Below are 51,704 nucleotides of genomic sequence, written 5' to 3' on the forward strand. Positions count from 1 at the left end.
GCATCGAACGACATCATGTTCGAGAGTTTCGACTGCGCCGCCAGATCCTGCTGTTGCTGCGCATTGAGCGACGCGTTTGTGAGGTTCACGGAGCCGATCAGCTCATTGATCGTCAGCCCCGTCTGCGTTTGTATCTGCGAGTTTTGATCGACCGAGGCCTTGATGTCGGCGGACGATCCGATTTGGCCTTGCGCGCCCTGGAAGGCCGAGGAACGCGCGGTGGAGGCCGCCTGTCCGCCCGCCACCGCCGCCGTAACCGCCGCGGATGTGTTGACCGCGCCCGAATAGGCTTGGTCGGTCGGCGCCTCGGCGGACGCGCCGCCAGTGAGCGCTTTCACAAGATTGAGCCCGTTGATGATATCCGACGCCAACGCCCCATAGGAGCCGAGGCCGTTCATCGACAGGCCGCCGCCGCCAAGAAGCGAACCCAGCTCCGGCACGCTCGACATTTGAAAGCCGCCGCCAAGGCCCATCGAGGACAGCGACCCGGTTGAGCGGTTTCCGGTGACGGCGGCGAGCGTCTGATTCACCGTGTTCAATATTTTCTCATTCGAGTTCATGATCTGCGCCGTATGCGACGCTGTTTGCTGCGCTTGCAGAAATGTTGGATTGTCATGCACCGCCATTTGCGCATGGGCGGCGCCGGCGCCGGCTATTAATGCGAGGCAAATGAAAAGCAGAGTCTTCATGATCGCACTCCCCTATTGAGGCGACACACGCGGGTCGACGAATGTCGCCCGTGCGGGGTCGAAGCTAAAAATATTGGCGGCGTAACTGCTGCCGCCTGTGACATTGACATTGCGCTGATTCACGAGTTGCGTGGTCAGAAGCCCGGCCATAATCAGCTGGTTCCAAAGCGCGCCATTATTCGATCTCGCTTGGCTGTTTTGGTCCCATGCGCCTTGCGCGAGCGGCAGCGCGCCGATCGCCAGCGACGCGTAGCGTTGTTCCGACGTATTCGAGGCGAGCGCTGGCGCCATATTTTGCAGCGATGAAACCGTTTGCGCCGACGTCTTCAAATTCAGGGACTGCGGTGTATAGGCGGCCGGCCCACTTGTCGGCTGCGCCGGCGTTAGATTGCTCAGATCCATATTGGAGAGCGAACCACCGGACGCGTCTGCCCGCGAACCCGACACATCAGCGCCGCCCGCAGGCGGCACGGAGCCGGCCGCTGAACCGGGCGTATTGTGACTCTTTGTGATCCCCTTAGACGGCTCGAGCGTCTGGTCCTTATAGACCCGCGCCTTCTTCATGCAGTCCGCGATGCTCTTTTCCGTCCCCTCGCGTGGCGGATCGATCACAGGCACGACCGCGCCCGCCGTGGCGACCCACAAGAAGCCGGCCACGGCGACGCCAAGGCTAAGCCGCATCGGCGACCTCCTTTCGGGCTTCGGTCCAATCGCAGAAGATGGGCACCCAGATGCGCGGATCATTCCCGACCCGCGCGCGCAATTCCTCGCATTCGGCGACCGTTTCGACATTGCCCGAGAGCACTTTCACAAAATCGGGCATGTCCGAAAGATTGAGACGCGCGATGACCGAGTCCTGGTCATGCTTGATCAAAAACTGACGGGAGTCGGGGTGGGTGTTGAGAACCCATTCGAATTCGCGTTCCGACAGCTTGAAGCCTTCGACATAGCTCGCGTGATCCGCCTTCGCATTCGGGAAGAAGATATTCGTCGGCGTTTGTTCGAGCAGCGTGTGCCCCATGGGCGACTGGATAATGTCTTTCGCCGACTGCGTTCCGAATCCGACAATGCCGTTGAGCTTACGGATGGTTTTCAGCTTGTCGTTGAGAAAGGACGCAAACTTGTCGTCGGTCAGGATTTTCCATCCCTCATCGATGAACAGCATCATGGGCGCGCCATCCATCATCGCTTCAATGCGGTGGAAAATGTAGCCGAGCGCTGCGGTGCGAATATCGTCGTCTTCGAGCACTTTCGTCATGTCGAAGCCGAAGACGCCGTTTGTGGCCGACCAGCGATCGACGTCATTATTGAACAGCCAGCCGCGCGCCTTGGTCCAGACGTCGAAGCGCGACGCGAGATCGTCCTGCCCCATTCGTTCCGCGCCGCGCAGCAATTGCGCAACGTCGGAAAACCGGCGCTCGCGCGCGGGAATCGAGAAAATCTGGTCGACCGCGCGTTCGATGATTTTGATTTGCAGTGCTGACAGGTCCGAGCCATCGCGTGGCCGGACCATGAAGCTCAGCAAGTCGTGGAGAAAGGCGCGGTCTTCGGCAGACCCCGCCAGTTGCAGCGGGTTGAAGCCGGTTGGCACGCCCGGCGCCAGCACGTCATAGGAGCCGCCCATCGCCCGGATTAGCGGATCGGCGCCGCGATCCTTGTCGAAGAAGGCGACGCGCGGGCGCGGCGTGACACGCATCGCTTGCGCGAGCAGAAAGCCGAGCCCGACGGTCTTGCCGGAGCCGGTCGGGCCGACGACGGTAAAATTGCCAACCTGCCGTCGATGGAAGTTGAACCAATAGGGCGTCTGGCTCGTCGTCTCCAGGACCGAGATCGCCGGGCCCCAACGATTCCGGTCCTTCTGACCGACCGCGAAATTGTGAAGCGACGCAAAGCCGACGAAATTACGCGAAGAAATCAGCGAGCGGCGCGCGATATAACCGAAATTGCCCGGTAACTGCGCCCAAAAGCACGGCTCAGCATTCATATCTTCGCGAACGATGATCGTCCCGAAATTCTGCAGCTCCTGCGTCGCGGCCTGCACGCAGGATTCCATCTCGCGGATCGTGCGGCCGAGCGACAAGACCGTCAGATGATGGTAGCCAAGCACCGTCGCCCCTGTGACGAGCTCGTTGCGGGCGATCGTGATCGCGGCCTCGACTTCCGTTCCGGCTTCGTCGGAAGCCTTGATCTGGCGCTCGACCTTCGAAATATGCGTCATGACGGGCGCGCGATCCTCGAGCGCGAAGGATTGCGACACGATCAGCTCATGGGGAATGCGGAGCAGTCCGTCGAGCATCCCCGCCCCTGTATATGCGGGATATTCACGTACCGAGAGCAGGGCCCCGAAACGCGTATCGGCCGATGACGCGCCACGCAGCTCCATCGCCTTTTTGCCGAAGGTGACGCGTTTTGTCGGGAGATAGGCGTCGAGCGGCATGCGCGGCAGCGCAAGGCTCAGCGGCGCGCCGCCATTGATAAGCATCGCCAGGAACTCGGCGATTTCAGAGCAGACGACGCCTTTTCGCATCACACAGCCGAGGGTGCGCGGCGCATAGCTCGCCATCTCCCGGCAATAGTTCGCCGTCGTGTCCTTCAGCTCGCGGATCGCCTCGCGCTCGATTTCCTTTGTGTCGACGCCAAAGCCCTTGCGGAAGAGAGTCGCGGCCCTCTCCGCCATACCGACCTTGCCGACGAAGCCGCGCCGGATGATCGTCACATAGAGATCATTGACAAACATGCGTTTTGTTGCCTGTCCCGCCATGTAGCGGCGATCCAGTTCCCGGCAGAACCAGTTGTCGAAAGCGCCGCCGATTTCGGGGACGACCTCCCGGCGTATCGTGTGGCAATAGACGGCGAAGCGGCTATCGTTCATCGCGCGCAGGAGCGTGTTGCGCGCAGAGAGCCGCATGTCGATGTCGGCTTGATCGGCCGTCTGGAAGCAAAAGCCGCCGATTTGCACGACCATGAGGAAATGACCGTCTTTGGTTTTGACGATCTGTTCCTCTATGTGGCGCAGATAGGGAATATGTTTCGCAATCGCGGCCTCTTTCGCCTCGATCGCGCCAAACGTTAGAGACCGCAGAATGTGCTTTGCGAGTTTCGCCACGTCGCCACCTTATGGCTGATAGGAGTCGCCGCCCCAAAATCGGTGATTGCGGGTAATCGGGCACTTGCCGAAGCGCGTCAGGATCACATCGACAAAGCGATTGTCCCGAACCGTGAGCACATAGGCCACGGCATGAATCGGCGGAAACAGCAGGAACATCAGCAGATTCTTCGTGTTGATGAAGATCAGCACGACAACGCAGCATTCAAGAACAAACAGCACATAGGGAACGCCGAGCATCATAGGCGGCCGCGTTAGGCCGCCAACGAGAGGGTCTAGTTTGGGCCTTCTAAAGGCCATCAGCGTCCCCCCATCCCGCCGGTGAGTGACGTGACGACCTGCGCTGCCCCGAAGATCAGCGCGACGCCGATGACGACAGAAAACGCCCATCCCCACGGAATGCGCGATGTGAGCGCGAGATAGCCGACAGCCGCGACGGCGACCGTTGCGGCTGTGGTAGCGAAGGTCCCCGTCATAAAATCGAGAACGCTCGACAGCGCGGTGTTGAGTGGCTGAAAGGTTGCGGATGAGGCCAGCGCCGCGTCGCTTGCCGCAAAAATCAAAATGCAGATAATCAAACTCAACAATCGACAATCGCGCCCATTCCCAAATTTCATTTCTGCTCTCCCTAATCATCGCTGCTGACGTAGAGCACCGAGCCGCCAATCCATTGCTGTCCTTTGACGTCAGTCTTGGGTTTCTCCGAAGTTTCTTGAACGGTCGGCTCGTGGAATCTGGATTGTTTGGTCACGACCCCGAATTGCCGCGTCGAAACTCCTTCAAGGCCGTAATACTTGTTGGTTGCGTTCGCGACGTAGCGCACCGTCTCCGCAATCGCGGGCACGCCGCGCGATTGGTAGACCCGCTCGGGCCCGGCGTTATAAGCGGCGGCGATGAGCATCAAATTCCCGCCAAATTGTGCGCTGAGATCTCTCAGGAAGAGCATCGCTCCATGCACATTCTCGGCCGGATTGCATATGTCGTGAACGCCATATTGGGCCGCTGTGTCCGGCATCAGCTGCAGGGGGCCGCGCGCGCCCTTGCGTGAATTTAAGTCCGCTCCGTCATTGGATTCGAGCGAAAGAATCGTGAGGGCTAGTTTTCCATCGACGCCGACGCTTGTCGCCTCGCGCGCGACGAGATCGCGCAGGCTCGCGTCGTCCATCGCACTTTCACAGCGCTCAGGGAGAGCACCCTCGCCGGTCAGCGCCGCGTCGATCGACGGCTGACGCATCTTGGCGGGAGGCTGAGCGACGGGGATGTCCGATTGTGCCGCCGCGTCAACGGCGACGAGCCGCCCGAACCTCTCTGGCACGACTTTGGTCGGCGCATCCTGATGAACACCTTCAGCCCTCGCGATCACCGCGGTCGGCGCGCTTATGCGCGCGCCGTGCTCTTGTGCGTGGGCGTTTAGCGCTGGGAACACGCAACAGAGGGCAGGCAGCAAAAGTTTCCGCATGGCGAAACTCCCGGGAGTCGCCCCTCCTGTAACGCGCATCTAATAAAATGGCAATCTCCAAAAAAGTGCGCTATTAAGCTTTCGAGCGCGTCGTTGCGGCGGGCGCTTGCGCGACCGCGCGCGACAACCAGTCAGGCGGGGCGTTTCATGAGAAATGAAGGCGAAAATAATCACTACTACGACGCGGAAATGTCTGGCGTCAGCTTGTTCGGAATTGCCGTCACGCTCGCCATCGCCGCCGCAATTGCGGCTGTGGCATGGCTCGATGCACAGCCCTTAAAAGTCATTGGCTGGGTTCTCTTTCCGATCGAATATCTGTCGAACGCCGTCTTCTTTCCGGAAGTTCAGACGCCCTTGCGCAGCAATGCCGTTGCGTTGTTTATAGCCCTGCCGACGTTTGCGCTTCTTTGCGCTGTCTATCGCCTTTCAAAAGCTTTGTTTTCTCTTGTCAAGCGCTCCCGATCGGTGCACCCCTAATGACTTCGACGTCGGTTCGCTACTTTGCAACAACGGCAATGTTCCTTGGCGCGTGTTGCTTATCGGTCACGCACGCGCAGACCTATACGTCCGACCCCGGCGCGTGGCGTCCTGTAGCTTACTCGGACCTTCTCTTTCCTCTGGGCGAAGCAGAATCATACGCCTCGCTTTGGCAGGACCGGCTCGACGAGAGCAACAAGAAGTCGGCGCCCATCAATTCTGGTGGGCTGCTCAATATGAGCATCGCTGTTGGCAATCGCGGCGCCAGCGAGTGGCATTTTTCGATCAATTTCCAGACGAAACTTGTCGCCCTTAGCGTGCTCAGTACGCCCTACTTGTGCACGGATGAATATCCGTCGCCGACGCAAGGTATCCGGATCAAGGTTTGCCCATCGCGTCTTGTGACGTTTCAAAGCAACAGCTACAGCGTCATCGACGGTGCCGCATGCTTTGTCGAGAAGACGCCAGGCGCGCCGGCGGAGGACTCGACCGCGACTGTCACCTACGCGGCTTATGATGTTCCGTCACGCTCGATTCGCCTGCGCTACACTGTGTCGCATCAAGAGATCGACCGCTGCGCTCAATCCGTGCCGCTTCACCCGGAGAATTAGACGCGGTAACGCGCCGTCAGCTGCTGATGAAAAGGAGCAACGCCATGAAGCACATCGCCATTCTCTCGCGATCGACCATGCGGATGATGGCGCGAGCGGGCGGCTATGATCGTCAATCACAAAATCCGGCTCCACAAGCGGACGCTCGGATTTTCTGTCGGCGCTTCGCGCCTTTGACGCCGCCGCGCCGTCACGCCGTATCCATCGCATTGGCTCGCTATGCGAAGGAGGTCGTCATGATTGCCGCAAGCGTGATCGCGTTTTTGATCCCCTTCACCGCTGGCGCTCAGCAACCCGAATCACATCGCCTTGTCGCGGAATCTTTCAGCCTAACGACGAGCAATTTGCAAACACGAATCTGGTCCGATCAACTGCCCGCGCTGCTTTCGGGCCGCAAGCATCTCCAAGCAGCTGCGCCGGACGCGAACATCGGGCTTACGGGGCTCGTATACGAAACTCAGTTTAAGGTCGACAGGCGCTTTTATGTGGTTTCAGTCCTCAATCATCAATGCGTAAATACAGGTCTGGAACATTCGTTGTCGTGCCCGGCTCGGATCGCTGAAATAAGCGGGAGCACGCCGCGACTGATACAAGAAGTCCCCAATTTTGTGGTGTCATTCCAACCTGACGCGACGGGCACCAAGACGAATGCGCAATCACGGTACATGACGATCGCATCATTCGATCCCGCGACGCGGGCGCTCACCTTCACCGATGTTTCCGACGGCCGGCAAACCACCCTGCCCATTCGCATCAATCTAGAATAGGCCGTTTCGCGAGGACCGACATGCGCTGCTTGCCTTATATTACGTTCGCCTTGCTCGCCGCGGCGGGGAACTCGCCGGTCAACGCCATTCTGGCATCGGGATGCTCGAACTCCCATTACTCAGCCTCCGATATCGCCTCCGCTCTCAAAAAGTGCGACAGCGCGAACGACGTGTTGAAGGACAACGCCTGTAACTTTGGCGGCGCGGCGATGGCGGAGTCCGGAGGCAACACGTGCGAGTCGAACGGCAACAATTTCGGCGTTCTGCAGCTTACTCGGAGTAATCTCAACGGCACCGGGATCTCCTCGGATCAATATCTGAACCTCCCCATGCAGCAACAGGTTTGCATATGGGCGCAACAGGTCGGCAATTCGAACACGCAAGGCGGTTATCAGACGCTCGCCAACAACGGCAATATCGGCGGAACTCGCGTCACATCAGGAATGTTGATGGCTTGCTTTCAGTTCGGTCCGCTTATCTGCAAAAGCGACATTGCGTCGATGCAGTCACACGGCGGCGCGTGTCCGACTGCAGGCAATGGCGGTGTGCGGGCAACAAATGCGACCCTCGCGAACGGTTCCGCAAACCTCGACGGAAATAACCAGTCGATTTGCTCTTGGGGCGGCGCGATCCAGAGCAAGATCAACCAGGCGGCCGCCACCTGCAAACCGGGTAATGGCGGAAACAATGGCGGCACTGAGTGCCCCGGCAACGGCACGACGCCGAACGGCGTCATTCCGCCGATGCCGGGCAATGCGCCCGTGCAACTTCCCCCAAATCTGGCTTGATTAAAGTCATGCGCACCGTAGTACGACTCGCCCTCGTCATCGCATCGATGGCGCTCCCCGCGGTCGGCCGCGCACAGACGCAGACACCGCCTGCGCTCCCCGTGTTTGACTTTCCGCAGTCCGGCGTCACCTTTCAGACGGGAGACAGCTGGTCCACGAACGGCCAGGCTTTCCGCCTCTATGGCGTTCAGAGCTGTATTCGCGGGACGTTTTTCACAAATGCTGCGCAGAAACTAACCGATTGCGGGGAGGCGTCGGTCGCCTATCTCGCTGCGCTTGTTCGCGACGCGAAGCCCCGATGTACCGCGATTGCACAGGCCGCCGAGCCGCCCATGATTTTCGCGGTTTGCGCCGCCCATATTGGGAACAACACACTCGACCTCGGCACCGTGCTAATCACACAGGGCTTTGCCTTCGCGGCGACCGACGCCGCTGGTAAGCCGACGAAATTTGAATACGCCGTCGCCGAGCGTGAGGCCTCCAGAGCGAAGCGCGGCTTATGGTCAGCGTCCGATCTGCCGCACCCGTCCACGATTCTGATGAACGCGGCGCGCGCGGCCCGACCGCAATAGCCATGCTTGGGAGTGCTCACGCCGTCGCTCAAATCCTTGGAGGACGACGCGAGGGGCGCGGCTATCTCTGCCATTGCCCGGTAAAGACCCATGGCAAGCAGCGCGGCGACAAGCGTCCCTCGCTCAGCGTCAATGACGGCGACAAGGGCGTGATCCTGCATTGCTTCGCCGGTTGCGATCCGCGCGATGTATTTGCCGCCATTAACGGGCTCTGTCCCAATACGCGCAGAGGAATCGTCGATCGGCCCGCGCTCAGTGAGCGGAGCACGCCGAAAACGACCAGCGGGTATGCGCGTCGTCTCTGGCGATCGGCGCTCAGTGTTCCGGGCACGATCGGAGAACGCTTCCTGCGCGAGCGCGGGTTGCCGACCAGGCCGCCGGCGTCAATTCGCTTCCTGCCGTCGTATCGCTACGATCGGTGCCGGGCGCGAAGCGCCCTGCCCTGCCTGATCGCTGCCGCCCAGGAGCCGACACGCGAGATCGTCGGCGTTCAACTCACATTTTTGCATCCGGGCGGCCGTCGTAAAGCCGATGTCGAATTTCCCCGGCGCACAATCGGCCCGCTTGGCGCGTCTATGCTCCGCCTCGCACAGGCCACTCCCTCGCTTGGGATCGCCGAGGGTTTCGAGAAGGCATGGGCCGCGCAGTTGCTATTCGGCGAGCCTGTATGGGCGACGCTTGGCGCCGACCGTTTCGGCGTCGTCAATTGGCCCAACGACGTGACGAGGCTCACGATTTATGCCGACAACGATGCGCCCGGCCTCAAGGCCGCACGTGAACTGCGCGCCGCGCATCCTGAAATTACGGTTCGAATCCTCCATTGCGTTGCGGAGGGTCAGGACTTCGACAAGCTTTACAAGACCGTCGCAGCGGATCGGGGCAAAGCCTTGCAACGCATCATTGAGGAATGAGCGGCTGCTTGGCGCCAAGAGCAGAAATTAGCTCGTCGCCCGCTAGCGGGCGTTCGGCTCCGAACCCCACACCGGTCGTCAAACGCTTCGAGTGGACCGTTCAAAATCAGACCTTACAATAATTGGAATCAAGAGTGGGCGAGTCGATCCCCTAGCCGCTTTCGGACAGCCTCTCGCACTTGAACGCTGCCAAGATCGCCCAGAATGGACGCTGGAAGGGGTCCGGCCGCAGTGAACAATTGACGCCCCGGATGACCGGGTTCCAGTAGATCGAGAATTCGCTCGGCAGTCGTGCTGTCGCGCCTGGCCATGGCGTTAGCCCCGACGAGCAGCAGAGCGCGTCGCTTGTTCGAGCTGGCGACTCGCTCAAACAGTTTAAGCGCATCTTCCGCGGGAGCATGGGCGCCGACGAGATGAGCGGCTGGCGCCGCAAGGATTGCCGGCGACCTCAGTAGAAACGCGGGTGTCAGACGCGCGACAATGCTCGGGTCCACGGAACCTGCATCGGCCAAGGCATCAAGGGCGTCGAGCCGGATCCAGCGCGCTTCCGGGATGTTGACGAGGTTCGAGATCTTCTGCTGGATTCCGGCGCTGCAGCAATTTGCTGCGACGATCAGGGCGTATTGGCTGAGCGTTCGGTCTACCGTCGTATCGGCAAGATCGACAAGCGTATCGCCGATCGCATCGGATAAGGTACCGTTGGCGGCAAGGGCAACGACGGCTTCTTGGGCGATATCAAAGCTTTCGGGCTCGTCGTGGTACGGTTCAGCGCTCGACCAAGTGTCATGGATCAGAGCCAACAGCGTTTTGAGGTGATCCGGATGCGGCCGTTCTGCGAGCAGAGCGACCAGAGCGCGGCGAACGCGGCTACCGGGATCGGATGCCATTTCGAGGATTGCCGGCGGCAAAGGATCCGGGAATGTCGGCACCAGATGAAGTAGCGCCGTACGGCGCGCATCGGCGCGCTGATGCCGCAGCGCCGCTTGAACGAGGGTGGTATCGCCAATTGCAATCGCCGCCTCGGTCGCACTGACGGCATGCTCCTTGCGGCTGGCAATCGTCAGCCATTGAGCAATCGCTGGCGAGGCGTCGCCTCTGCTTTCGATGATGACCGGCACCACGAGATCAAGTACCTCCGCATCGAGTTGCGATGCACAGCCCGTCAGGAGCGCGAGCGCCGGACCGTTGACCCGGCGAGCTTTCCGCTTCGTGGTGGGAAGGGCTTTGAAAATTTCCTCGAATTCCTTTGGAAGTGCACCAGTGATGCGCCTCAGCTTGGCGTGACTGTTTTTCCCAAGCCGCCGGCGAGCTCCCTGCATGGCAGTGAGCAGCGTGACTTGCCGGTCGGGCTGCTCGCCATTCTCCTGGAATGCGGCGACCAGCGCATTTGGTGCGACTTTCAACGCTGTGAGCGCAAGCTCGTCACGCAGATGCACCGCAGAGGGGACAGGGCCGATGCGCGCGGTAAGCGCAGGCTCCAGCGCTGCACGCCAGTGCTCTCGCACCGCCGCCCAGACATTTGGCTCGTCATCCATCTCCTTGCCCGCCGCGAGAATAGCCAGAAGCTCGTCTTCATCCACCGGCCCGGGGGACGTCACGAGCGCCTGCGACCAGGCGCGGACTAACTCCGCGACCCGCGGATGGTTGGCGAGGACCAACCAGCGACCCTCTGCGCGAAGCTGGCGGATATAGGCGTCGATGAAGACACCGGAAGTGTAACCGTCGCCTTCATGGCTCGACTGCGCGGCCTCTTCGACGGCATGATCCCGTTCGCCATCCTCAATCGCGCGCCACTCCTCCCGGCCGCTCTGAACGTGCTGACGGTGGATGCTCGCGAGGTCATCCAGCGCAGCCTGCACGACGCTCTCAAATCCATTTAGGTCGCGCACGGCGCCGGCTGCCACGGCATCGGCATTAAGCTCGAAGCCGTTGCCGACCATCTGGCGCGCGGCGTCGAGATAGGCAGCGGTCAGGTTGGGTGCGAAGCGATCGAGCCGCTTGGCGAATCCCGATCCGTAATTCCCTCGGTCGAAGCCAAGCTCCTCACGAATAAATCGTTCGGCGACTTTGGCTGCGAGCGGGCTCGCGGACACGCTGTCGTACCAGGCATTGTCGAAGACCGGCGGTTGCCAGTTACGGACGAAGAAGGAAGCCCCCCGCTGCGTTCCTTTCAACAGCCACCGCGCGACGCGGCTCGGTATGGACGCATCGCTGCCCACCTCCGACGCCAGCTCCAGCAAAGGCGCGAACTTGGAAGCCGAATCCATGAGGCTTTCGTCCAGCCAGGCATCGATCGCTTTCTGGCTGCCGGAGTCAATGTCGAAGGCTTGATCAACGTCCTCTCGGCGAGCGAACGAGCGCGTCACTTCAAAAATCCGGGCTGCGGTTTCCATGCCCCAACTGCGATGCGCTGACGGCAGCTGAACGAGCGCGGCGATCAGAGTCTCGATCGCAAACTCGCTCTGGCCCCAGTTGTCTCTAGCGAAGGCTTCAAAACCTTGTCGGACGCTGGGATGAGCAAAGGCGATGGTGCGGGCCGGCTGACGCAAATGGCGGGCCGCGACCATGCGGTCGATCAGACGGTCTAGGCCGTCGCCGAGCGCGCGATCAAGCCCGCGTAGCGCGCGCTGAAGAGGGTGGAGTCGGCTGCGGTCGAACTGACCGCGTGCCGCCAGCAGCGCCCAAACGATGGCTGAGGTGCCGCAAGTGTCGATCGACGATAGGGCTCTGAGGACAACACCTTCCACCGCATCGCGCTGCGCCAGCTCAAGCAGCCGGCGAAAGAAGGCATTTTCTTCTTCGCCGACATCGGGGCCGGTTTGCATATGCGCGAAGTACAGCTCGATCTCGAGCGGCGTGCCAAGCCTGTCGAGCACCTTATTGCGAAACGCGTACGCCTTGGTCTGCAAAGCGGCCGGTAGCTGGTCCATGCGCCTGTCATGAATGTCGCGGAGTTGACCGTCCCGGTAATGGCCTGCATCCAGCTCGATGGACCACGCGTTGAGACTATCGCCGACCTTGGCGCTCTGCATCATGTCGCTGCGGGACGTGATGACGAACTGATGATCCGGCGTAGCTTTGGAGAGGAGGCGTGGCAGCTGCTCGGTCCATGCCTCGCTGCCCCCGCGTAAGCTAAACTGGCCCCATGGATCATCGACATAGAAGAGTGTCGGTCCATTGTTGACGACCTTGCGTACGCTAGTCGGCGCATCGTCCGCCCCAACAGTGACAACCTCCAACGCACCATCGCGCCGTCGCGCTATATCGCACAGCTTGAGCGCCGCCTGCGTCTTGCCCGTGCCCGAGGGCCCCCGAATGACAACTGCGTTCTTGTCGTTCAGGATCTTGAGCATCTCGTCGAAGTTCGCAGGGGGCACGAAATGCTCGAGGCTGGCGGAGCTGGCCAGTAACCCGCCGTGCGCCCGCACCGTTGCGAGAAGGTCATCGCTCGTCCATAGACCGGGCGTGCTGCCTCGGGTCCGCCGCCCGGCTTCGAGACGCAGCTTTTGGATGAGATTTTGCTGCTCGACTTTGGGAACATGCAGCAGGTCCGACATTAGCGCTCGGATATCGGATGCGAGCTGTTTCTCGGTGAGCTTGCCCCAGATCGCGACGCGGCCTTCGGGCGACGCTTTCAATGTGGCGTACAGGCTCGGAGGAAAGCTTGCCTTGTCGGAGAGCTCTTCGAAGCCTTCGACCCGCAGTCCACGCGCTGCGCCCTTTACATCGGCATTGGTGACGAGCAGATAGCGGGTGTTCGGCTCGTCGAGATGATGTAGTGCTTTTCGGCGCCCACCCTTTTTGTCGGAGCCGTGCTTGAGCAGGGCTTCGAAATCCTCGACCGACCAAGGCTCACCGTTGTCCATTTTGACTTGGACGACAAGCTTGTACCCGCCTGCGACGGTCGCACTGGGTTGTAGGCGTCCTGGCACGTGGGGCTCCAGATCCGCTTCCAAATCCTCATCGTTCGCTGGTTCGAGCACGAGGCGCGTAGCCGCCTTGGAAATAAGGAGGAGTTGCAAGGCAGCGAGGATTGAGACGTCGAGCTGATAGTCGAAACCTGCTTGAGCGGCGGCGGCACCTCGTAGGGGACGCTTTGCGTCCGCGCTGTTGGTCAAGGGCGAGTCCGACTGGTTGGAGTGCAATCGCTTGATATCTCCACGACTATTTGTCGACATCGTCGAACACCGAGCGCTTCGTGGCGACCGGAGTGGAAGCCGGAGCTTCTTCCTTCTTTTGCGTCACGATGTGCGTCCAATCCGCTTCATCTTCCGAGCCTTCCTCCTGCTCGCGCTTGCGCTCTTCCAGTCCCTTGACTGACCGCTTCACCTGATTGCGCGCGTTGTCGATCAGGGCTGTGGCGTCCGCGTCGACACCGATCGCCTCAATGCGATCGAGTACGCCAAGAAGCTTCTTGAAGTGGCTATCAGGCTCCTCGTCCAAATCAGCGTCGGCGACGATCTCGTCGATCCGCTCTTCGAGCGAAGGCAGCACAGTTGTTCGCAGTGCCAGCCCCATGCCGACCAGTCTCAGCGGCGGTACAAGCGCTAGCATCTCTGGTTCGTCGAAGAAGGAAGCATCTAGGTTCGTGAGCACGGCGGATTCCAGGGTGTCGGCCGCCTCCGAGCGCAGATCGTCCGGTAAGATGCCGAGGTGGTGGGCTCGGGCGTAGGCCGCGATCTGGGGATCGTTGCCGGCGAGGTCGGTTTGCCAGCAGGACCGTCGAAGTAAATTTGGAAATTGCTGGACCGCTCTGGCGAACACGGGCCCGCTCGCTCGATAAGACAGGAAGTGGAATAGCATCCAATTGCGGTGCCATTCATCGGGGGTGTGGCCGAGCCGGGCGACCAGAGCATCGTCGAGCATCGTTGGGATGACAAGCGCGTCTCGAATGAGAGGCGAACCCTCGCACGTAAAGCTGCTGAGAATGGTGTCGATCGTCGCGCCCCGAATGAGCGCCGCCATCATATGCGGCTTCTGGCGGAGGATCTCTGTCAGGGCGTCGGAAATCGTCGGATGGGCGAAGGTCCATTTTGATCCGGAGAGTTTCAGGAACGAGCCCTTCAGCTCAGCGAAACAATCCTGGATCTTAGTCAGGGTGTACCCGGTCAGCTCCGCGACCGCCTGGGCAGCCAACACATCATGGTCCCTGGGATTGAAGCCGGCTTGATGGACGTAAACCAGGATGAGCGCGGCTTGCAGCTGATCATCCAAGGCGTTGACCGTATCGATCAGATGCTCTGTTGGCTCTTCCATGAAACGCACGAGCGAACTTTCGCGGGGCGAGAGCCCCTTGGTGAAGTTCGAGTCACCAAGGCGTTCGGCAATCCCAGGAAGAAAGTCACGAACGGCGGCGACGGCGGCCAGGTGTGGCTTGACACTTGATCGCCAGCTCTGGCTCTGCTCGCCGAAATTCACATGGTTATAGAGAATCTGCGCCTTCTCTTCGAACGTCAGTTCGCCGACATCGACTACGGCGCTGCCATCAGCGAATTGGGCAAGGTTGCGCTGTCCGAGGCGACGCCGCGCCGCTTCATAGATATGCTTGCGGGAGGTTAGGAGAAAGCGGTTGCCGTGCTTGATCGCTGCCCGGAGCTTGGAGAATGCCGACGCCCAGTCCTGTACATAGTCGTCGCGTAGCACATTCGAGCCGAAGGCGTCGTCGATCCAGAAGAAGCGACCCGGATCGTTGGGATTCCACCCGGCCTCGAAGTCGCGGGGACTGGTCAAAGCGAGAACGGTGTTATCCGGATTTTCAGAAGCGATTGTCGAGACGATCGCGCCGATCGCTGATTTGCCGCTTGAGGGATTGCCCAACAGCAGCACTACGCCATGGTTGGAAATGGCGTTGACGGCGTCGCGATGGGCTTTTGTCGGCACATACGTGCGAAGCTTTGGAATCCAGCTGTCAAGCAGCGCCCGACTCTGCTCGCTTAGCCGCTCATCCACGATTGAGGTGAGGTCCCCCAGGCCGTAGACCTGCGGAACGAGAGCCCGTAGGCGCGCGCTGGTTCTGATGACCCGGACGATATACTGGCGACCGAGAATGTGCGGCTTACGCACGCCGAGCGCCCGAAGCCTGTCACGCATCGCCGCCGCGACAGGCGCATCTACGCTCATGTTCGTCATGAAGGCGTAGGTGTCAGCCTGACCGGCTTTGACCAGCTCCTCGACATTCTCAAGCTCGGTGGTGAGATCGCTGAGCTTCAATGCCCTCATGGCATCGGACGTATGCTTGCACTGGACCGTGCCGATGGGCGGTGCGTCTGTTACAGAGGGGATGAGGAAGACCGCGTCCTGGCCGCCGTCCTGGGCTTCACGGAAGATCTCCACGGGTCGGCCGAGTATGACCTCGCATACCTGCGAGCAGAGATCCTGAAACGCGCGCCAGCCGATCGTGTGGAGCGCCAGATCGCTCCAGGGGCCGTGCGCTCGACGTTTGCGCGGCGCCGGAAGTTCGATTTGCGCGGTCTCGGTCATCATGCGGTGGCGACACCACGTAGAACGCCGACCGGCATCGGATGAATATCCTGGTCGATGACTACGCTTGTGGTGCCGAGCAGTCCAAGTTCGATGTCGAGACGCCGGCCTCCCTCCGTCGAGGTGCTCACCAAGCGCCGGCATAGCAGATCGGCCAGCGCGGGGTCTTCGACCGCGCAGATTATCTGGCGCCCGTCCAAGCGGAGAGCGGCGAGCACTTCGACTAGGTGAAGAGCCCTGAAATCATCGATGTGCTGAACGGGGTCGTCGAGCAGAAGGGACCTGAGTGGTGTCCACGCCCGCGCAAGATGGACCGAGAGAAGGAAGGCCAGACCTGCTGCGCGGCGCTGGCCGCTGCTGAAGACGAATTGCGGGTTCAGGCCGTCTCCCACCTTGAGGCTGAGGAAACGCCGGACGTCGCCGCGGATGCTGTAGTCGATCGTTCGCCAGTCGGCGTGCGGTCGCAGGCGTTGATAGAGTTCGTTGAGCAGAGGACTGATCTGAGCGAGCCGCTCGTCGATGATCTCAGCGCTCACGCGCTTGACAGAGCGTTCGATTTCGCGGGCTGCGGTGACGGCATTTTGTGACTGGCTGACCGCCTGCGCCAGCTTCTCGATTTCAACTCGCAGCGCCGAGATGTTGTTTTCGATCGACGACATCCGCGCCACCGCTTGTGAGGCCTCCAGCACGAGGAGCGCACGCTCAAGGTCGATCAACCGGTCTCGTTCGAGAGAAATCGCCTGCTCCAGCCCGTCAGGATCATGGATCAAGCGGTGATCGAGCCCCCACTGAGTGTAGAAATCCACATGCGCCGCTTCCTGGACGCGCAGGCGGCGCAGCTCGTCCGCATGAATTTGAACGGAGGCAGCTGCTGCCTGGAACGCGAGGCTGGGTTGCCGCGCATTGTCTTTCGCGGTGGCGAGAGCATCGCGAGCGGCCTGAACGCCCGACGCCAGTGATGTAATCCGTCGCCGTGCAGCGGCCAGACCGGCGGCAAACTCGTCCGACGTTCGGTGGGCCGCGCATAGCGGGCAATGATCGTCGTGCAGCCCGAGGCGCTCACCGTGCTCGACGAGAAGGCTCAGCGACGCCGCGATCGCGTCCATCTCTTCTTCGCGCACGAGGCGCTGTTCGGCTTCCGAGACGGCTTGCTGCGCAGACTGATGCTCGCGCTGCGCCGCTTCGTTCGCCGCTGATGCGGCCTCCCGGTTCGCAACGGCCTCCGGGGCGTTGAAGGCCGCCTGCGCAAACGCGACCTCGCGACCGAGTTGAAGCGCGTCGCCCATTCGACCCAATCGGGCCCGTCCGTTCACGAGCGCGTTTCGACCTGCTACCAGCCGCGCCGTCAGCTCGGGCTGCGCATCCGGCGCCGCGGCGGCGATCACCTGGAGCGCGGCAGAAACATCCCCGGATCGGCTAAAGGAGGCTTGTGTCTCAGACTGCTGCGTTAGCCTGTCCGCGAGGCGCAAACGGGCGGCCTCATAGGCGGCCTCGTCTTTAGAGTGAGCGGCTTCGGCGGACGCCACGACCTCCTTGGCTCTGCTACCCGCTTCGGAGCCTTCCAATGCGCCGAGCGCCGAGCGCACGAGATCGAATCGCTCCGTTTCGGTGAGGTCCAGGCTGAGCGCAGCGATCCATTCGTCGCGGATTATCGAGGTCCGAGTGAGTTGCCTGAGCGCGTCGTCTGGCGCGGGTCCGCGGCAGAGCGCGGCGTGGATCTCCTCTGATGAGCGATCGGAGCCGGATTCCCGCGTCCGCGTGATGGTGAATGGCTTCCCGTCGTCGTCAACGAAAGAGGCCGTGACGTAATGGGCATTGGGAACACCTTCACCGCGCCACCAGAGGTAATCGCTGAGGCTTTCCTTCGCCGCCTTCTCGACGGCGTATTTGTCGATGGAGCCCGTGATCGCGAACTCGACCGCATCGCACAGGGTGCTCTTGCCCACGCCGTTCCGGCCGGTGATGACGGTGAAGCCCCGTCCGAAGTTGATCCGGACGAGATCCCTGAAGCCACGAAAGCCGCATACTTCGATGAAATCGAGCCTCATGATGTCGCTCCCAAAATGCGAGCGACCTCCGCCGGCGTGGTTTCGTTGAGGAACGCGGTAACGGCATCGGCAGGAATGTCCTTCAGCCTGGTACGCAATCTCGTTTCGAAGTTGGACGCGCCGAGCAGCGGCTTGGAGCGCATGGACAGCAGAGGTAGAAGCGCCTTCTCAACGTCATCGGCTGTGGTAATCGAGGCCCGGGCGATCTTTCGGGTCAAAGAAAAATCCTCTTCGATGCGCTCGATCTCGCGCCCTCGACGCGCATCCTGATCCGGAGTCAGAAAAACCGAGTAGACGTTCCACGCCTTCGCTCCGGCACCGCGCAACGAAGCGGCGTGCCGAGCGAGCGCGATCTGCTGGTTCTCCTTCCAGGTGGTGAGGAGCGCATCTGCGGTGTCGAAGACGTGGACGAATCCCATCAGCGCCGCGCTTTCCAAACAGGTCACCGGGCCGGCCGAGCCAGTCCACGTCCAGGTTTCGTAATGGGCGTCCCGAAGGAGGATTTCTGCTTGCGTCAAGATGTCCATCAGATGCCCAACACCGCTCTTGCCGCAGGGAGATCGAACCACTTGCCCGTCGGGTCTGGACGAATGACATCGCCTGCGCGCCCGCTCCGGACGACGTTGTCGGGGACTCCCAGGTCGGTTGCGCCGACCGCGACAACAATGTCGGACTGCATCGCAGCAGGCGGCTCGACGAACTTTCCGCGTAGCGTCCCGAGGACGGATTGCGCCCCGTTTATGACGCGAATGGTCCGGCTGTTGAGCTCGTAACCGTCGGCGCGTTGAACTGCTCCCGCCTGACGGAGCAGCAAGTGGAAGAAGCCCAAGGCCTCCGGATTCGCCGGGCGTAGCAGCTTGGCCGGCTCCGCCGCCGAGACACCCTCGGCATCCCGCCTCAGACCATAAAGGGCCTCGCTGTCGAAGTTTCCGACGTCTAGCCAAGCCGGGTCGCATTGAACTCCGGTGGCGTGCTCGAAGGCAGCCCGCCCGGCGTCCAGGACCTGACGAAGGTAGTTCGATGAGAACGCGCGACGAAGCTCGTCGAGCGCCACGGCCCCAGACTCTTGGACATGCTCGAACGTCACGTTCTGAGCGTGCGCTATCTCCCAGAGCTGCGGAGCCTTCTGCTCGAGCGCATTCGGCGGCGAAAGATCGACCACCGTTACAGACAGCGGCTGCACGTCAATCAGCGCTTCGCCGATCACAGCGTTGAGGTATTCCCAGTCCGACCAGAAGCCGACGACGAGCAGGTCCTTTTGCCGAAGGTTGGCGGCCATCCATACTTTGCTTCGAGCGATGCGAGCCGATATTATCGGATCGTCGATCTGCGAAGGTGCCCAGACTGTGGACGGCCGGTCGCGATGGGAGCAGCCGTGGAATTTCAGCAGGGGCGCCTGACGGACTGCATCGGCGGTAGCCTCGTCGCCGTCGAGTGAACCGCGGAAGTCCGCGCCGTAGTCCCATGCCCGCCGCTCAATAAGCGTGTCGTAGTTGCTCGATATGCCGGCAACGGCGGCGCGAATGATGAGAAAATCGGCTATTGCGGCATGCCCGGTGTTCGAAGGCCGCACGAAGGCGGGCCAGGGCACCAGATGTTCGATGAAGACCGATTGCAGGGCATTGAGGCCCGCGAAGTGCTCGGCGAGAGCCTCAAGATTCTCCCGTAGAGCAAGCTCGCAGTTCGGGTCTGATTCAAGACGATATTTGTCGAAGCAGCGCTCGGCGACAGTTCGGGCAGACGGCAGGCTGCTGGGCGGCGCCATCGACAGCCCGGCGCCGCAGACCACCAAAAGGCGGCCGGCGTTCATTGAGGCCAGAAGTCGAGTGATTGTCTCGGGCGTCAAGCAAGCCTCCGCCGAGAACCAGCTCGCCTTGCTGCTGGCTTCGCTGCCGGCTGAGTTAGGACGCCGAGATGTTCGATCCGTACGGGCGGCCGGGCCGGCAGCTTCACCGTCAGTTCGAGTTTGCCACCGATCGCTTCGACATAGCTGCGTAGCGTCGAGAGATACATATCCGCCTGGTTTTCGATCTTGGAGACGGAGGGTTGTTTGATGTTCAGGGCGGTCGCGACATCTTCCTGGGCCTTGCCCGCGATCTGGCGCAGCCCGCGGAGTCCTTCGACCTCCTGCCGGAGTTCGTCATAGCGCGCTTCGATCTGCTCCTGCTGGTCGCGGGGCAGGGAAGCTATGACCTGATCGATGCTCCTTCCCACAGGATCGTCCCCTTCTTTACGGATTTAAGGTTTTCCAGATGGTCGGAAAACCAGCTGCCCGCCTTGGCGATAAGCTGCTTGTAGAAGCGCCTCTGGCTACTGGCCGACTTGTCGCGACCTCGATCGTGCTCCTCTCAGGATCGCACGCGAAGGCTGCACGACATTCATCGTCTGCAGCAGAGAATGCATCTCCTTTCTCTTGGCCTGTTTCGAGCCTTTGAGCGTGTCGACGATGGGCGACCGAGCTGCAGACCGAATTCGGCGAACAGCTTCGCAATGGCGAGTAGTTCGGTCTGACTCCGATGCTCCACAGCCAGAAACTCCGCCTCACGGGCGTCGTAAAGTCTGATATTTAATGTATATAGCTTCGGAGCTATGTCGGGTCAAGGCTGATGAGGACGGCATCAGTTGCCACCCTCGGGGACTCCTGGGAAACGCAAGGGAGATCGCCGATGCTCCTTAATTGGATTTCGCAACGAGCAATCACGCGGTCGAACGCTGGTTTGAAACTGTAGCTGTATCTTGCATGAATCGGCACATGCTGAGGTCGCACGGCTCACGACTCCAAGTGGTTCAAGCCAAACCTGCCATTCTGCATTCAGCCCGATCCTCGCTGGACAAGCCAAGCCGGCGAAATGCCCAATACCGGACGTTCCGAACTTCGGCTAAGCGTCATATTGTTGCCTTCCTCAGGTAACGAAAAACGAGGAAATGGTCCCTCTGCGCTCTTTCCTCACGCTTCTCGTTGAGATGGAAGCCGCGCAGCTCGCGAAGTTTTCGGGGTCGCCGCGCGTTTGGCGCCTCTCGCCGCTTTGCGTGGCGACTCGACGCCGAGCAATTCCCACAAGCTGATGTCCAATCGTTCCGCGAGTTCCACGAGCACGAGCAGGGACGGGTTCGATACGCCATCGGTGATGAGATAGAGCTGCGGCAGGGATACGTTCAGAAATTTTGCAAATTCCTGTTTGGTCAGGCCGCTATTGCGGAAGCGCTCGTTTACGACGGCGCCCATCGTCTCGACCATTTTCGCCCCGGAGGGATTCTTACGATCGCGAACCGGCTTGGCTTCGAGCAACTCGTAGAGCGGGACGCGAAGCTTTTTCGAAATTTCCGCCAACATTGTGATGGACGGGTTCCCGAGCCGGCGACGCACATAGCGAAATTGCGACCCTGACATGCCGACGAATTCGGCGAATTCCGGCTTCGACAAGCCGCTCTTCGCCTGTTCGGCGATTAGGCGGTTCGAGAGGTTTGCGAGATAGGGCGACTCGAGCCGATCAGCGATCGTGACGACCATGAGCCGGCGTCGTCGATCCGCCTGAGCCGTTCCCCCCGCTTTACCCGCCTTACGCGACCACTTTGGCTCGCCGCCGATCATTTTGCCCCGGAAAAATCACGACACCGCCCCAGCACTGTCATAGATTCTCGCGCGGCTGCCAAGGGCAATTCGGGAATTTTTGCCAGTTTATTAGACTTTGCCTGCTTGCGCTTTGCGGCGCGGCATCCGAAGCAAGGCTGTGGCTCGACAAGCGCGGAAGGCAGGACAGGATGCCGCCCCCGGTCGCGCGCCGGGCCTTTCACGCTGCTTTTGCGAAGAGCGAGAGCGGTGAGCGCGCTTCACGACGGGACAGAAAGCGAGAGAAAGGCTCCCGCGCGCTCGTCGCGGAGATTTCGCTCATGACCGACAATTACGGTGAGACGATCGCCAAGGCCCTCGCCACCCAAGGCGGGCATCTCTTTATCGGGAGGGGCGGGTTTTCATTGCATTACGAGACCGGATGGCTGAGCGGTGGTTATGACTGCGAGCCAGTCAAAGCCGCGCTGATCGCGGCGGGCTTGCCCGTGATCGATAGCCGCACGGTCGATGTCGGCAAAGTCGCGGACCTCGCGCTTCGCGGTCCGATGATCGCGGTCGGTAAGCCGCCAGATCCGCCGCCCTGGCGCGCGCTGTCCTATGCGCCACTTGCCGAGGGTGCCGAGGCTTACGCGCGCGCCGGCGCCGATGTGCTGAACATGCCCGGGTGCGGCGGCGAGGACTCGGCAGCCCGAGAGTGAGAGGGCCCTTTGGGCTTTTCGACGGAGAAGAGGGTGAGAGAGAGGTTCTCGCCCATCCGTCGCGGAGTTCAGGGATATGGCGAAGATTGTTTTGACGGCGGCGCGGGATATCGCGCTCGACAAGCTTGTGGCGTCCGACGCGAATGTGCGGCGGATCACGGCGGGGGTGAGCGTCGAGGATCTGGCCGAGGATATTTCGCGGCGGGGACTGTTGCAGTCCTTGAGCGTGCGGCCTGTCGTGGACGACCAGGGCGCGGAAACGGGTCAATTCGCGGTCAGCGCGGGCGGGCGACGTCTCGTGGCGCTTAAACTGCTCGTCAAGCAGAAGCGCCTCGCGAAGAACGCAGCCGTACCCTGCATCATGAAAACCGACGGCATCGAAGAAGAAGATTCGCTCGCCGAGAACACGATGCGCGAGGCGTTGCATCCGCTCGACCAGTTTCGGGCGTTCAAGAATCTCCAGGATCAGGGCGTCACGATTGACGAGATCGCCGCGCGGTTTTTCGTCGGCGCGCCGGTGGTGCGGCAAAGACTGAAACTCGCGGCGGCGAGCGAGAAGCTGCTTGATCTCTACGTCGCCGAAGAATTGAGTCTTGAGCAGCTCATGGCCTTTTGCGTCACCGACGACCATGCGCGGCAGGAGGAAGTGTGGGAGACTCTCAAACGGTCCTACAATAAGGAGCCTTATACGATCCGGCGCATGCTGACCGAGGGCGCTGTGAAGGCAGGCGACAAGCGCGCCGTCTTCGTCGGCGTTGCGGGGTATGAAGCGGCGGGCGGGGTCATCCTTCGTGATCTCTTTCAGCAGGATCATGGTGGCTGGCTGCAGGATATGGCGCTGCTTGATCGTCTTGCGCGGGAAAAACTCGCGGAAGCGGCCGACGCGCTTCGCGCCGAAGGCTGGAAATGGTCGGAGATCGCGATCGATTTTCCCTATGGCCATACGAATGGGCTGCGGCGGCTGCCGGCGAGCTACGCGCCGGTCTCGGAGGAACAGCAGGCGCGTTACGACGTTGCGCTCGCCGAATATGACGCGTTGTCGGACGAACATGAGGGCGCGGAAGATCTTCCAGAAGAGGTCGACCGTCGGCTCGCGGAACTCGAAAAGGAGATGGCGGCGGTTGACGAGCGACCGGCAATCTACGATCCGACCGAAATCTCGCGCGCCGGAATATTTGTCTGCATCGACCATGATGGCGCTCAGAAGGTCGAGCGCGGCTTTGTCCGGCCCGAGGATGAGGAGCCCCCAGGCGCGCCGGCCGCCGGCGAGCCCACGGGATCGGTGGCCGCTCCAAAACGCGCTGGCGACGGTGCGGTCGGCAGTCCCGATGGAGACGCGGCCGACCAGGACGAGACGGAAGTCTCGTCAAAACTATCGGACCGATTGATGAGCGATCTCACCGCCCACCGAACGCTCGCGCTGCGCGTTGCGCTCGCCAATGATCCGGAGGCGGCATTTCTTGCCGCGACCCACGCGCTGGCGTTGAAGAGTTTTTACTCTTCCGGCCGCTTCGACGGCTGCATCGAGGTCGACGCCAAATCCGCACCGCTCGGCGGCTATGCTTCCGGCCTCGCCGATAGCGCTACGGCGCGGGCGAATGATGAAGCGCAGGGCCATTGGCAGTTGCGACTGCCGAAGAAATCGGACGATCTTTGGGACTGGCTGGTGAAAGCGGATCGCGAATCGACAGCCGGGCTTTTCGCGTTCTGCGTCGGCCAGAGCGTCAACGCGCTGCAGCTTTCGCACGAACGCCGCTCAAAGGCGCTGGATCATGCCGATCGAATGGCCGAACATGTCGGGCTCGATATGAGCGCGCATTGGACGCCGACTGTTGAGAGCTATTTCGGCAAGGTGACCAAGGCGCGGATTCTGGCGGCGGTGCGCGAGGCCAAGGGCGAAGCGACCGCGCAGATGATCGATCATCTGAAAAAATCCGACATGGCGGTCGAGGCCCAGCGTCTGCTCCAGGGAACAGGCTGGTTGCCCGAGCCGCTTCGCGGCTCGACAACGGATGATGCTGACGCGGCAATCCTCCAAAAGCAAGAAAGCGACGCCTTGCCGGATTTCCTGGGCGATGACGACGACGCGGCTTTGCTCGACGCCGAGGAAGGGGAGCCGCACGCCACGGCCGCGGAATGATGTTCCGGGCGGGATGGCGCGCGCCGTCCCGCCTTCCTCCGCGCCTGGCGCTTCGACGCTGACGTTTCGTCGCGTCCGCTCAAGACGCGCGCTCGTCGCCCCATCAATCTCCGTTTCCCGACACCGTCGCGCGCGGCGACACGCGCGCGCATCCTCCCTCGATTTTGAAAGGCGCCGCCATGGGCTGGCTCTATATGCAATCACTCGGCGGTCATGCAGGACCGCGTGACTATCTCGACGCGCAGTTTACCTTCGAGAATGCGGAAGGCCGATCGAAGGTCCTGCGCTCCATCCTTCTTGGCGACACCTATTACGCCGCCATCGAGCAGCACAGCGGCGGGGCGCGCGCGGTCTTCGCGCTCGTCTGCCTCACCTACTACAATCCGCGTGATCCGGAAGGATTCATCTTCGGCTACAAAGATATGACCGAAGCTATGGGGCCCTGCGCGAGCGACTGCCCCGAGGACATTCTGGATCTGTTGACGCCGACGGATCGGCCTTACGCAATCGCCTGGCGCGCCCGCTGTCGCGAGAACGCCGTTGCGCGGCGCAGTAAGTCATCACAAAAATCGGCGTCGTCGTTCTGACGGATTGGCGGCGGCGGCGTCACGGCGCTGATCGTCGGCGCGACGGCGGGGGGAGAGAAGAGGAAAAGGGCTTGGCCGTGAGGGCGAGCCCGGGAGGAGCAAAGAGAGAGCGTCCCGGGCCGTCACAATCCCGGAGACAATCGATGAGCCCGATCCTCGCCGTTGCTGAAACGCCCCGCGAACAATCCGAACTTTCCTTCGTTGCGACGGACAAGCCGCATGCGCTGATCATGGCGGCGCAAACGCTCGTCGCGCATCTTGCGAAGGGACGCGTCATCGACGCCCCAGCCGTGCGCGTGGCGATGGAAGCCGCTTTTGGCGCAAGCGACTCGCAAGGGGCCTGGAGCTGGAAGGACGCCTATGAGGCGGTCGAGGCGGCGCAAGTTTTGTTCCTGCGTCGCTATGGGCCGGCAATGGCTGCGCGCGCGGCGAATGATCCGGCGCGCCTTCTCGCCATGCTCAAGAAAGTCGGCGCGCTACTTCCGAGCGAAACGCGCCGCTCGGAAGAAAGCCAGGCGCTGCAGCAATTCTCGACGCCGCTGGAATTCGCCTATGTCGCGAGCCTTGCGGCAGGGATTAGAGCCGACGACGTCGTGCTTGAACCCTCCGCGGGTACGGGGATGCTGGCGATCCATGCCGAGCTCGCCGGCGCGAAACTCGTCCTCAATGAATGGGGCGAGACGCGCGCCGATCTTCTGAAAGGTCTATTTCCCCAAGCGCGGCTCAGCCGCGTCGACGGCGCGCAGCTTCACGATCGCCTCGCCGCCGATCTTGTTCCAACCGTCGTGCTGATGAACCCGCCCTTCTCCGCCTCGCCCTTGATCGAGGGACGACATGCCGCCGCGACCTTCGAACATATTCGCGCGTCTCTCTCTCGCCTTCGCCCCGGCGGACGGCTTGTCGCCATCACGGGCGAAAGTTTCTCCCCGACCGCGAACAGCTGGCGCGGAAGTTTCGAGCGCCTGCAGGAACAGGGACGGCTCGTATTCACGGCGTCGCTCGCGCGCGGATTTTTCGCGCGGCACGGGACGAGCGTCGAAAGCCGGCTGACGGTCTTCGATAAAACGCCGGCTGAGAACCCGAATGAATTTGTCGCTGGACTTGGTCCGGTCGCCGACGTTTCAGAGTTGCTCGCGCTGGTGCAGCGCGATATCCCGCCGCGCGCGTCTCTTGCGCTCGCGCCGGGCAATGGCGATGCTCCAATCCAGGGCGGCGTCGGTTCGACCGCGAAGCCGTTTGCGCTGATCGTCGCAACACGCCCCGCTGCGCCACATCCCGCATTTATCGATTCTGCACAGCGCAACGCGGGTGCCATTCCGACCCCTGCTCCGCGCGTGTCTTCAGAGATCGTCGAAGTCGCCTACGCGCTTCGCGACTGGAAAGCGCCCCAGGGCGGCGCGCTCAGCGCCGGGCTCTATGAGCCCTATGCGGTGCAGTCAATCGCAATCGAGGGAGCGAAGCGGCATCCGACGACGCTCGTCCAATCCGCCGCCATGGCGTCGGTCGCGCCGCCAAAGCCAGGCTATCGACCGCACCTTCCCAAGAGTGTCGAGTCCGGGCTCCTGTCCGACGCGCAGCTCGAGAGCGTCATCTACGCCGGTGAAGCCCATCGCGGGCTTCTCGCTGGCTCCTTCCTCGTCAATGAAAGCTTCGAAGCGGTTTCCGCCGCGCCGGATGACGCGGAAAATGCGGTGCGCTTTCGCTGCGGCTATTACCTTGGGGATGGCACAGGCGCCGGTAAGGGGCGTCAGGTTGCTGGCGTCATTCTCGACAATTGGCTGAAAGGCCGCCGCAAGGCGCTCTGGATCTCCAAATCCGACAAGCTTCTCGAAGACGCGCACCGCGACTGGTCGGCGCTCGGGCAGGAGAAGCTGCAAATCGTCCCTCAGTCCCGCTTCAAGCAGGGCGCGCCGATCAAACTGTCGGAGGGCATTCTCTTCACGACCTATGCGACCTTGCGCTCGGATAAGCGGCAGGGCCGCGACGGCGCTGTGAAGGCTTCGCGCCTGTCGCAGATTATCGACTGGCTCGGAGCCGATTTCGAGGGCGTCATCGTTTTCGACGAGGCGCATGCGCTCGCCAACGCGGCTGGCGACAAGGGCGAGCGCGGCGAGAAGACCGCCTCGCAGCAGGGCCGAGCCGGATTAAGATTGCAGAACGCCCTGCCGAACGCGCGCGTCCTCTATGTCTCGGCGACCGGCGCGACGACCGTCGCCAATCTCGCTTATGCGACGCGCTTGGGGTTGTGGGGTTCGTCCGACATGCCCTTCGTGACGCGGCTCGATTTTGTCGCGGCGATGGAGGCGGGCGGCATTGCGGCGATGGAAGTGCTGGCGCGCGATCTCAAGGCCCTCGGCCTCTATGCGTCTCGCGCGCTCTCCTATGCCGGCGTTGAGGTCGAGATGCTGGAGCATCAGCTCTCGGCCGAACAAATCCGCATCTATAATTCCTATGCCGGCGCTTTTGAAATCATTCACAATAATCTCGCCGCGGCGCTGGAGGCGGCGAATATCACCGGCGAAGGCGGCCGGGCCTATAACCGCAACGCCAAGAGCGCCGCGCGCTCGGCTTTCGAATCGAACAAGCAGCGCTTCTTCAACCATCTGATCACGGCGATGAAGGTTCCGAGCCTCATCGCTGCAATCGAGCGTGATTTGGAGGCGGGTCGCGCCGCCGTCATCCAGATCGTCTCGACCAGCGAAGCCCTGATGGAGCGCCGCCTTGCGGAAATCCCCTCGTCGGAATGGGGCGATCTCTCCTGCGACATCACCCCACGCGAATATGTTCTCGACTATCTCGCACACTCCTTCCCGACGCAGCTCTTCGAGGTCTATTCCGACGAGAATGGCGATCTTCACTCGCGGCCCGTTGTCGATGAGAATGGCAATCCGGTTCGATCGCGCGAGGCGATGGAGCGTCGGGATCGTCTGATCGAGCATCTCGCAGCGCTGCCGGCCGTGCAGGGCGCGCTCGATCAGATCGTGCAGCGCTTCGGGACCGAGATAGTGGCCGAGGTCACCGGCCGCACGCGGCGGATCGTGCGCAAGACCAACGCCGATGGCTCCGACCGGCTTTGCGTCGAGAACCGGCCGGCTTCCGCCAATTTGGGCGAGACGCAGGCTTTCATGGACGACGAGAAGCGCATCCTCGTCTTCTCCGACGCCGGCGGCACTGGGCGCTCCTATCACGCCGAGCGCAGCGCGAAGAACCAACGGCTGCGCGTCCACTATCTGCTCGAGCCCGGCTGGAAGGCGGATAACGCGATCCAAGGCCTCGGGCGCACCAACCGCAGCAATCAGGCGCAGCCGCCCTTGTTCCGCCCGGTCGCGACCGACGTGAAGGGAGAAAAGCGCTTTCTCTCGACGATCGCCCGGCGGCTCGACACGCTCGGCGCCATCACGCGGGGCCAGCGCCAGACCGGCGGCCAGGGCCTGTTCCGGCCGGAGGATAATCTCGAATCGCCCTATGGGCGCGCGGCGCTGCGCCGGCTGTATCAGCTTGTCTTTGGCGGCAAGGTCGAAGGTTGCTCATTGACGCGCTTTATGGAGGCGACAGGCCTCGATCTCACCGACCGGGACGGGAGCCTCAAGGAGGAGCTGCCGCTGATCTCGACTTTCCTCAATCGCATCCTCGCGCTGCCGATCGCTCTGCAAAATCTCCTCTTCGACGTGTTCGAGGGGTTAATGGCGGCGCAGGTCGAGGCGGCGATTCAGGCCGGCGTCTTCGATGTCGGCGTCGAGACGCTGATGGCTGAGAGCCTCGTCGTCACCAATCGCCAGACCATCGCCGTGCATGGCAGGAGCGGGGCGGAGACACAGCTGCTGACCATCCTGCGCAAGGACAAGACGCGGATCACAACGCTTGACGCGGCGTTCGACCATGCGACGACTTCGCAAAAATCGCGACTGATGGTCAACGACCAGTCGGGGCGCGCGGCGGTCAAATTGCCGGCGACAGCGTTGATGCAGGACGACGGCTCGGTTCAGCCGCGCGTTCGGCTGCTGCGGCCCGCACATGCCGATGTGATCACGCTCGAAACCATGGAGCGCTCGCATTGGCGCGATGCGAACCGGCAAGAATTTCAGCGGGCGTGGGAGAGCGAGGTCGCCTCCCTCCCCGACCTGACCGAAGGCACGTTTCATATCGTGACCGGCTTGTTGCTCCCGGTCTGGAACCGGCTCCCCATTGAGGCCGCGCGGGTCTATCGCCTGCAGACCGATCAGGGCGAACGCGTCATCGGCCGGCTCGTCTCGCTGGCAAGCGCCGCTGCGCTCCTTGAGACGACCGGCGCCGGCGCCCCTGCCCTCGCGCCGGCAGCCGCCATCGCCGCGGTCATGCAGGACGGCGCGGGACTCGTTCTGGCAGAGGGGCTCGTACTTAAGCGGTCGCTGGTGATGAATCGGCATCGGCTCGAGCTCACCGGTTTCTTCGATACGACGGTCGACCGGCTGAAAGCGCAGGGTCTCGTTTCCGAGATCATCGCCTGGAAGCTGCGTCTCTTCGTGCCGCTCGGTGATGAGGCTGCGAAAATCGTCGAGAAGCTTCTCACCCTCTATCCCCTGCTGCGCGTCGCGCCCGCGACCCGCGTCAATTCGTAATGCGGGAGGCGATCATGGAAAGCCCCGCCCGGACTCTGTCCTGCAGCCTCGCTGAACATGTCGAGGCTGTTTGCAAACATTATCTGTCGAATGGTTGTCGATGCGGCAATTACTGGATCGTCGGCGACGTCAACAACAATGTGGGCCGCAGTCTCTATGTGCGGCTCAAAGGTCCGCTCTCCGGCAAGGGCGCGCGTGGGAAGTGGAGGGATGGCGCGACGGATCAACATGGCGACCTTCTCGATCTCATCCGGGAACGAGAAGGGCTTACATCCTTTCGAGACACGCTCGACGAGGCGCGGCGCTTCTTGCGGGCGCCGCGCGAGACGACGACCGAGAGACGCGTGCGGAATTCAGGGAAATGCGACACGGTGGCGCTCGCCCGCAAAATCTGGGCGGCGTCGCAGCCGATTGTCGGCACAAAGGCCGAGGCGTATTTGCGTTCGCGAAAAATCACCGCTGATTTGAGTCACGCGCCGCTGCGCTATCACCCGGCGCTGATCTATCGTGAAAGTCGGGACGGGCTCTCACGCAGATTGCCGGCGCTGGTCGCCGCCGTCACTGACAATAACGACGAGATCACAGGCATTCATCGGACGTTTTTTGATCCGGCGCGCAACGTCAAAGCGAACGTCGAGTCGCCGCGGCGTTCGCTCGGCGCCATTCGTGGCAACGGCGTGCGCTTTGGCCCCATCGACGAATTCGCCATCATCGGCGAAGGGATCGAAACCGTGCTGTCGCTCAAGAGCGACATGCCGCATCTCCCAATGGTCGCGGCGCTCTCGGCAGCGCATCTTGTGGCGTGGGAGGTTCCAGCCGGGTTGCGTCGCTTGATCATCGCCGCTGACAATGATGGAGCCGGACGACGCGCCGCGCGCAAGCTTGCGGAACGCGCTGAGGCCGCTGGCGTCGAAGCTGAAACAATTGTCTCGCAAGGAAAGGATTTCAACGACGATATACGGCATATTGATCTGAAATGCCTTCGACTCCGGTTGTTGAAAATCACGGCCAATGTCTGAGTTCGAAGAAAGTGGACGCTCCTGATGCGTGTCGGCAAGGACTTGGTTTGACCGTTAGCCGAACCTGGGGACGTCCGCTTTCCGGCGCTTCCCCCGCCATCAGCGTAGGTTTGTGTAACCTGGGTTGAACCGCTTCAACACTCTGCCTTCGACACCCTGCCGCACGCCAACGTCTCGTAGCGTAAGGTCGAGTACATCCAGGCTGGGGCCGTGGTTTAGGCGTCGCACGATCTCCATCAGCGCCAGGGTGGCGGCGATCACTCCAACAAAGGGCACGCCGACGGTCCTGGACGCGATCTCCAGCAGACCGCAATCATCTAGTCCACGGTCCGCGAGATCTTGATAAGCGGCCGCCGTCGCCACCGCCTTCGCGTCTGCCGTCCGGGTGCTGGAGGCTTCGCCCCACCGTGTCCGAGCTGTGACCTTACCCGGGAATGCATGAAGCCGCATGGCCAGATACTCCCGCGGACCGGCGCCCAGCCCGGCATCAATAACCAAATCGAAGTGCGGGTTCTCCAGCGTCGCCCGCGCCTCGGCGTTGTCAACTCCGCAGAATAAGATGCGCGGGTCGTCCTCCGCCAAGGCGATGTCGCCGGCAAAGCGACGTTCGACGAGCCGCGTCCGGAATCCCCGCGCCTCCGCCCAGGTTGCCATCTCACGCGTCTTTAGGCGGCCGACCATCTCCGCGCAGGTGAGGACTGAGGTGCTGTCGTTCGCGACCGCGAGCCGATCGAAATCTTGAAGGGTTAGTTCTACTTCTGCCGGGCGTTCGAACTGGAGGAGGCCCAAGGTCCACAGGAATGCCTGGCCCAAGTGGCCAAGGCCGAGAACCCAAAGCTTGCTCGGCGCCACCCAGGCTGCGGGCCCCGAGCCGCTGCGCCAGGGTGCGCTCGGATCCCACAGGGACAGACCCACGTCTCGGTCACCCGCCATCGGATTGCCGCGCAGGCGCTGAAACACTTCAGCGACGGCCAGGGCCCCAGCCAAGACCGCCGCGGGAATGTCACTCGCACCTTCAGGCAGGCGCTCGCCCTCGCTGGCGACGAACACGCCTCCGCGCCAGTCGCCGAATGTGACCTGCAGCGCTGCGGCAGGCGCCCCGTCGCCCAGCCAGGCGAGCGGAGTCTGTGGCGAGGGCTCGGCCCGCAGCGTGCCGCCGAGCGCTACAACTGCGTCTCTTAAGGTTTCGCCGAGACCGGGAAGATCGACCAGCAAGGGGACTTGGACGTCGCCAAGGACTTCGATCCCACCTAACAAGGCTCGTCGCCCGCAGTTGACCATGGTCAGCAAAGCGGCTTGGACGGCTGCGGAGTGCCCAGCTCCGGCGCCCAGGCCGATGGCCATGCGGTAGCTGGCGAACATGGCGTAGGCGGCTTCGACGCTGTCAGCCTCGCCGTTATCCAAGGCCATCTTGACCCCCCGATGCAAGGTGTCGGGTCGCGTGTCGGTGATCATCTGGTTCATCAGGCGAAGGTTCCCGTTTTGAGGACGCGGCGGCTGCGCCATCCGCTGAAATCGGTCCAGGCGTGTGAGCCCTCATAGCGATAGAGGCCCATGCGGTGACGCCACACCGGGTTGCTGGCGAAGCGTTCGACAATTAGGGCGAGGTGACCGGGCCTCGCGATCATCGGATTGCACCGATCCGCCTCGCTCTGCCCCGCGTCGCCCCCGTGGGTGTGGACGTCGGCCAGCACTTGCAGGCCGGAGGACCGGCAGAGCCCCCAAAGCTTCTCGAAGGCATCCGCGTAAAGAACGCACACCCCGGTGCTGTAGGCGTTCGCATCGAGGTCATCGTAGAAAACGCACCTCTCGAAAAAGCGCCGGTCGCTCTGGCGCTTGCCGAGCAAAAAGGCGCCGCTTTCGGTCTTGCCGCCGCCGCGCCGGCGCAGCTCGGCCATGAGGGCCAGCCACTGGCCGCGCGGGATGAAGAGTTCGTCAGCCACCGCGCACTCCCGTGTAGTCGGAGCTGTTCAGCAGTTCGTGTAGGAATTCGAGGTAAAGCTGCAGGCCCTTTTCGGGGCGCCAGATGTATGCAGGGTGCTCCTGACGCCAGTTCGCATGGCCGGCGATGCTCATGCAATCGCACGGCGCGTACAGACAGGTCCCATTTTGCCAATCCGGGCGGAACACCGCCGCGACCCGCCGAGCGCCGGTTGGCCACTGGCCAAAGGACAGCGGCGCGTTAGTCGCGGGGACCCATGGGCGCGCGGTCGGCGCGCTTTGCGGATAGCCGGTGCAGTCGAACCGGAAGCAGAAGGCCTCGGGGGCACCTGCCCGGGGCACCGCGGAAACCTCGACTTCGACGATTGGCCAGGCGATGCGGACGATGCGCCAGCGGCCGAGGTGGACGGCGAGCTGAAAGCCGCCCTCCGCCACCTCGTCCAGGAAGGCCTGCTCGTCCGGGTGGGGGAGCAGCGTATTCATGCTAGCCCTCGACCCGCTTGACCGGCACAAGGCTGAACGCCAGCTCGCAGCCGCCAGACACCAGGGCGCCGATCTGCACGTCCGGGTCCGGCCGGTCGGTGGTCCCCGTGATCTGCAGGACGTGCTCGCTGGCGTCGACCGGCGACATTTTCAGCTCGTTCACGTACCAGCGCTTGACGTGGTTCACCGTTGCCGTGGGCGCGAATTCGTGGTGCACTTCCCGCGTGTCGGCGTAGTGCAGGGCGACGTTGATCTTCTTGCAGCGGTGCACGTGGACCCGGTGCTTGTCCTTCACGCCCTGGCGGTGGAGCGGCCTCTCGGCGTGCAGCGGGTGCTCGTCCTCGCCGGCGAATACCATGGCCTTTTCGATGGCCAAGCCGAAGGTGGCCGCAGCCGCGAGGACCGCGTCGGGCCCCGCGTCCTCGGAGACCTCGATCAGCTCGATGGACCGACGGCCCTCGATCTGCAGGAACAATTTCAGTTGCGTCATTGGGAGGAAACCTCTTGCCGGGGGTGAAGCGGTTTTCACCGCCGCAAGAAGTTCAAGAGCGCTGGGAGCGAGACCGGAAATCAGTCGCGCCGATTTCCGGCTAGAGGCGCAGCCCGTCGGTCGGACAGATGAAGAAGAAGGGGCAGGTCGGGCAGTACCGGCTGTTGCGCTGTGGGTCGAACCGACCCGCGGCGATGGCGCTCAACGCCTCCGCCGCTTCGTCCACCGCCTCGTTCAGTTTGCCGGCGGCGACAGTGGCGTCCCGCTGGCTGCCGTCGAGGAGCGAGATGTGCAGGAAGCGGGCGGCGACCCCTTCGTCGCGCTTCACCATGGCTTGCAGGAGCGCATAGCGAGCTTTCGGCGTTTCGCCGCTCTTGGCAAGTCGCCCGGCCTTCAACCGCTGGATGACCACACCGCCGCCCGCCGTCTGGATGTGGTCGGCGCGGGCGGTGATCGTGACACCCTCGATCGTGAGGCTCCGTTGAGCTGCCAAAACCTGGCCGCTCATGGCCGCGCCGGCGATGACCAGCATTCTCTGCGCGGCGCCTCTGTAGTGTGTCGCCGCAGGGTGGTCGGCGGGGCCGCGCGTCGACCAGCTGGTGTCCAAGTGGCCAGCGACGTCGGCAGCTGAGCGAGCCGGCTGTCCCCGCAGCCAATCAAGCCCCGCGCGGATGACACTATGAAACCGCAGATAGGGCGTGTCCGCGAGCCGTCGAGACAATCCCAGGGCCTCGCCATAGTAGTAGCGGCGCGGGCAGGCCAAGTAGTCCTCGAGGGCGCTGACAGTCAGTTCCGGCCCTAGCCCGTCAGGCGCTATTTGTGGCGCGGGTCTGGGATCGGTTGGACCAGTAGTCGTCCAGTGCGGAGCGGGCTCGCCTCCCGGCGCTAAAGTCGTCGAGAGCGGTTTGAGCAGCTTCGATGGATTGGGCCGAGAGGCTCCGCCGTAGCGGTTGGCCCGCGACACAGTCAGCCGATCCCGAGCGCGGGACAGGGCCACAAACATCAGGCTCTCTTCTTCGGCGTCGGTGGTCATCAGCGCATCGTCCGCGGCGACGCCGGGCGGCAAGGGACAGAGATCTGGCCGAGCGTTGGGCGGGAAATAGGACGGACTCACCGATGGAACGTAGACGTGTGGAAACTCCAGGCCCTTGGCGGCGTGCACCGTCATCAGCTGGACAGCGTCTATAGCTGCGGCCGCGGCAGGAAGGCAGCGAAGCTCCTTCTCCTCGTCCAGGACCTCAAGGCGGCGGATGTGCTCGAGAAAATCGCGCTTCGGGTCGCGATTCCCCGGCGGTCGGTGGCCGAAGGCCAGCGTGAGAAGCTGGTAGACGGCAAGCTGGCGTTGCTGGGCTGCCACGTCGTCGCCCGCGAAAGGCGCGCCGTAGACTGCGCCCGCCGGGCCGAAAAGGAAGGCAGACATCAAGGCGTGCGGCGAGGTTTTGAAGTCGACGCCCGCGAGGTCGGCCGCGAGCCTTTGCAGGCCAGCGCGCCCTTCCACCGACAAGGACGCCTCGCTTGTGCGTTTCAACGCGGCCAGCATGGTGATGTCCGCCGCCTGCCTGAACCGGAACATCTCCAGAATGTCCGGCACAGGTGTGGCGTAGCGCGGAAACTGAGCCACACGTAGCAGGCCCACACCGTCACGCTCACCAACGACGGAGACCAGCGACAGCAGATCGCGCACTTCGGGACGCTCGAAGAAGTCACCGAAATAGAGCGCCGGCACGCCAGCGCGTTCGAAATGCGCCGCAAGCGTGCTGAGCACGCCATGGGTCCGCGCCAAGACGGCGTATTGGCTGAACGCGCCTGACTGGGCACGGCGGGCCAGGATTTCCTGGGCCAGGCCTTCGGCTTCGGCTTCCCGATCGCTGGCGACGCGATACGCGACCTCGCCGGTGTCCTTGCCGCGGTTCGGTGAGAGCCTATCCTTCGACGCGAAGGGGGCCGCCGCCATAGCACCCCCATAGTCCTCGAACAGCCGGACGATCCGTCCGCCCGAGCGATAATTCACCTCCAGATCTTGGAACCGAGCGCCGGGGAAAGCGTCGGCGAAGCGGCTCATGTTGAGCGGAGACGCGCCGCGGAACCGATAAATCGATTGCCGGACGTCTCCCACAACCCAAGGGCCGGCAGTTGGGTCGGCGATCTGCTTGAGTAGGACGGCGCTGGCTGTGTTCATGTCCTGGTATTCGTCGACCAGAATGTGCCGGTAGGTCTGGCGGACTTCTGCGGCGACGTCGGCGTGGTTCTTCAGAAGCTCCACGCTTCGCGCGATGAGATCGCCGAAGTCCACCCAGCTGCGGGTTTCCAACGCTTTCTGATAGACGGCATAGATGTGGGCGGCTTCGAGGGCCTTATCCTTAGTCTCGCCCGACGGCATGGCGTCCGCGCGCGATTGGTAGGTCGGCGGATCGCACAATTCGTCCTTGGCGCGCGAAATGGCGTTCAACACCGATTTGAGACCGCGCAACGGTTCCTGGAGGTCGAAGTAATGGTCGAGCTGGAGTTGATGGAGTTCGGATTCCAGGAGGAACAGCGAGTCCGCCCGGTCCAAGAGCTTTGGCGCGCTGGGCAGGCCTAGTCGATCTCCGTAGAGCCGGAGCAATTCCTGGCCGAAGGCATGAAACGTGCTGCACCAAACTGCGGTCGCTTCGGCCCCAAGTTCGAGTCGCAGCCGGCGGGAAAGATCATCGGCAGAGGCGTTGGAATAGGTCAAAGCGAGGATGCAAGCCGGATCGGCGTGCTTCTCACGGATAAGCCACGCCGTCCGGGCCACGAGGGTGCGCGTTTTGCCGGTACCGGGCCCGGCTCGCACCTGCACAGGACCTGGACCCGCTTCCGCCGCGTGGCGTTGGCTGTCATCCAGCGACGGGCTTTCTCCGCCGGCGGCAGGTTGTCGATCTTCCGGCAGCAAGAGGGCATCGGCCATCTGCTGCTGGACTAGGTTCAACGGAAGACCCAGCTCGGCAGCGACAGAATCCGCGGTGAGCTTTTGCGCCAGGCAGGCCGCCCTGACGCGTCGACGAGGCAGCAACAACTCCCGGCCATAAACATTCGCCTGGGCTTCCCGGCGCTGCTTCGGGCTGTAGGCGTCGCTCTCGCCGACCGCCGAGCTCTGTGGCTCGGCCACCGCGTACGGATCGACGTCGCCATCGTGGCAGTCGTCCTTCGGGTGGTGCAAACGGTGATGCCCAAATTCGTGGGCAACGTGGAAGGCGCGGTCCTCAGCGCTAAGCCCTGCCGAGACGAGAATCCTCGGGCCATCGGGATCATAGGAGGCCTCGGTGTTGTCCAGCAGCGCGTCGCCCTCGGGCAGCACCATGACCTTGACGCCGCTGGCCTGCTCCGCCGCGGTGAGAAGGTCGATGGCCCGCAACAGACCAGTCTGAGGGTTCAGCTCTTCGTGCCAAGCCGCAGCCTGGGCGCGCAGTTCGGACCAAGCGCTCATGCCGTTGGCTCATCCACGTCAGCTAGTCGCTGCAACCAAAAAGCCTTGAGGTCGTCCGTGAGCGTTGAGGCGCGGATCGCCGCTTCAAACGTCTCGGTTTCAATTTTTACCGGCCCTTTCGCCTTCCGCAGATTACCTCTGGAGGAGGCTATCGGCGGGCCGGTGGTCGAGGCGATGACATGCGCCGGCGGGATGTGAAGCTCGTCGGCTATGCGACGGAACATCTCCAGAGGACGCCGGCCGACGATGCGTCGACGGTCAAGTTTCATCATCAATCCCGAGTCCAGGCCGACACGGGCGGCGACCTGGTCCTCCGTTAGACCTCTCGCGCGGACTAATTGCGACAGACGCGCCGGCGGTGAGTCGTCCTCCCGCTCGCTGCCATTGCTAACGTCGTCCGGTCCCGCTTGGCCCGCTGCATCGTGGCGATGGGAAAGGACCCGGCTTACGCCGATGTTCGCAAATTGTTCCACGCTGCAGCCAAAAGGCGTCATGTCTTCCTTCAAAGCCGTTTGAACTGCGAGGGAAGCGAAGAACTCCACCAACGCGTCGCGATGCTGGGGATAGGCGGCAATCGCCACCAAGAGATTCTCGTGGGTCGGCTCGACGCCGTCGACTAGGAGGTCGCGGATGACGTCGTCCGCCGTTGGCTGATCCAAACGGCTCATGACTCTGCTCCATGCGCTGCGCGCATCTGCTCGATTGCTGTATTTATCCAAGTTCGAATTTGTCGGTCGCTCTTATTGAACCTCGCGCAGAGGGTCGGCGCGCCATGTGGGCCATCCTTGAGCGGCCAGTTGTAAATGTGCCGGAGGATGAAGGCTTCCCGGTGCCGTGGATCCGTCACCGCGTTAAGATACCTCAGTGCGCCTCCAGCCTCTTCCTCTGCCTTTGCGAGCAATTGCTCTACAGGGTTGAGGGCCTCTGACGCGAGACGGTCGACGGACTGCGTGTACTGCCCGTCTTCATCGCGATCCGCCGATTGAAATTCCCGTGCCTTGGGACGATCTGGCCCGATTGCGCGGAGCGTCGCCTGTTTGACGACGGTTGCCGCGTCGACCTCAAGATATTCGGCCGTACGTGACGGTGGGGATTCGTTGAGCAGATCGCCGAGTTCATTCGCGACCGCGATCTGGATCTCTTCCCTATCGGCCGTGCCGTAGCCCCGTGACCAACGGTCAACAATGGGCTTCACCCGTTCGAAGAATTGATATGTAAGCATACCTAGAACATGCGGATCGTTGTCACGCCGGCGAAGGCGGATGAGATGAACTAGGGTCTCGATACGCCAGACTTGATCACACCAGACGGTATGCGACATGCCAAGGGCGTGGGCGATTTCGGCCTCCACACCCTCGTGACGTGTGTAGGGCTCGCCGCTCTTCCGACAACACGTGAGAGGTGCCGCCCGCATTGGGGCGGTCTCCTGGCGCTGTTGATCCGGCGACGATTGGCTCATGTCATGCTCAAGAGAGGTTCAAGCGCGACCGGAAGTCCGGCCGCGAAATTTTTTTGGGCTCGATTTTCGTGTCAACTCTGAGAGCCACTTCGCCCGCTACCGCGGGACCCGAGTGAACGCCCCGCCGATGGATCACTTTCTCCGGCCGCTGAAGCAAAATAAAGAGAAGATTTGCGTTCGAGCGCAACAGCAGGTTCCGGTGACAGTCTGTGGCCATCGTCTGAGAGTCTGAATCGGGCCATGCCGGACTCGGGCAGAAGTGTTCAAGTCCGGCTGGAGGGATGTGTTGTCGATCACCGGCGAAACTTGAGGAGGATGGGCAGGCATCGGGGATCAGCCTAAGGCAATAAGAGCAACAGTCACTTCTGCCCGCCCGCACTAGTCGACCGGAAACTGGCCGGAAGCCAATGTCGGCCAATGGCGCATCGTTCCCATAAGCAGTCGGGTCACGCAATGACCGGTTTGCCTCCTGATTCCAGACCTCTGTTTTGAGGTTCGATGCTGCGCGGGAACTTTCAGGGCACAAGATTTCTAGAACGAGTTTTTTTCCCGTGCTTGCCACGCATGCGCGCCACGAACGGCTTGTGCGGTTCAAATTGCCCGAAATCCGCGATCGCCAAAGCGAGACTGGCGCATTCCTGAAAGTGACGCGCAGCATGCTTGTATCGGCTGGACCTACCGCTATCGAGCGAGAATTCAATCATGGCGCGGAGCGCCAGCGTCGCAGCCAAGGGATGCTTGCCTGCCAGCGCGTCCGCGACAGGCGTCAGGACCTCATAACGATCGCCATCCAATTTATCGGCGCGCGTGAGTACGAGTTTCCCTACGCGATCCGGCGCTGGCCAGGCGGCGAGGAACGAGAGCGCCGCACTGAAGGGCTCGAAATTCTCTGCGAAATCGAGTGCGCGGCTTTCCGCCTCGACGTCGTCAAAGTCGGGCAGTCGTTTCAGATGATCGCGCAAGTGTCGCGCCGACAGAAATCGTTCGAAGCATGACCAGCGCGCCGCCTGCGCGTCATCGCGGCGTTCGAGTGCGTCTGGCGCGGCGATGCGCGCGTCTTCCCACTCGAATTCTGGCCAGCCGGCGCACCTCTGTTCCGCCGCTTCGATCGCCGTCAGCGCTTCCGCCGCGCGGCCGGCTGCAAGGAGCCGCCCGGCAATTTCGGCGGGGATGCGTGGGACCTTTCGCGTTTCTGGATCATATTGCGCGATGAAGGCGTCGACGTCGCCCTGCGTGTCGGCAATGTCTCTCAACGCCATCTCGATGACGCGAGGGCGGTGACGATCGGCGATTTCGTTTTCGTAGATCGGACTGCTCATCGCCCAACCGATTTTTCGGCGCTCATGCTCGGCCAGTTTTTTCACCGGCTCCTTGGACAGGGCGACGAAGCGCTGCTTCAAATGTTGGAGACCTGGATCACCGAGCGCAGGACGCAGAGTAGCGATCAGACCGTCGAATTCTCCATAGTTATTGCCGATCAAGGCCTCAAATGCTCGATCGGCCAATTCTTTCGCATCGCCTTCGGCGGCTTCGGCCAGCCGCCTGAGATCGCTGACGCCGTCGTGGAAGATTCCGATCACCGTTCCGCTGCTGTCATCGCAACGCGCGAACACCGAGGACGCCAGCGCGAGAAAATTCCATATCAGATCAAGCGCTTCTTTCGGATCGGACTTTCCGACATGTTCGACAATCGCGCGTCGCTGCGTCTCAAGGTCCTCGACGAGTGCACGGCGGTTCTGCCAGTCGACGAAGCTTCGAGAGCGAGAAATGGCGGTGAGGCGCTTGCGGATTTCGCGCGCTGCGTCGGCGGGGCTTTGCGCCCCCGCAATGGCAAGGCGCAAGCGTCGTTTTGCGGCGGCGTCGCCGCTGCTGATGTCGATCAGCAGTTCGGCCAGTCGCTTCGCGCCGAGCGCTTCCAAGTTCTGGGCGTTGAGGGTGTTTTTCGGCGCCATGTCGGATCGAAGCTCGGGTGACAGTGAACCCGCGAGAAAACGATGCGTGAGAAGTCGGCACTGTCGTTGATCGATTACCGGGGGTTCACAACGAATACCAGGTGGCGCGCGCTTTGCCGCGCCGTCTTACGCGTCCGTCCGCGACCAGTTCGCGCAAACGCACTTTTAGCGTATTCCGATTTGCGCCGGTGAGGGATGCAAGCTGCGCGATGGTCAGGCGCTCGTGGGTCCGGAGCGCTCTGAGGACATCGAGCGATAGCGCCGGCAGATTGGCGTCGGCGCCCTGGGAAATCCGTTCCTGGTCCAGCCTTGCCGCAAGGCTGTCCTTCTGCCGCTTGAGGCAGCGCAGAAAGAATCCGACCCACGGCTCCCAATCCGGCGTTTCGCTCGTGAGCGTCGTTTGCGTGCGACGGAGCGCCTTATAGTACAGGTCCTTGTTTTCCTCGATCACGCGCTCGAGCGAGGCATAGGGAACATAGGCGTAGCCCGCTCGCAGTAAGAGCAGCGTGGTGAGTACGCGCGAGAGCCGCCCGTTTCCGTCCTGAAAGGGATGGATCGCGAGGAACGTCACGACGAAGACGGCGATTACAATAAGCGGATGCAGCGCTTCTTCATCCAGCGCTTTGCGCGTCCAGGCGACGAGCGCCTCCATTTCTCGTGGGGTGTCGAACGGCGCGGTCGTCTCGAACACAACGCCGATTTGCTGTCCATTGGCATCGAACGCGACGACATTGTTCGACAGGTTCTTATAGGAGCCGCGATGGCGCGCATCCTTGTCGCTGTGACGCAGCAAGGCCTGATGCAGTTGGCGGATATGGTTCTCGGTGAGGCGCATATCGGCGTGCGCCTCGAACACCAGATCCATCGCCTCGGCATATCCGGCGACTTCCTGCTCGTCTCGTGTGCTGAACGCCGTGATGGAAATGGCGCGCGAGAGCAGATCCTCGACTTCGGCGTCCGATAAGTCCGCCCCCTCAATGCGCGTCGAAGAGCCGACGCTTTCGATCGTCGCGACCTTGCGGAGCGCGCTGAGGCGGTCCGGCGAGAGCGTTTTGAGCGCCTCCCATCGGCCTTTGAACTCATCGATTTCCGCGATGAGCTTTACGAGGTCAGGGCCGAATGCAAGCTTCGGCTCCCTCATTTGCACGCTCTCATATCCGATTCCATACCCGATAATACCCGATTAGGCCCGATTTCCTACGCGATTTTTTAAGCCCCCTGAGCCCGAAAGAAGCGGCAGTCGGTATTCTGATGAGATCGGCACGCTGTCGGCGTAGATAGTTCGCGGTCGCACTCTTCTATCGTCGGCGATTGGTTCGCTTAAGGTTACAAAGCCTAGGGTTCTTAACGAGAGGCTTGGCTCAGCCGCCATCCGGGCGCGAGCGTTCCGATAGGCCCCGCTTCGCCGTGCGGTTCGGTGTGGGAGGACGTTGCTTCATCTCTTCTTCGTCGTTTTCGCTGAGAGGGCCGCGCGCCGGCCTGAGAGAGCAGCGATGTCGCCACAAGCGTCACGCTTGCCGCAACGCTCCCCGCCGACTTCTTTCCCCTGCCCTACGCTGGCGCTTCGGGCATTCCGCGCGGATCAAAGAAGTCGGCGGGGAACGTCCTCCGCTTTGCTGCGGCCCGCGGGTGCGACGCGAGCCGCCCGTGGCGCGGGATCGCTGTCAGGCCGCGATCGGCGCGGCCTCAAGCGAAAGCGCCAAGCGATGAACGATGAATTCACGTCCCTACCCTGCGACACACACGCGCCGGTTCACGACGCCCAGTCGCCCTCCTCGCACCTTCTCGATGAACTCGCCTTGCACGGCTATCGCCCGCTCGACGACGAACCGGATCCGCGTCCCCTGCCCTCTTCTGACGTCGCGTCGCTCGCGCTCGAAGCCGCCGTCGAAGCTCTTTCGGGGCTCTTTCTCGATACCCGGCTCGAGGCTGATCTGCCGGACCTTCTCTGGTCATTCGTCAACGTCTTTCATCGCAAGGCGGATCGTATCGACCGCGATCTCGACGACAATGAAACCGCGCAACGGCGCGCGCAGGTCGAGCAGGACGGCTCGGAAATCCGTTCGGTTGAACTGGAACGGTTGATCGCGCAAGGACTGACGCTGACCGAACGTCGCAACGCCTTCGAATTCTTTCGCGACCATCTCGCCGAACTCTATGCGACGGAGACCGGTTCCGCCTGGCGACCGCGGTCGGGCTCGAAGGTCAATCACCGTGCGCTGACCGCGGCGCTGATCGACAGCCGAGATTTCCTGAACGCCAAGAAGCTAGCCGAGACGCAAGTGCTCTTGCCGCCTGGCCCTCGGATCGCCTTCGCTGGTGGCGTCGATTGCAACGATCATCGGCGCATTTGGGAGGCGCTCGACAAGGTCCATGCGAAGCATCCCGACATGGTTCTTCTCCATGGCGGCGGCGCAAAAGGCGCCGAACGGATCGCGTCCTGCTGGGCGGATCATCGCAAGGTTCCGCAAGTCGCCTTCAAACCGGACTGGAGCCATCACAAGAATGCCGCGCCCTTCAAGCGCAATGATCTGATGCTCGAAACATTACCGATCGGCGTGATCGTCTTCCCCGGCTCTGGGATCGTCGAGAACCTTGCGGACAAGGCGCGCAAGATGGGAATTCCGGTGTGGCGGTTCAAATGAGTCGCCGTCGACTCATGTTGACCGCGGTCAACATGACACCCTGCGCTATCTCCGATGGCCGGCAGCGCGCGTTAATCATTCGTTAACCCAATTTTTCTTGCAGACAGTCGGAGAATCGGGCCTACTTGCCACGCAAATCACCCGTAGGTTTGATCTTAAACCGTAACTACGAGCCTGATCCGTGGCATCTCAACCCGCCATCCAGCCGCCCCCGCTTTCCGAGATTCACGAGGTGATCGCGGGCGATGCGCAACAATTATCGGCAAAACTGCTCGCGCACCGGAAGAAGCTGTTTCCGCCGGAAGCGCGCAAGACCCTGCGTCGATTCTCTTCCGGGGAAGCGGCCAAGCTGATCGGCATCAACGATGGCTATCTTCGACAACTCTCGTTGGATGGCAAGGGGCCGCAGCCCGAGACCAGCCCGACCGGCCGGCGTTCCTATTCGTTCGAAGATATTCAGGCGCTACGCGTCTTTCTTGACGAAGGGGGCAAGGCGGGACGGCGGTATTTGCCGCGCCGAGGAAAGAACGAGCACCTTCAGGTAATATCGGTCGCCAATTTCAAGGGTGGTTCAGGCAAGACCACGACGGCGGCGCATCTGGCGCAATACCTCGCGCTGCAGGGCTATCGCGTTCTGGCGATCGACCTCGACCCGCAAGCGAGCTTGTCTGCCCTGCATGGCTATCAGCCTGAGTTTGATATTGGCGAGAACGAAACATTGTACGGCGCGATCCGCTATGATGGCGCGCGCCGTGAGCTTAAGGAAATTATCCGGCGGACCTATTTCCCGGGGCTCGACATTATCCCCGGCAACATCGAACTCATGGAGTTCGAGCATGAGAGCCCGAAGGCCCTAGCGGAAAAGAAACAGGGGGACGCCCTCTTCTTCGCGCGCGTCGCGCAAGCGCTTGGAACTGTGGCGGACGACTATGATGTGGTCGTTCTGGATTGCCCTCCGCAACTTGGATTTCTCACCCTATCCGCGCTTTGCGCGGCGACAGCCGTCCTGATCACCGTACATCCGCAGATGCTCGACCTCATGTCGATGTGTCAGTTTTTGATCATGACCTCGGACCTTCTGTCTGTTGTGGCCAAGGCCGGCGGCAACATGGAGTATGACTGGATGCGTTACCTGGTGACTCGATTTGAGCCCACCGACGGACCGCAGACCCAAATGGTCGCGTTCATGCGCTCGATTTTTGGCGAGCGGGTGCTGACGTCGTCGATGGTGAAGAGCACTGCAATTTCCGATGCAGGCATCACGAAACAAACGCTCTACGAAGTATCGCGAGAGCAGTTCACGCGCGCCACATATGACCGTGCGATTGAAGCGCTGGGCGCGGTGAACGGAGAAATCGAGGGGCTAATCCGAACGGCTTGGGGGAGGTAGGGATGGCGCGCAAAAACCTCTTGCTGGGCTTGGACGACGAGGAGTTGACCGCGGTCAACTCCGAGAATGGGCCCGCCCGCCGCCCGCCGCCGACACTCGGAACCAGGGGGGCGGTCGGCGCTATGGGTCGCTCTTTGGAGCGGATTTCTGCGGATATCGACGCGGCGAAGGCCCTCGAACAACGGCTACTTTCCGGCGCGAACGTCGTCGAAATCGATGCATCGCTTGTCGACGCCTCATTCGTCACGGATCGTCTCGATGAAAGCGAAGCGGACTGCGCGTCGTTGCTCTCGTCCATTCGCACTCACGGGCAGCAGGTTCCGATACTGGTTCGACCTCACCCGGAGGTCTCAGGGCGCTACCAGATCGCCTACGGCCATCGGCGCTTGCGCGCTCTGCGAGAATTGGGGCAGCGCGTAAGGGCGGTCGTTCGCAGTCTGAGCGATGACGAACTCGTCATCGCACAAGGGCAAGAGAACAGTGCTCGTCGCGATCTCTCCTTTATCGAACGCGCCTCCTTCGCGGTGTCGCTTGAAGATCGCGGATTTGGCCGCGAAACAATCATGGCCGCTCTAGCCGTCGACAAGACGGAATTGTCGCGGCTGATTTCCTGTCGCAAGGCATTGCCGGACGAACTCGTGAAAGCAATCGGGGCGGCTCCCAAAGCGGGCCGGCGCCGTTGGATGGACCTTGCAGAGCATCTCAAGGCGCCGCGGGCGAGCAAGTTGTGGGCGCGCATTTGTAGCGAAGCGGAATTTGCGCAGCTCGACTCAGATTCGAGGTTCGCTGCCGTCTTCTCGGCGCTTGCCACCAAGAACGCGCCGGCGAAAATTACCTCGTGGATCGACCATGAGGGACGAAAGATCGCGCGGGTCGACGAAGATTCGGGATGGCTGCGCATCAACGTCGACAAGTCGGTGGACGCCGAGTTCGGCGCATACGTCGTGGCCCAACTGCCGGCCTTGCTTAAGGCGTTTCAGGTGGCTCAGCGCGACGATTAGTTTTGTTGCGAGCAAAGCGCGCACGCGCACGCTCGTCGAGTAACGAGTTAGGCGTTTCGTCAACAAAGATTGAGGTTACGACAAAAGAAAAAGGCCCCCGAAACATCGCACGGAAGCCCTTCTCATAGTTCGCACCTAGAGAATCACACTTCCGCGAATCGCTGTCAAGAGTTGGCGCCGTTTCGGCGAGCGGATTTCTTTTGCCTGAACGAGGCAAAAGCTCATGAGAACATATTCAACGACGCCCTTTGGGCGGCGGCCGTTGACGCTTGCCATGGTGGCGGCGCAGGCGGCGACGCGAGATTTCGCGGCAAAACCCGACGCGTCCGAGACGGTCGTCCATAAATGGCGACTGTTTCGCGCAGCTACTGAAGCCAAAGGCCCGCTCGGCGTCACCGACCGGGCGCTGTCCGTCCTGCACGCCTTGCTGAGCTTCCACCAGGAAACTGCGCTGACGTTGCCAGAGGCAGAAGGCAGGGAAGGCGGGGAGAGTGATTCGCCCGGCATCGTGGTGTTTCCGTCGAACCGGGAGCTCTCGATCCGCGCGCATGGCATGGCGCCGGCGACGCTGCGCCGGCATCTCGCTTCGCTTGTCGAGGCGGGGCTGATCATCCGGCGGGACTCGCCGAACGGCAAACGTTTCGCGCGGCGGGGGCAGGGGGGCGAGATCGCGGAAGCCTTCGGCTTCGATCTGGCGCCGCTGATTGCGCGCGCGGCCGAGATCGAAAACCTCGCCGAAGAGGTGCGCGTCGAGAACCGCGCCATCGCTCTCCTGCGGGAAAGGATCACGCTGGCGCGGCGCGACATCGTCAAAATGATCGAGACTGGGATGGAGGAGGGCGTTTGTTTCGCGCCGATATCGATTGACGGGCAGGACGTCAGCGACTGGGAAGGCCTTTACGGGCGCTGCCAGGCCCTCTCGGCGCGCTATTCGCGCAGCCTGGGGAGAACCGGGCTGGAGGCCTTGGCGGGCGAACTGGCGGGCTTCGCGGCCGAAATCCAGAATCTATTGGAAACTCACGTAAAACAGCAAAAAAGAAGCGCCAATGAGTCCCAGACTGAGCGCCATATACAGAATCAAATCACAAACATTCCTGATCTTGAACCTTGCCTTCCAAAAGGCAGGGCCGAACCGCCCGGGTCAATGCCAGAAGATCCCGAAGCCGAGAGGGCAGGGGCGTCAACGACCGAGGCGTCCCGTACCGGAACGGGCGAGCGACAGGGGAGTTCGACACGAACCTATCCGCTCGGCATGGTGCTGCAAGCCTGTCCCGACATCGTCGATTTCGGCAAAAACGGCGAGATTGCCTGCTGGCGCGATCTCATCGACGCTGCGGCGATCGTGCGCTCCGCGCTCGGCGTCTCGCCCGACGCCTGGAAACAGGCGTTCGACGTTTTGGGCGAGCATGACAGCTCGATCGTCATTGCCGCAATCCTGCAGCGGGGCGAGGAAATCAAATCCGCCGGCGGCTATTTGCGGGTGCTGACCAAAAAGGCGCGGGAAGGGGAGTTTTCGCTCGGCCCCGTGCTGATGGCGCTGCTGCGCGGCAAGGCGGCAAAGGCCGCGCGTGGACGAAAGATGGCGGGATGATTGGACTTCCGACGAGGGGTTTCGCTGCCGTGGATTTGGCAATTATCGTTGACCATCGAGGGAGCGCGGACGCCATGACCGATACGACGACCCAACTCGCCATCCTTTCCGACGCGCTGGTCAAGATCATCGAACTTGGTCCGTTGGCGGATTCTGGGAAAGCTTCGCCGACCGATCTCCTGAGCCGGGCAGGGGACATTGCTGCGCGGGCGCTGACGGCCGCCGCCACCTACGGGACGCTGCCGCCATTCGCGGATTCTCCATCAGCAGAAGAAAACGGCTCGTGAACGGCGTCGTTACAACCCCGCCGCCTTGGTGAGATTGACCTTGAACCGGTCGCGTTTTCGTTGGTAGCGACGCGTCATCTCGGCGGAGGCGTGACCGAGATGTTTTTGCACATGCGCCTCTTCGATCTGCGCCGACGAGGCAAGCCCGGCCCGCAGCGAATGGCCGCCGAAAGCAAGCCGTCGTTCGCCTTCGGTCAGATCGCCGCGAATGCCGGCGGCGAGGGCGGTTTTCTGCACCAGTCTGGCGACATGCTTGTCCGTCAGACGGCTGGCGGAAACGCCGCCATTCTTGCGCGCGATCGGGCGGAAGAGGGGGCCCTGGCTTATTCGGCCGAGCCGCAACCAGGTCTCGAGCAGCGCGACGGGACAGGTCTCGGGACGCGAGCCGCGGCCGATTTCGACTTCGCGCCAGCCGGTCTTACCGGAAATCTGCAGCACCGCGCCGCCGTCGTTGTTGCTGGCGCTGGATAGATCCGCGCCAGTCGTGCCGGCGCTCGAAACATCGGCGGAGTCTCTGCTGGCGCTGGATATATCCGCGAAGTCCTTTCTGGCGCTCGGAACATCGGCGCCAGGAGGAAAAATCTCGATCCAGCCGGTCCCGTCCTCGCTCTGATCGGGGCCGCAATCGAGGCCGACGATTTCCGAGCGGCGCAGACCGCCGGCGAAGCCGATCGCCAAAATGGCGCGGTCGCGGATGCCACGCAGATCCATCTCGAGCGTCGCCAGCATAGCGATGAGCTCATCGGCGAAGATCGCTTGCTTTTGGAGCGGGGGGCGGCCATGGGCGCGGCGAATGCCGGCGAGCACGGTGGAAATATGCCGATCGCTCGTATCGAGCGGCGCCCCGAGCTGGCGGTAACGCCAGCAAATCCCTGAAAGCCGCCGCTCCAGCGACGCGACGCTGAGCGCCGGCCGGCCTCCGGCGCCGATATTTCGTGCGCCGGCATGGACTCCGCCGATATTTCGTGCGCCGGCATGGACTCCGCCGATGTTACGTGCGCCGGCAGAGACTCCGTCTTGCATGCAGGCGGCGAGATAGAGGCCGACGGTTGGCGGGTCCGGGGGCAGGGGATCGAGCCCAGAGCGGCGCAGCCAGGCGGCGAACTGCCGCCAATCCGACTCATAGGCGCGCTGGGTGTTGTCCGCGCGGGCGTTGCGGGCGTAATCGCGGGCCTTTTCGGAGAGCGCAGTGAGATGCGGGGAGGGGGGCCGCGCCGTGAGGGGCGCGAGGTCGCCTTCGAAGTCGTCGTCGATGTCCGCCATCTCGTCCTCTTTTCGGTCCGGCTTGGGTCCTGCGTCGTTTCGAGCGCAAAAATTCCGACGCCTCGGAAGGCTCTCTGAGGTCGATTTCGGCCATTTTCGCCCTGTCGTTTTGCACAATTTGTTGGACGCCAAGCCATTGAAATGCCCCGAATCGGCCTGAGCGTTATTGCGTGGATTCTGCCTTATTCGCTGGAATTTTTCACCCTCAATAGGTGGACGGCGTGGCGAAGCGGATCGACAAGCTCGGCGCTGATGACGCGCTTTGGCGCATCGCGATGGCGCGTGCGGAAACGATCCGCCCGCTGATCGCCGCCGGAACGCTGAAAGCCGGCGTCATTGCTGACGCCTGCAGGAAGCTCGGGGTCCGACGGGCGCGACTCTATGCGCTGATCGAGCAGTTCCGCGAAGCGCCCGTCACCAGTTCGCTGCTCCCCGCGCGACGCGGTCCGCGGGAGGGGTCGCGCCGGCTGACGCCGGAGCAGGACGCCTTGATCGGCGAGGCGATTTTGCAATTCTACCGCACGCGCCAAAAGCCGAGCGTGAACGCGCTGCGACGGCATTTACGACAGTTGTGCCAGGCGAAAGGCGCGCCTGTTCCCTCCTGGAATGCGATCAAGGCGCGGGTGGCGCGCGCCGACGAACGCCTTTTGCTGCGCGACCGGGAGGGGGCGGCGGCGGCCCGCGCCCGTTTTTCGCCGGTGGTCGGCGAATATCATGCAAACCACGCGCTTGAAATCGTTCAAATCGACCACACCAAGATCGACGTCTTTGTCGTCGACGCCGTGCATCGCCAGCCGATTCAACGGCCATGGCTGACGCTGGCGATCGATGTGGCGAGTCGTATGGTGACGGGATTTTATGTTTCGCTCGAAGCGCCGTCGTCGACATCGGTCGCGTTGGCGATCCAGCACATGACGTTTCCGAAGGCGTCCTGGCTCGCGGCGCGGGAAATCCCCGCGGAATGGCCGGTTTCTGGCCTCCCCGAGGCGATCCATCTCGACAACGCCAAGGAATTCCGAGCGCGCGCCTTGACGCGCGGCTGCGACGAGCATGGCGTGCGGCTGATTCACCGACCGGTCGCGCGTCCGCATTATGGCGGACATATCGAGCGGCTGATCGGCACGATGATGAGCGCCGTCCATCTGCTGCCCGGCACGACATTTTCGAATGTCGCGGATCTCGGCGACTACGACGCCGCCAAACACGCGACCATGACGCTCGACGAGCTGGAGCGCTGGCTGGCGTTGGAAGTGATCCGCTATCACGGCAGCGTGCATGGCGCGTTGAAACTGCCGCCTCGCGCGGCATGGCGGGAAATGCTGGCGGCGCGGCCGGCGCCGATCGCGCATCCCGCCGATCCGGCCGGCTTCCTCCTCGACTTTCTTCCCTTCGAGGAACGCCTCATTCGGCGCGACGGCGTGCGACTGTTTGATCTGCGCTATTGGGATGACGTTCTCAGTCCCTGGGCGGGGCGCCTGCGCCGACGGCTCAGGGTCAAATACGATCCGCGCGATCTCTCGACAGTCTTCGTCGAGGATCCTGACGGCGGCCATTGGCCGGTGCGCACCGCCAATCTGAGCCGACCACGGATTACGCTGGCGGAACTGAAACTGGCGCAAGGCGCGCTGAAAGCGCGTGGCCAAGCGCTTGTCGACGAGCAGCTGATTTTCGAAACGGTCGAACAACAACGCGCGCTTGTCGCTTCGGCGTCAGCGGCCACGCGGTCGGCGCGTCGTCAAGCCGAACGTCGGGCGCGCGCTTTGGCGGCTTCGGGACAGGCGGCGGCGTCGGCGACCGGGGCAAGCGCCAACCCCGATGCGGATAATTTTGACGACGTCCTGCCGCTGGCGATGGAGGAATGGTCATGAGCGCGATCGGGGAGGGCGATTACGCCCACATTCTACCAGCCTATCGCACGAAGGCGGCGCTCTCCGACGCCGAGCGGATCGCATGGATCAGGTCGGATCGCTGGATCGAGACGGCCCAGGCGAAGGCCGTGCTCGCGCGGCTCGAGGATTTGCTGACCTATCCGCCGCGCGATCGCATGCCTTGCCTACTGATCTATGGCGACACCGGCATGGGAAAGACCAAGATCATCCGCAAATTCCTGCGGGCGCATCCGCCGCGTTTCGATGGCAAGATTGGCGTGACGGCGACGCCCGTGGCGGCGATGCAAATGCCGGCGGAGCCGATAGAGCGCGACGTCTACGGCGAACTCTTGAGCACGCTCCAGGCGCCGACTCCGGTCGAGGCGACGACGCACCGGCTGAAAGAAACCTGCCGCGGGCTGCTCAAGACTCTCGGCGTCCGCCTACTGATCATCGACGAGGTTCACGCCATGCTTGCCGGCACGTTTCGGCAGCAGCGGATTTTCCTGAACGCCATTCGTTTTCTGGCGAATGATCTGCGGGCGCCGCTCGTCTGCGCCGGAACCGACCTCGCCCGTCAGGCGCTGTTGACCGACCCGCAGCTTGCCGAGCGCTTCGAGGCGTTTCATCTCGATCGCTGGCGGAATGACCGGCATTTGGCGGAGCTTCTGATCAGTCTCGCCGGCCTGCTGCCGCTGCGCCGGCCGTCGATGCTGCACACCGCCGAAGCCAGGCGGCGGGTTCTCGACATGACCGATGGCGTCACAGTGCGCATTTTCCGACTTGTCGAGAGCCTGGCGATCGAAGCGATCCGTTCGGGCGAGGAACGGATCACGGCGCAAAGCTTCGACGCTCCCGACCTCGTTCTGCCGCTGGTGGCGATGACGCGGAATATCGAGACGCGCCTGATGCGGTCGGCGGGCCGATGAGTCGGTGCCTTTCGATCGCGCCGCGTCCCCATGCCGACGAGCTCTTGTCGTCCTGGCAGGGACGGGTCGCGTGCCACTACGGGATGACTCGCGAGGCGCTCGGGCGTTGGATTGGCCTCGCGCCTCAGCACGCCGCGCCGGGCGGCTTCGCGGCGGCCGACTATGCGCCGGCGGCGGAGGTCTTGGCGGCCTGGTCGCGGGCCTGTCGGCTCAATCCGGCGCGCATTGACGATCTCGCTTTGCGCCGATCCGGGCGCATGCTCGACCGCCATGTCTGGGCGCGTGAAGCGGGCGGCGTCTTTGTCGGCTACGCGTTTTGTCCGGCTTGTCTCGAAGAGGATGCGGCGGCCGGCCGCGATCAATATTTTCGGCGGCGCTGGCTGCAGATCGAGGCGCTGCTTTGCGAGCGTCACGACCGCCTTCTCGTCGAAGCCTG

42 protein-coding genes are annotated in these 51,704 nt (G+C 62.4%); 19 read left to right on the plus strand and 23 right to left on the minus strand.

The genetic code is table 11. The features are described 5' to 3' along the window. The 6 genes from HUN39_RS16190 to HUN39_RS19335 all read right to left on the minus strand — a co-directional run. Positions 1-689: type VI secretion protein (locus HUN39_RS16190; RefSeq protein WP_175095510.1), on the minus strand; the 689-nt coding region annotated here is incomplete at its 3' end. A gap of 12 nt (positions 690-701) precedes the next feature. Further along, positions 702-1,370, minus strand: a complete 669-nt coding sequence (locus HUN39_RS16195) for a hypothetical protein (RefSeq protein ID WP_175095511.1) — start codon at positions 1,368-1,370, stop codon at positions 702-704. Then, positions 1,360-3,795 carry a VirB4 family type IV secretion/conjugal transfer ATPase gene (locus HUN39_RS16200; protein ID WP_175095512.1) on the minus strand — a complete coding sequence of 812 codons (2,436 nt, stop codon included), beginning with the start codon at positions 3,793-3,795 and terminating at the stop codon, positions 1,360-1,362. The genes HUN39_RS16195 and HUN39_RS16200 overlap by 11 nt, the downstream gene beginning before the upstream one ends. 9 nt (positions 3,796-3,804) lie before the next feature. Further along, the gene (locus HUN39_RS16205) at positions 3,805-4,095 is read right to left on the minus strand and encodes a type IV secretion system protein VirB3 (RefSeq protein ID WP_109027240.1); all 291 of its coding nucleotides are present in this window, start codon (positions 4,093-4,095) and stop codon (positions 3,805-3,807) included. After that, entirely contained in the window at positions 4,095-4,412 is a 318-nt protein-coding gene (locus tag HUN39_RS16210; protein WP_175095513.1) for a TrbC/VirB2 family protein, read from the minus strand. Before HUN39_RS16210 ends, HUN39_RS16205 begins: the two co-directional genes overlap by 1 nt. Positions 4,413-4,423: 11 nt before the next feature. Beyond that, complete coding sequence (locus HUN39_RS19335; RefSeq protein ID WP_232366158.1) at positions 4,424-5,254, minus strand: lytic transglycosylase domain-containing protein; 831 nt, start codon at positions 5,252-5,254, stop codon at positions 4,424-4,426. Positions 5,255-5,401: 147 nt separating this feature from the next. On the opposite strand from HUN39_RS19335, the gene HUN39_RS16220 reads away from it, so the two are divergent. The 6 genes from HUN39_RS16220 to HUN39_RS16245 are packed head-to-tail and all read left to right on the plus strand — an operon-like array spanning position 5,402 to position 9,380. Continuing rightward, complete coding sequence (locus tag HUN39_RS16220; RefSeq protein WP_109027242.1) at positions 5,402-5,731, plus strand: hypothetical protein; 330 nt, start codon at positions 5,402-5,404, stop codon at positions 5,729-5,731. A gap of 38 nt (positions 5,732-5,769) precedes the next feature. Beyond that, on the plus strand, positions 5,770-6,342 hold the full coding sequence (locus HUN39_RS16225) for a hypothetical protein (RefSeq protein WP_109027243.1): 573 nt from the start codon (positions 5,770-5,772) through the stop codon (positions 6,340-6,342). A gap of 44 nt (positions 6,343-6,386) precedes the next feature. Beyond that, the gene (locus tag HUN39_RS16230; RefSeq protein WP_109027244.1) at positions 6,387-7,109 is read left to right on the plus strand and encodes a hypothetical protein; all 723 of its coding nucleotides are present in this window, start codon (positions 6,387-6,389) and stop codon (positions 7,107-7,109) included. 20 nt (positions 7,110-7,129) lie between these two features. Beyond that, positions 7,130-7,897, plus strand: coding sequence for a hypothetical protein (locus tag HUN39_RS16235; RefSeq protein ID WP_175095514.1), 768 nt, complete (start codon positions 7,130-7,132; stop codon positions 7,895-7,897). An 8-nt stretch (positions 7,898-7,905) separates the two neighbouring features. Continuing rightward, the gene (locus tag HUN39_RS16240; RefSeq protein ID WP_146190125.1) at positions 7,906-8,469 is read left to right on the plus strand and encodes a thermonuclease family protein; all 564 of its coding nucleotides are present in this window, start codon (positions 7,906-7,908) and stop codon (positions 8,467-8,469) included. Positions 8,470-8,471: 2 nt separating this feature from the next. Next, a complete protein-coding gene (locus HUN39_RS16245) occupies positions 8,472-9,380 on the plus strand; it encodes a DUF7146 domain-containing protein (RefSeq protein WP_175095515.1) in 909 nt (302 codons plus the stop codon). A 128-nt stretch (positions 9,381-9,508) separates the two neighbouring features. On the opposite strand, the gene HUN39_RS16250 is transcribed toward HUN39_RS16245, so the two are convergent. From HUN39_RS16250 to HUN39_RS16280, 7 genes are all read right to left on the minus strand, one after another. Further along, positions 9,509-13,498 carry an nSTAND3 domain-containing NTPase gene (locus tag HUN39_RS16250; RefSeq protein ID WP_175095516.1) on the minus strand — a complete coding sequence of 1,330 codons (3,990 nt, stop codon included), beginning with the start codon at positions 13,496-13,498 and terminating at the stop codon, positions 9,509-9,511. 46 nt (positions 13,499-13,544) lie between these two features. After that, on the minus strand, positions 13,545-15,863 hold the full coding sequence (locus tag HUN39_RS16255) for an nSTAND3 domain-containing NTPase (protein WP_109027248.1): 2,319 nt from the start codon (positions 15,861-15,863) through the stop codon (positions 13,545-13,547). Beyond that, complete coding sequence (locus HUN39_RS16260; RefSeq protein ID WP_175095517.1) at positions 15,860-17,908, minus strand: ATP-binding protein; 2,049 nt, start codon at positions 17,906-17,908, stop codon at positions 15,860-15,862. Before HUN39_RS16260 ends, HUN39_RS16255 begins: the two co-directional genes overlap by 4 nt. Beyond that, positions 17,905-18,435, minus strand: a complete 531-nt coding sequence (locus HUN39_RS16265) for a hypothetical protein (protein WP_109027250.1) — start codon at positions 18,433-18,435, stop codon at positions 17,905-17,907. Before HUN39_RS16265 ends, HUN39_RS16260 begins: the two co-directional genes overlap by 4 nt. Continuing rightward, the gene (locus HUN39_RS16270; protein WP_109027251.1) at positions 18,435-19,754 is read right to left on the minus strand and encodes an SIR2 family protein; all 1,320 of its coding nucleotides are present in this window, start codon (positions 19,752-19,754) and stop codon (positions 18,435-18,437) included. Before HUN39_RS16270 ends, HUN39_RS16265 begins: the two co-directional genes overlap by 1 nt. Next, a complete protein-coding gene (locus HUN39_RS16275) occupies positions 19,751-20,122 on the minus strand; it encodes an XRE family transcriptional regulator (RefSeq protein WP_109027252.1) in 372 nt (123 codons plus the stop codon). The genes HUN39_RS16270 and HUN39_RS16275 overlap by 4 nt, the downstream gene beginning before the upstream one ends. 733 nt (positions 20,123-20,855) lie before the next feature. Then, positions 20,856-21,419: a helix-turn-helix domain-containing protein gene (locus HUN39_RS16280; protein WP_158273669.1), complete on the minus strand. Its 564-nt coding sequence runs from the start codon at positions 21,417-21,419 to the stop codon at positions 20,856-20,858. A gap of 380 nt (positions 21,420-21,799) precedes the next feature. Here HUN39_RS16280 and HUN39_RS16285 point away from each other — a divergent pair, with 380 nt between their 5' ends. From HUN39_RS16285 to HUN39_RS16305, 5 genes are all read left to right on the plus strand, one after another. After that, complete coding sequence (locus HUN39_RS16285) at positions 21,800-22,177, plus strand: hypothetical protein (protein WP_109027276.1); 378 nt, start codon at positions 21,800-21,802, stop codon at positions 22,175-22,177. Between the two features lie 76 nt (positions 22,178-22,253). Then, a complete protein-coding gene (locus HUN39_RS16290; protein ID WP_175095518.1) occupies positions 22,254-24,317 on the plus strand; it encodes a ParB/RepB/Spo0J family partition protein in 2,064 nt (687 codons plus the stop codon). A gap of 179 nt (positions 24,318-24,496) precedes the next feature. Beyond that, complete coding sequence (locus tag HUN39_RS16295) at positions 24,497-24,904, plus strand: hypothetical protein (RefSeq protein WP_175095519.1); 408 nt, start codon at positions 24,497-24,499, stop codon at positions 24,902-24,904. A 143-nt stretch (positions 24,905-25,047) separates the two neighbouring features. Beyond that, complete coding sequence (locus HUN39_RS16300) at positions 25,048-29,502, plus strand: strawberry notch-like NTP hydrolase domain-containing protein (protein WP_175095520.1); 4,455 nt, start codon at positions 25,048-25,050, stop codon at positions 29,500-29,502. Positions 29,503-29,516: 14 nt separating this feature from the next. After that, a complete protein-coding gene (locus tag HUN39_RS16305) occupies positions 29,517-30,521 on the plus strand; it encodes a DUF7146 domain-containing protein (protein WP_175095521.1) in 1,005 nt (334 codons plus the stop codon). Positions 30,522-30,620: 99 nt separating this feature from the next. On the opposite strand, the gene HUN39_RS16310 is transcribed toward HUN39_RS16305, so the two are convergent. The 9 genes from HUN39_RS16310 to HUN39_RS16350 form a co-directional block, all read right to left on the minus strand. Further along, on the minus strand, positions 30,621-31,985 hold the full coding sequence (locus tag HUN39_RS16310; protein ID WP_175095522.1) for a thiamine biosynthesis protein ThiF: 1,365 nt from the start codon (positions 31,983-31,985) through the stop codon (positions 30,621-30,623). Next, complete coding sequence (locus HUN39_RS16315) at positions 31,985-32,464, minus strand: MPN domain-containing protein (protein WP_175095523.1); 480 nt, start codon at positions 32,462-32,464, stop codon at positions 31,985-31,987. The genes HUN39_RS16310 and HUN39_RS16315 overlap by 1 nt, the downstream gene beginning before the upstream one ends. After that, entirely contained in the window at positions 32,457-32,945 is a 489-nt protein-coding gene (locus HUN39_RS16320) for a DUF7665 family protein (protein WP_175095524.1), read from the minus strand. Before HUN39_RS16320 ends, HUN39_RS16315 begins: the two co-directional genes overlap by 8 nt. Before the next feature lies 1 nt (position 32,946). Next, positions 32,947-33,435 (minus strand): hypothetical protein, encoded by a 489-nt coding sequence (locus tag HUN39_RS16325; RefSeq protein ID WP_175095525.1) that lies wholly within the window; start codon positions 33,433-33,435, stop codon positions 32,947-32,949. A gap of 100 nt (positions 33,436-33,535) precedes the next feature. After that, positions 33,536-36,883: a UvrD-helicase domain-containing protein gene (locus HUN39_RS16330; protein WP_175095526.1), complete on the minus strand. Its 3,348-nt coding sequence runs from the start codon at positions 36,881-36,883 to the stop codon at positions 33,536-33,538. Further along, positions 36,880-37,551, minus strand: coding sequence for a hypothetical protein (locus tag HUN39_RS16335; RefSeq protein ID WP_175095527.1), 672 nt, complete (start codon positions 37,549-37,551; stop codon positions 36,880-36,882). Before HUN39_RS16335 ends, HUN39_RS16330 begins: the two co-directional genes overlap by 4 nt. Continuing rightward, on the minus strand, positions 37,548-38,234 hold the full coding sequence (locus tag HUN39_RS16340; RefSeq protein ID WP_175095528.1) for a hypothetical protein: 687 nt from the start codon (positions 38,232-38,234) through the stop codon (positions 37,548-37,550). The genes HUN39_RS16335 and HUN39_RS16340 overlap by 4 nt, the downstream gene beginning before the upstream one ends. A gap of 623 nt (positions 38,235-38,857) precedes the next feature. Further along, positions 38,858-40,294 carry a DUF6880 family protein gene (locus HUN39_RS16345; RefSeq protein WP_175095529.1) on the minus strand — a complete coding sequence of 479 codons (1,437 nt, stop codon included), beginning with the start codon at positions 40,292-40,294 and terminating at the stop codon, positions 38,858-38,860. Positions 40,295-40,379: 85 nt separating this feature from the next. Continuing rightward, positions 40,380-41,435, minus strand: a complete 1,056-nt coding sequence (locus HUN39_RS16350; RefSeq protein WP_175095530.1) for a Fic family protein — start codon at positions 41,433-41,435, stop codon at positions 40,380-40,382. 565 nt (positions 41,436-42,000) lie between these two features. Between HUN39_RS16350 and HUN39_RS16355 the strand changes: the two genes are divergently transcribed. From HUN39_RS16355 to HUN39_RS16375, 5 genes are all read left to right on the plus strand, one after another. Then, positions 42,001-42,939 (plus strand): DUF2493 domain-containing protein, encoded by a 939-nt coding sequence (locus tag HUN39_RS16355; RefSeq protein WP_175095531.1) that lies wholly within the window; start codon positions 42,001-42,003, stop codon positions 42,937-42,939. 181 nt (positions 42,940-43,120) lie between these two features. Beyond that, the gene (gene repA, locus HUN39_RS16360) at positions 43,121-44,329 is read left to right on the plus strand and encodes a plasmid partitioning protein RepA (protein WP_332310777.1); all 1,209 of its coding nucleotides are present in this window, start codon (positions 43,121-43,123) and stop codon (positions 44,327-44,329) included. A 2-nt stretch (positions 44,330-44,331) separates the two neighbouring features. Then, positions 44,332-45,330, plus strand: a complete 999-nt coding sequence (gene repB / locus HUN39_RS16365) for a plasmid partitioning protein RepB (protein ID WP_175095532.1) — start codon at positions 44,332-44,334, stop codon at positions 45,328-45,330. A gap of 223 nt (positions 45,331-45,553) precedes the next feature. Further along, entirely contained in the window at positions 45,554-46,921 is a 1,368-nt protein-coding gene (gene repC / locus HUN39_RS16370; protein WP_175095533.1) for a plasmid replication protein RepC, read from the plus strand. Between the two features lie 74 nt (positions 46,922-46,995). Beyond that, on the plus strand, positions 46,996-47,208 hold the full coding sequence (locus HUN39_RS16375) for a hypothetical protein (protein WP_175095534.1): 213 nt from the start codon (positions 46,996-46,998) through the stop codon (positions 47,206-47,208). A gap of 9 nt (positions 47,209-47,217) precedes the next feature. Here HUN39_RS16375 and HUN39_RS19340 read toward each other — a convergent pair whose 3' ends face one another. After that, positions 47,218-48,471 carry a site-specific integrase gene (locus HUN39_RS19340; protein ID WP_232366159.1) on the minus strand — a complete coding sequence of 418 codons (1,254 nt, stop codon included), beginning with the start codon at positions 48,469-48,471 and terminating at the stop codon, positions 47,218-47,220. Positions 48,472-48,692: 221 nt separating this feature from the next. Between HUN39_RS19340 and HUN39_RS16390 the strand changes: the two genes are divergently transcribed. From HUN39_RS16390 to HUN39_RS16400, 3 genes are all read left to right on the plus strand, one after another. Continuing rightward, positions 48,693-50,339 carry a Mu transposase C-terminal domain-containing protein gene (locus HUN39_RS16390; RefSeq protein ID WP_175095535.1) on the plus strand — a complete coding sequence of 549 codons (1,647 nt, stop codon included), beginning with the start codon at positions 48,693-48,695 and terminating at the stop codon, positions 50,337-50,339. Beyond that, positions 50,336-51,268 (plus strand): TniB family NTP-binding protein, encoded by a 933-nt coding sequence (locus HUN39_RS16395; protein ID WP_175095536.1) that lies wholly within the window; start codon positions 50,336-50,338, stop codon positions 51,266-51,268. The genes HUN39_RS16390 and HUN39_RS16395 overlap by 4 nt, the downstream gene beginning before the upstream one ends. After that, the coding region (locus tag HUN39_RS16400; RefSeq protein WP_175095537.1) for a TniQ family protein at positions 51,265-51,704 on the plus strand (440 nt) is incomplete at its 3' end. The genes HUN39_RS16395 and HUN39_RS16400, both read left to right, overlap by 4 nt.

This window comes from Methylocystis silviterrae, from assembly GCF_013350005.1.
Classification (GTDB): domain Bacteria; phylum Pseudomonadota; class Alphaproteobacteria; order Rhizobiales; family Beijerinckiaceae; genus Methylocystis; species Methylocystis silviterrae.

What these genes read in the sequence shown, in the direction of transcription:
- HUN39_RS16320 (WP_175095524.1), bottom strand. Translation starts at nt 32,945, where the DNA reads ATGAATACGCTGCTCCCCCACCCGGACGAGCAGGCCTTCCTGGACGAG.
- HUN39_RS16245 (WP_175095515.1), top strand. Translation starts at nt 8,472, where the DNA reads ATGCTTGGGAGTGCTCACGCCGTCGCTCAAATCCTTGGAGGACGACGC.
- HUN39_RS16265 (WP_109027250.1), bottom strand. Translation starts at nt 18,435, where the DNA reads ATGGACATCTTGACGCAAGCAGAAATCCTCCTTCGGGACGCCCATTAC.
- HUN39_RS19340 (WP_232366159.1), bottom strand. Translation starts at nt 48,471, where the DNA reads ATGGCGGACATCGACGACGACTTCGAAGGCGACCTCGCGCCCCTCACG.
- repC (WP_175095533.1), top strand. Translation starts at nt 45,554, where the DNA reads ATGAGAACATATTCAACGACGCCCTTTGGGCGGCGGCCGTTGACGCTT.
- HUN39_RS16235 (WP_175095514.1), top strand. Translation starts at nt 7,130, where the DNA reads ATGCGCTGCTTGCCTTATATTACGTTCGCCTTGCTCGCCGCGGCGGGG.
- HUN39_RS16305 (WP_175095521.1), top strand. Translation starts at nt 29,517, where the DNA reads ATGGAAAGCCCCGCCCGGACTCTGTCCTGCAGCCTCGCTGAACATGTC.
- HUN39_RS16355 (WP_175095531.1), top strand. Translation starts at nt 42,001, where the DNA reads ATGAACGATGAATTCACGTCCCTACCCTGCGACACACACGCGCCGGTT.
- HUN39_RS16395 (WP_175095536.1), top strand. Translation starts at nt 50,336, where the DNA reads ATGAGCGCGATCGGGGAGGGCGATTACGCCCACATTCTACCAGCCTAT.
- HUN39_RS19335 (WP_232366158.1), bottom strand. Translation starts at nt 5,254, where the DNA reads ATGCGGAAACTTTTGCTGCCTGCCCTCTGTTGCGTGTTCCCAGCGCTA.
- HUN39_RS16240 (WP_146190125.1), top strand. Translation starts at nt 7,906, where the DNA reads ATGCGCACCGTAGTACGACTCGCCCTCGTCATCGCATCGATGGCGCTC.
- HUN39_RS16255 (WP_109027248.1), bottom strand. Translation starts at nt 15,863, where the DNA reads ATGATGACCGAGACCGCGCAAATCGAACTTCCGGCGCCGCGCAAACGT.
- HUN39_RS16310 (WP_175095522.1), bottom strand. Translation starts at nt 31,985, where the DNA reads ATGAACCAGATGATCACCGACACGCGACCCGACACCTTGCATCGGGGG.
- HUN39_RS16260 (WP_175095517.1), bottom strand. Translation starts at nt 17,908, where the DNA reads ATGAGGCTCGATTTCATCGAAGTATGCGGCTTTCGTGGCTTCAGGGAT.
- HUN39_RS16300 (WP_175095520.1), top strand. Translation starts at nt 25,048, where the DNA reads ATGAGCCCGATCCTCGCCGTTGCTGAAACGCCCCGCGAACAATCCGAA.
- HUN39_RS16210 (WP_175095513.1), bottom strand. Translation starts at nt 4,412, where the DNA reads ATGAAATTTGGGAATGGGCGCGATTGTCGATTGTTGAGTTTGATTATC.
- HUN39_RS16195 (WP_175095511.1), bottom strand. Translation starts at nt 1,370, where the DNA reads ATGCGGCTTAGCCTTGGCGTCGCCGTGGCCGGCTTCTTGTGGGTCGCC.
- HUN39_RS16230 (WP_109027244.1), top strand. Translation starts at nt 6,387, where the DNA reads ATGAAGCACATCGCCATTCTCTCGCGATCGACCATGCGGATGATGGCG.
- HUN39_RS16350 (WP_175095530.1), bottom strand. Translation starts at nt 41,435, where the DNA reads ATGAGGGAGCCGAAGCTTGCATTCGGCCCTGACCTCGTAAAGCTCATC.
- HUN39_RS16375 (WP_175095534.1), top strand. Translation starts at nt 46,996, where the DNA reads ATGACCGATACGACGACCCAACTCGCCATCCTTTCCGACGCGCTGGTC.
- HUN39_RS16325 (WP_175095525.1), bottom strand. Translation starts at nt 33,435, where the DNA reads ATGACGCAACTGAAATTGTTCCTGCAGATCGAGGGCCGTCGGTCCATC.
- HUN39_RS16330 (WP_175095526.1), bottom strand. Translation starts at nt 36,883, where the DNA reads ATGAGCGCTTGGTCCGAACTGCGCGCCCAGGCTGCGGCTTGGCACGAA.
- HUN39_RS16285 (WP_109027276.1), top strand. Translation starts at nt 21,800, where the DNA reads ATGACCGACAATTACGGTGAGACGATCGCCAAGGCCCTCGCCACCCAA.
- repB (WP_175095532.1), top strand. Translation starts at nt 44,332, where the DNA reads ATGGCGCGCAAAAACCTCTTGCTGGGCTTGGACGACGAGGAGTTGACC.
- HUN39_RS16220 (WP_109027242.1), top strand. Translation starts at nt 5,402, where the DNA reads ATGAGAAATGAAGGCGAAAATAATCACTACTACGACGCGGAAATGTCT.
- HUN39_RS16280 (WP_158273669.1), bottom strand. Translation starts at nt 21,419, where the DNA reads ATGGTCGTCACGATCGCTGATCGGCTCGAGTCGCCCTATCTCGCAAAC.
- HUN39_RS16290 (WP_175095518.1), top strand. Translation starts at nt 22,254, where the DNA reads ATGGCGAAGATTGTTTTGACGGCGGCGCGGGATATCGCGCTCGACAAG.
- HUN39_RS16345 (WP_175095529.1), bottom strand. Translation starts at nt 40,294, where the DNA reads ATGGCGCCGAAAAACACCCTCAACGCCCAGAACTTGGAAGCGCTCGGC.
- HUN39_RS16335 (WP_175095527.1), bottom strand. Translation starts at nt 37,551, where the DNA reads ATGAGCCGTTTGGATCAGCCAACGGCGGACGACGTCATCCGCGACCTC.
- HUN39_RS16295 (WP_175095519.1), top strand. Translation starts at nt 24,497, where the DNA reads ATGGGCTGGCTCTATATGCAATCACTCGGCGGTCATGCAGGACCGCGT.
- HUN39_RS16225 (WP_109027243.1), top strand. Translation starts at nt 5,770, where the DNA reads ATGTTCCTTGGCGCGTGTTGCTTATCGGTCACGCACGCGCAGACCTAT.
- HUN39_RS16205 (WP_109027240.1), bottom strand. Translation starts at nt 4,095, where the DNA reads ATGGCCTTTAGAAGGCCCAAACTAGACCCTCTCGTTGGCGGCCTAACG.